General features: G+C 70.7%; 49 protein-coding genes and 3 pseudogenes (2 of these 52 running past the window's edge). 14 read left to right on the top strand and 38 right to left on the bottom strand.

Annotation, left to right across the window (positions count from 1 at the left end):
• The 10 genes and pseudogenes from ACFPQ9_RS19390 to infC form a co-directional block, all read right to left on the bottom strand.
• Positions 1-353, bottom strand: the 5' portion of a protein-coding gene (locus ACFPQ9_RS19390; protein WP_030952280.1) for an NUDIX hydrolase. It extends 178 nt beyond the left edge of the window; only the first 353 of its 531 coding nucleotides appear in the window; its start codon is at positions 351-353; its stop codon lies beyond the left edge, outside the window.
• A gap of 85 nt (positions 354-438) precedes the next feature.
• Entirely contained in the window at positions 439-1779 is a 1341-nt protein-coding gene (locus tag ACFPQ9_RS19385) for a transcriptional regulator (RefSeq protein WP_380854415.1), read from the bottom strand.
• Positions 1780-2056: 277 nt separating this feature from the next.
• Positions 2057-3112: a PP2C family protein-serine/threonine phosphatase gene (locus ACFPQ9_RS19380; protein ID WP_380854413.1), complete on the bottom strand. Its 1056-nt coding sequence runs from the start codon at positions 3110-3112 to the stop codon at positions 2057-2059.
• A 243-nt stretch (positions 3113-3355) separates the two neighbouring features.
• Positions 3356-5869 (bottom strand): phenylalanine--tRNA ligase subunit beta, encoded by a 2514-nt coding sequence (gene pheT / locus ACFPQ9_RS19375; RefSeq protein ID WP_380854411.1) that lies wholly within the window; start codon positions 5867-5869, stop codon positions 3356-3358.
• On the bottom strand, positions 5869-6990 hold the full coding sequence (pheS, locus tag ACFPQ9_RS19370; protein WP_380854409.1) for a phenylalanine--tRNA ligase subunit alpha: 1122 nt from the start codon (positions 6988-6990) through the stop codon (positions 5869-5871). The genes pheT and pheS overlap by 1 nt, the downstream gene beginning before the upstream one ends.
• A gap of 134 nt (positions 6991-7124) precedes the next feature.
• Positions 7125-8261: a sensor histidine kinase gene (locus ACFPQ9_RS19365; protein ID WP_380854407.1), complete on the bottom strand. Its 1137-nt coding sequence runs from the start codon at positions 8259-8261 to the stop codon at positions 7125-7127.
• Positions 8262-8314: 53 nt separating this feature from the next.
• The gene (locus tag ACFPQ9_RS19360; protein WP_380854405.1) at positions 8315-9163 is read right to left on the bottom strand and encodes a TrmH family RNA methyltransferase; all 849 of its coding nucleotides are present in this window, start codon (positions 9161-9163) and stop codon (positions 8315-8317) included.
• 229 nt (positions 9164-9392) lie between these two features.
• Positions 9393-9776, bottom strand: a complete 384-nt coding sequence (rplT, locus tag ACFPQ9_RS19355) for a 50S ribosomal protein L20 (RefSeq protein ID WP_006141703.1) — start codon at positions 9774-9776, stop codon at positions 9393-9395.
• A gap of 101 nt (positions 9777-9877) precedes the next feature.
• On the bottom strand, positions 9878-10072 hold the full coding sequence (gene rpmI, locus ACFPQ9_RS19350; RefSeq protein ID WP_015661694.1) for a 50S ribosomal protein L35: 195 nt from the start codon (positions 10070-10072) through the stop codon (positions 9878-9880).
• 111 nt (positions 10073-10183) lie between these two features.
• Positions 10184-10865: pseudogene (infC, locus tag ACFPQ9_RS19345) on the bottom strand (translation initiation factor IF-3).
• 323 nt (positions 10866-11188) lie between these two features.
• On the opposite strand from infC, the gene ACFPQ9_RS19340 reads away from it, so the two are divergent.
• Positions 11189-11956: a 4'-phosphopantetheinyl transferase family protein gene (locus tag ACFPQ9_RS19340; RefSeq protein WP_380854402.1), complete on the top strand. Its 768-nt coding sequence runs from the start codon at positions 11189-11191 to the stop codon at positions 11954-11956.
• A 3-nt stretch (positions 11957-11959) separates the two neighbouring features.
• The gene (locus tag ACFPQ9_RS19335; RefSeq protein WP_380854400.1) at positions 11960-12316 is read left to right on the top strand and encodes a DUF1844 domain-containing protein; all 357 of its coding nucleotides are present in this window, start codon (positions 11960-11962) and stop codon (positions 12314-12316) included.
• A gap of 1 nt (position 12317) precedes the next feature.
• Here ACFPQ9_RS19335 and ACFPQ9_RS19330 read toward each other — a convergent pair whose 3' ends face one another.
• A complete protein-coding gene (locus ACFPQ9_RS19330) occupies positions 12318-13049 on the bottom strand; it encodes an SseB family protein (RefSeq protein WP_380854398.1) in 732 nt (243 codons plus the stop codon).
• A gap of 150 nt (positions 13050-13199) precedes the next feature.
• Here ACFPQ9_RS19330 and ACFPQ9_RS19325 point away from each other — a divergent pair, with 150 nt between their 5' ends.
• Complete coding sequence (locus ACFPQ9_RS19325; RefSeq protein ID WP_380854396.1) at positions 13200-14198, top strand: serine hydrolase; 999 nt, start codon at positions 13200-13202, stop codon at positions 14196-14198.
• 12 nt (positions 14199-14210) lie between these two features.
• Here ACFPQ9_RS19325 and mycP read toward each other — a convergent pair whose 3' ends face one another.
• Positions 14211-15458 carry a type VII secretion-associated serine protease mycosin gene (gene mycP, locus ACFPQ9_RS19320; protein WP_380854394.1) on the bottom strand — a complete coding sequence of 416 codons (1248 nt, stop codon included), beginning with the start codon at positions 15456-15458 and terminating at the stop codon, positions 14211-14213.
• Positions 15455-16294: a hypothetical protein gene (locus tag ACFPQ9_RS19315; protein WP_380854392.1), complete on the bottom strand. Its 840-nt coding sequence runs from the start codon at positions 16292-16294 to the stop codon at positions 15455-15457. Before ACFPQ9_RS19315 ends, mycP begins: the two co-directional genes overlap by 4 nt.
• A 1332-nt stretch (positions 16295-17626) precedes the next feature.
• Between ACFPQ9_RS19315 and ACFPQ9_RS19310 the strand changes: the two genes are divergently transcribed.
• Complete coding sequence (locus ACFPQ9_RS19310; protein ID WP_380854390.1) at positions 17627-18829, top strand: amino acid deaminase/aldolase; 1203 nt, start codon at positions 17627-17629, stop codon at positions 18827-18829.
• Between the two features lies 1 nt (position 18830).
• On the opposite strand, the gene ACFPQ9_RS19305 is transcribed toward ACFPQ9_RS19310, so the two are convergent.
• Genes ACFPQ9_RS19305 through ACFPQ9_RS19290 form a run of 4 tightly spaced genes read right to left on the bottom strand, consistent with a single transcriptional unit; the run spans position 18831 to position 23321 of the window.
• Positions 18831-19769, bottom strand: a complete 939-nt coding sequence (locus ACFPQ9_RS19305) for a DUF2510 domain-containing protein (protein WP_380854493.1) — start codon at positions 19767-19769, stop codon at positions 18831-18833.
• Between the two features lie 26 nt (positions 19770-19795).
• Positions 19796-20578: a 3-oxoacyl-ACP reductase gene (locus tag ACFPQ9_RS19300; protein WP_380854388.1), complete on the bottom strand. Its 783-nt coding sequence runs from the start codon at positions 20576-20578 to the stop codon at positions 19796-19798.
• On the bottom strand, positions 20575-21948 hold the full coding sequence (locus ACFPQ9_RS19295; protein ID WP_380854386.1) for an aldehyde dehydrogenase family protein: 1374 nt from the start codon (positions 21946-21948) through the stop codon (positions 20575-20577). Before ACFPQ9_RS19295 ends, ACFPQ9_RS19300 begins: the two co-directional genes overlap by 4 nt.
• Positions 21949-21956: 8 nt before the next feature.
• Positions 21957-23321, bottom strand: a complete 1365-nt coding sequence (locus tag ACFPQ9_RS19290) for a glutamine synthetase family protein (protein WP_380854384.1) — start codon at positions 23319-23321, stop codon at positions 21957-21959.
• Positions 23322-23407: 86 nt separating this feature from the next.
• Here ACFPQ9_RS19290 and ACFPQ9_RS19285 point away from each other — a divergent pair, with 86 nt between their 5' ends.
• The 3 genes from ACFPQ9_RS19285 (at position 23408) to ACFPQ9_RS19275 (ending at position 26519) form a co-directional block, all read left to right on the top strand.
• Positions 23408-24190 carry a FadR/GntR family transcriptional regulator gene (locus tag ACFPQ9_RS19285; RefSeq protein WP_380854382.1) on the top strand — a complete coding sequence of 261 codons (783 nt, stop codon included), beginning with the start codon at positions 23408-23410 and terminating at the stop codon, positions 24188-24190.
• A gap of 166 nt (positions 24191-24356) precedes the next feature.
• Entirely contained in the window at positions 24357-25811 is a 1455-nt protein-coding gene (gene eat, locus ACFPQ9_RS19280) for an ethanolamine permease (RefSeq protein WP_380854491.1), read from the top strand.
• A 36-nt stretch (positions 25812-25847) separates the two neighbouring features.
• A complete protein-coding gene (locus ACFPQ9_RS19275; protein ID WP_380854489.1) occupies positions 25848-26519 on the top strand; it encodes a gamma-glutamyl-gamma-aminobutyrate hydrolase family protein in 672 nt (223 codons plus the stop codon).
• Between the two features lie 128 nt (positions 26520-26647).
• Here ACFPQ9_RS19275 and ACFPQ9_RS19270 read toward each other — a convergent pair whose 3' ends face one another.
• Positions 26648-27571, bottom strand: a complete 924-nt coding sequence (locus ACFPQ9_RS19270) for a LysR family transcriptional regulator (protein ID WP_380854380.1) — start codon at positions 27569-27571, stop codon at positions 26648-26650.
• Positions 27572-27641: 70 nt separating this feature from the next.
• Between ACFPQ9_RS19270 and ACFPQ9_RS19265 the strand changes: the two genes are divergently transcribed.
• Complete coding sequence (locus ACFPQ9_RS19265) at positions 27642-28802, top strand: TDT family transporter (RefSeq protein WP_380854378.1); 1161 nt, start codon at positions 27642-27644, stop codon at positions 28800-28802.
• Here the strand turns inward: ACFPQ9_RS19265 and ACFPQ9_RS19260 are convergent.
• The 4 genes from ACFPQ9_RS19260 to ACFPQ9_RS19245 form a co-directional block, all read right to left on the bottom strand.
• A complete protein-coding gene (locus ACFPQ9_RS19260) occupies positions 28714-29433 on the bottom strand; it encodes a helical backbone metal receptor (protein WP_380854376.1) in 720 nt (239 codons plus the stop codon). The genes ACFPQ9_RS19265 and ACFPQ9_RS19260 overlap by 89 nt on opposite strands.
• Complete coding sequence (locus ACFPQ9_RS19255; RefSeq protein ID WP_380854374.1) at positions 29433-30002, bottom strand: helix-turn-helix domain-containing protein; 570 nt, start codon at positions 30000-30002, stop codon at positions 29433-29435. Before ACFPQ9_RS19255 ends, ACFPQ9_RS19260 begins: the two co-directional genes overlap by 1 nt.
• Positions 30003-30530: 528 nt before the next feature.
• Positions 30531-32357: an ABC transporter permease/substrate binding protein gene (locus ACFPQ9_RS19250; RefSeq protein WP_380854372.1), complete on the bottom strand. Its 1827-nt coding sequence runs from the start codon at positions 32355-32357 to the stop codon at positions 30531-30533.
• On the bottom strand, positions 32350-33426 hold the full coding sequence (locus tag ACFPQ9_RS19245) for a quaternary amine ABC transporter ATP-binding protein (protein WP_380854370.1): 1077 nt from the start codon (positions 33424-33426) through the stop codon (positions 32350-32352). The genes ACFPQ9_RS19250 and ACFPQ9_RS19245 overlap by 8 nt, the downstream gene beginning before the upstream one ends.
• 186 nt (positions 33427-33612) lie before the next feature.
• Here ACFPQ9_RS19245 and ACFPQ9_RS19240 point away from each other — a divergent pair, with 186 nt between their 5' ends.
• Entirely contained in the window at positions 33613-34545 is a 933-nt protein-coding gene (locus ACFPQ9_RS19240; protein WP_380854487.1) for a 5'-3' exonuclease, read from the top strand.
• A gap of 184 nt (positions 34546-34729) precedes the next feature.
• Positions 34730-35575, top strand: a complete 846-nt coding sequence (locus tag ACFPQ9_RS19235; protein WP_380854368.1) for a siderophore-interacting protein — start codon at positions 34730-34732, stop codon at positions 35573-35575.
• Positions 35576-35640: 65 nt separating this feature from the next.
• On the opposite strand, the gene ACFPQ9_RS19230 is transcribed toward ACFPQ9_RS19235, so the two are convergent.
• Positions 35641-36417: an ABC transporter permease gene (locus ACFPQ9_RS19230; protein ID WP_380854366.1), complete on the bottom strand. Its 777-nt coding sequence runs from the start codon at positions 36415-36417 to the stop codon at positions 35641-35643.
• Positions 36414-36620 (bottom strand): annotated as a pseudogene (locus ACFPQ9_RS19225) (ABC transporter); the annotation flags it as partial. The gene ACFPQ9_RS19230 and the pseudogene ACFPQ9_RS19225, both read right to left, overlap by 4 nt.
• On the opposite strand from ACFPQ9_RS19225, the pseudogene ACFPQ9_RS19220 reads away from it, so the two are divergent.
• A pseudogene (locus ACFPQ9_RS19220) lies at positions 36621-37393 on the top strand (amino acid permease); the annotation flags it as partial.
• A gap of 141 nt (positions 37394-37534) precedes the next feature.
• On the opposite strand, the gene ACFPQ9_RS19215 reads toward ACFPQ9_RS19220, so the two are convergent.
• The 3 genes from ACFPQ9_RS19215 to ACFPQ9_RS19205 form a co-directional block, all read right to left on the bottom strand.
• Complete coding sequence (locus tag ACFPQ9_RS19215) at positions 37535-38878, bottom strand: cytochrome P450 (protein ID WP_380854364.1); 1344 nt, start codon at positions 38876-38878, stop codon at positions 37535-37537.
• A gap of 71 nt (positions 38879-38949) precedes the next feature.
• Complete coding sequence (locus ACFPQ9_RS19210) at positions 38950-39987, bottom strand: terpene synthase family protein (RefSeq protein ID WP_380854362.1); 1038 nt, start codon at positions 39985-39987, stop codon at positions 38950-38952.
• A gap of 361 nt (positions 39988-40348) precedes the next feature.
• Complete coding sequence (locus ACFPQ9_RS19205; RefSeq protein WP_380854360.1) at positions 40349-40600, bottom strand: hypothetical protein; 252 nt, start codon at positions 40598-40600, stop codon at positions 40349-40351.
• A 410-nt stretch (positions 40601-41010) separates the two neighbouring features.
• On the opposite strand from ACFPQ9_RS19205, the gene ACFPQ9_RS19200 reads away from it, so the two are divergent.
• The gene (locus ACFPQ9_RS19200) at positions 41011-41952 is read left to right on the top strand and encodes an RluA family pseudouridine synthase (protein WP_380854358.1); all 942 of its coding nucleotides are present in this window, start codon (positions 41011-41013) and stop codon (positions 41950-41952) included.
• 18 nt (positions 41953-41970) lie between these two features.
• Here ACFPQ9_RS19200 and ACFPQ9_RS19195 read toward each other — a convergent pair whose 3' ends face one another.
• The 5 genes from ACFPQ9_RS19195 to ACFPQ9_RS19175 all read right to left on the bottom strand — a co-directional run bounded on the left by ACFPQ9_RS19195 (position 41971) and on the right by ACFPQ9_RS19175 (position 46605).
• Positions 41971-43269, bottom strand: a complete 1299-nt coding sequence (locus ACFPQ9_RS19195) for a cytochrome P450 (protein ID WP_380854356.1) — start codon at positions 43267-43269, stop codon at positions 41971-41973.
• Between the two features lie 322 nt (positions 43270-43591).
• Positions 43592-44212 carry a GTP-binding protein gene (locus tag ACFPQ9_RS19190; RefSeq protein WP_380854354.1) on the bottom strand — a complete coding sequence of 207 codons (621 nt, stop codon included), beginning with the start codon at positions 44210-44212 and terminating at the stop codon, positions 43592-43594.
• Complete coding sequence (locus tag ACFPQ9_RS19185; RefSeq protein ID WP_380854352.1) at positions 44193-44612, bottom strand: DUF742 domain-containing protein; 420 nt, start codon at positions 44610-44612, stop codon at positions 44193-44195. Before ACFPQ9_RS19185 ends, ACFPQ9_RS19190 begins: the two co-directional genes overlap by 20 nt.
• Positions 44609-45016: a roadblock/LC7 domain-containing protein gene (locus ACFPQ9_RS19180; protein ID WP_380854350.1), complete on the bottom strand. Its 408-nt coding sequence runs from the start codon at positions 45014-45016 to the stop codon at positions 44609-44611. The genes ACFPQ9_RS19185 and ACFPQ9_RS19180 overlap by 4 nt, the downstream gene beginning before the upstream one ends.
• Positions 45013-46605 (bottom strand): sensor histidine kinase, encoded by a 1593-nt coding sequence (locus ACFPQ9_RS19175; RefSeq protein ID WP_380854348.1) that lies wholly within the window; start codon positions 46603-46605, stop codon positions 45013-45015. Before ACFPQ9_RS19175 ends, ACFPQ9_RS19180 begins: the two co-directional genes overlap by 4 nt.
• 553 nt (positions 46606-47158) lie before the next feature.
• Between ACFPQ9_RS19175 and ACFPQ9_RS19170 the strand changes: the two genes are divergently transcribed.
• Positions 47159-48370, top strand: coding sequence for a glycosyltransferase (locus ACFPQ9_RS19170; protein ID WP_380854346.1), 1212 nt, complete (start codon positions 47159-47161; stop codon positions 48368-48370).
• A gap of 71 nt (positions 48371-48441) precedes the next feature.
• Positions 48442-50628 (top strand): RNA polymerase recycling motor ATPase HelR, encoded by a 2187-nt coding sequence (gene helR / locus ACFPQ9_RS19165; RefSeq protein WP_380854344.1) that lies wholly within the window; start codon positions 48442-48444, stop codon positions 50626-50628.
• 106 nt (positions 50629-50734) lie between these two features.
• Here helR and ACFPQ9_RS19160 read toward each other — a convergent pair whose 3' ends face one another.
• The 6 genes from ACFPQ9_RS19160 to ACFPQ9_RS19135 all read right to left on the bottom strand — a co-directional run.
• Complete coding sequence (locus ACFPQ9_RS19160; RefSeq protein WP_380854485.1) at positions 50735-53587, bottom strand: DEAD/DEAH box helicase; 2853 nt, start codon at positions 53585-53587, stop codon at positions 50735-50737.
• Positions 53588-53700: 113 nt separating this feature from the next.
• Entirely contained in the window at positions 53701-54651 is a 951-nt protein-coding gene (gene tatC / locus ACFPQ9_RS19155; protein WP_380854342.1) for a twin-arginine translocase subunit TatC, read from the bottom strand.
• Positions 54652-54698: 47 nt separating this feature from the next.
• Positions 54699-54992: a Sec-independent protein translocase subunit TatA gene (tatA, locus tag ACFPQ9_RS19150; protein WP_380854340.1), complete on the bottom strand. Its 294-nt coding sequence runs from the start codon at positions 54990-54992 to the stop codon at positions 54699-54701.
• A 263-nt stretch (positions 54993-55255) separates the two neighbouring features.
• The gene (locus tag ACFPQ9_RS19145) at positions 55256-55450 is read right to left on the bottom strand and encodes a hypothetical protein (protein ID WP_380854338.1); all 195 of its coding nucleotides are present in this window, start codon (positions 55448-55450) and stop codon (positions 55256-55258) included.
• Positions 55451-55470: 20 nt separating this feature from the next.
• On the bottom strand, positions 55471-55770 hold the full coding sequence (locus tag ACFPQ9_RS19140; RefSeq protein ID WP_380854336.1) for a hypothetical protein: 300 nt from the start codon (positions 55768-55770) through the stop codon (positions 55471-55473).
• Positions 55767-55822: the end of a helix-turn-helix transcriptional regulator gene (locus ACFPQ9_RS19135; RefSeq protein WP_380854334.1), read on the bottom strand. Its footprint extends 985 nt past the window's final position; 56 of the gene's 1041 nt are visible here — the last part of the coding sequence; its start codon lies beyond the right edge, outside the window — the gene reads right to left on this strand; the stop codon is at positions 55767-55769. Before ACFPQ9_RS19135 ends, ACFPQ9_RS19140 begins: the two co-directional genes overlap by 4 nt.

Below are 55822 nucleotides of genomic sequence, written 5' to 3'. Positions count from 1 at the left end.
TGCCGGGCGTCGGTGAGCCCGTTGGAGGGCTCCACGCTCATGAGGTGGTGCAGAGGTCCCGGCCGCCAGCCGGTCTCCTCCTCCAGCTCCCTGGCGGCCGCGCGGGCGATGTCCTCGCCGTCCTCGACGACGCCCGCCGCGAGTTCCCACCCCCAGCTGTCGGTGATGAAACGGTGGCGCCACAGGAGGAGGACTTCATTGGCCTCATTGACCACCGTGGCCACGGCGACCGGCCGCAGCCTTATCAGGAAGTGATCCAGGTGCCGGCCGTCGGGCAGCTCCACGTCTGCCAGGTTGACGGTGAACCAGCGGTTTTCATACACAGTTTGTTCGTTCTGTTTCGTCCACTGCACGGTTCTGCCACCTTCCGTCGAGTAAGTGGCAATATCGCAGCAGGGACTATGAGGTGTCGGTGTTCGAGTACCCGTGTGCACCGGCCTACAGCGGTACGCGCAGCGCTCCGTCGATGAGTTCGGCGGCCTCGGCGGTGCCGGCGCCACCGCTGCGCACCAGGTGTTCGCGTACCGCCCGGAGTCTGTCGCGCAGCCGCTGGGACTCCATTCCCCGCGCCTGCTCGGCCATCTGCACCGCGGTGGCCACCGCCTTGTCGGCGTTGCCCTGGCGCAGCTCGATCGTGCTGAGCATGGCCAGCCGGTGCACCCGGCCCCGGTCGTGGGCGGGATTGTCCACGGCGGCCGCGGCGTGCTCCCCCGCGGCCGCGAGCTCCCCGAGACTCAGCAGCGCCTCCGCCACCTGGACGTTGACGAGGCCGGGCTGGACATAGCCCGTTTCGTCGGGTTCGTATCCGCGGTGGATGCGTTCGGCGGCCTGCTCGGCACGCCGGATGCAGGACAGGGCGCTCGTGCCGTCGCCGAGGTGGGCGTACGCCTTCGCCTGCATCGCGTACAGATCGGAGGCGAGCGCCGGGGTGATGTGCTTGCCCGCGGCCCGCAGCGCGGCCTCCGCGAAGGCGACGGCCTGCCGGAACTCCCGCATGAACAGCGCCTGGTTGACGAGGAGCGCGATGACGTAGGCGCCCAGTCCTCTGTCCCCGCTCGCCTTCGCGAGCCGCAGAGCCTGGTGGAAGTAGCGCTGGGCGAGCCCGTGCGCGTCGGAGTCGTAGGCGCAGATCCCGGCGATGGCGACCAACCCGCCCGTGGCCCGGTGCAGTTGGCGCCCGGTGGCGTCGGTGTAGCTGCCGCGCAGCAGCGGGGCGGCCTCGGCGTTGAGGAACCCGACGATCCGGGTGCGGGTCGCTATGCCGCCCGCCTTGCGGTACATCTGCTCGTAGTGGGTGCGGGCGGCGCGCAACATGTCGATGTCGCCGGGGGTGACCCGGTGCCGTCCGCCGCGTGAGACGTCGACGTCCTCGGGCGGGTTCTCCCATTCCCACACCGGCATCACGGCGGGCGTGCCGGTGACCGCGGGGGCGCCCAGTATGTGCGGCCGCTGCTGCTCGTCGGAGCGCCACAGGGCGGTGGCCCGCTCGACGAAGCCGGACAGCGAGGTGGTGTGCGCGGAGTTGGGTTCGCCGGGGACACCGAGACCGATGTCGTCGAGCGTGACGGTACGGTGCAGCCGGCCGGCCAGCACCTCGCAGATCAGGTCGGGCACCTGGCCGCGCGGCCGCTGGCCCTTCAACCACCGTGCGACGGCGGTGTGTTCGTATCTCAGCGCGAGCCCACGCGCCCGCCCCGCCTGGTTCACGTGTGCTGCCAGCCCCGCGTGCGAGATCCCGGCCTCGTCCAGGATCGCGTCGAGCAGAGTGTTGGGCTGCATATATGCCCCCCGGGTGGCTCGGTGCCCGTCAGACTAGTGCGAACCGGTTCACACGGGGTGTGAACCGAGTGCGCGAATCCGTAGCGTGCGCGCGCTGTTGCGGAGAGTTTCCTGCCGGTTGACTGAAATGCCTCGCAAGAGGCCGGCCGGGCCGCCGGCTCCCCCTCGTACAGTGCGGCGGCCCGCTTCCGCGCCGTCCGCCCAGCTGCCTGCCCGACACTCCGTGGCTGGGCGGATGGCTGCCGCCAGCTCGGCCGTGCGACTGATCGCCGTCGCGTCAAAGGTGGTTGGTCGGCTGCGGGTCGTGTGTGGCTGGTCGCGCAGTTCCCCGCGCCCCTATCGGGGCGCTGCACTGGACGTGGGTTCTGTCGTTCCGCAGGATCAGCAGCGCTATGTCGTCCGCCTGCCTTCCCCTTGTGTGGCGCAGCACGGCCGTGAACACGGTGCGCAGGATCGTCTGCGGGGTGATCGGGTGGTGGCGTACGGCCTCGACGAGTGCCGCTTGCAGGGAAAAGAACCGGCCTCTCGCGTCTCTCGCGTCCTCGACACCGTCCGTGTACAGGACCAGGGAGTCCCCGGGGAGCAGGGAGCCGCAGGGCAGCGGGGTCGGTTCGGGCGGGAGGGGGAACAGGCCGAGGGGCGGAAGGGGGTCGGTGCGGGCGAGGGGTTCGACGGTCGTGCCGCTCAGCAGATACGGCCAGGGGTGCCCGCAGTTGAGGGCGGAGATCTCGCCGTCGCGGCCGATTTCCAGGAGCAGCACGGTGACGAACTCCTCGGCGACCGGGGTGTCGGGCTCGTCCCGTGACCGCTCGCGCAGATGCCGGGCCAGCGCCCGGTCCAGCCTGCGCAGCACCCGGTCCAGGTCGGGTTCGTCGTGGACGGCCTCGCGGAAGCTGCCGAGGACGGCGGCGACCGTGCCGAGGGCGGCGATGCCGTGGCCGCGTACGTCGCCCATGACCGCCCGGACGCCGTGCTCGGTGGCGATGACCTCGTACAGATCGCCGCCGACCCGGGCGCCGCGATCCGCGGAGAGCTGGGCGGCGGCGACGTTCAGCCCGTCGATGCGCGACGGCAGCGGTCGCAGCAGCACGCTCTGCGCGGCACCGGCGACCTCGCGCACCTGCCGGAGTTCACGCACCAGGGCCTGCCGGACGTGCAGGATCAGCCCGGTCCCCACGGCGAAGAAGACGGCGCTGGTCACGACCCGGGCGCCGAGACTGTCCTGCTGGGCGAGCGGGCAGGCCAGCTTGTAGGTGATCGCCGTCGCACCCCAGGCGGTGGGCAGCCCCAACGCGAGCACCTTGCGGGGAACCCGAGCCATGAAGCGGAACATGCCGATGGTCCCCCAATAGGCCCTGACAAAGCAGAACGGACCGGCCTCGAAAGGCCGGTCCGATTCTGTCGGCAGATAGTCCGGAAGTACCAGATCACCCCGAGAAGTCACCCTATCGAGTGAGGTGACTTACAACACGCCCATTGGGGGTGTGGGGGCATGCCCCCACAAGGGGCGCGGGGAACTGCGCGACCAGCCACGACGAAACCCGCAGCCGGCAGACGGCACAGTCCCCCGCGGCGATCAGCCCCTCAGCACCGCACCCGTACGCTCACCCGCCAGCGCCACCGCCGCATCCCGAGCAGCCGAAGCCTCATCAACGGTCAGAGTCCGATCCCCGGCACGGAAGCGCAACGCGTACGCGAGCGACTTCTTGCCGTCGCCGAGCTGCTCGTCGTTGACGTACACGTCGAACAGCCGGATCCCCTCGAGGAGTTCACCGGCGCCCTCCCGCAGCGCGGCCTCGACCTCGGCGGCCGGCACCGGCTTGTCCACCACGAGGGCCACGTCCTGTGTGGCCACCGGGAACGTGGAGATGCTCGGCGCCTGCGGCGTGCCGTCGCCGACCTGCTCCAGGGCGTCCAGGTCCAGCTCCATCGCGCAGGTGCGCGCCGGCAGACCGAGGGCCTTGAGCACGCGGGGGTGCAGCTCGCCCGCGTGACCGACGACCGTCTCCGTGCCGGCCACGACCACGGCGAGCTCGGCGCACCGGCCGGGGTGCCACGGCCCGTACTGGCCACCGCGCACGATCAGCTCGGCACCGGCCTCGCGGGCCACCAGCCGGGCCGCCTCGACGGCGTCGGCCCAGTCGGCCGGACGTCCGGCGCCCCACCAGCCGGCCTGCTCACGCGCACCGGCGAGGACGACGGCCACGTGCCGCGGCTGCCGGGGCAGCACGGCGTCGAGCGCGGCGAGTTCCTCGTCGGTCGGGCGGCGGTCGACCGCCAGGTGTCCTGCGGTGCCCTGCTTCTCGTTCGGGAGGAAGATCAGCCCGGTCTCGAACAGCGCCAGCTCGTGCGAGCCCCGCCCGTCGTTGCGCCGCAGCGCGCCGAGCAGACCCGGCAGCAGCGACGTGCGCAGCGCGGGCTCCTCGTCGTTGAGCGGGTTGACCAGCTTGACGACACGGCGGGCCGGGTCGTCGGCGGCCAGGCCGAGCTGGTCGAAGACCTGCTCGCTGACGAAGGGGTAGTTCGGCGCCTCGACGTAGCCGGCCCCGGCCAGCGCGCGGCCGACGCGGCGGTGCAGGCGCTGACGGTGGGTCAGGCCGCGGCCGGACGGCGGCTTGGGCAGCGTGGAGGGCAGGTTCTCGTAGCCCTCCAGGCGGATGACCTCTTCGGCCAGGTCGTTCGGCTCGAGGAGGTCGGGACGCCACGACGGCACGGTGACGATCAGCTCGTCCTGCCCGTAGACGTCGCAGCCGATCTGCTGGAGCCGGCGTACGACGGTCTCGCGGCCGTACTCGACGCCCGCGACCTTGTCCGGGTGGTCGGCCGGGACGGTGATGGTGTGCGGCGCGGACGGCGTGACGACCTCGGTGACACCGGCGTCGGCGGTGCCGCCCGCGAGCAGTACCAGCAGGTCGACCGTGCGCTGAGCCGCAGCCGCTGCCGCCGCCGGGTCCACGCCCCGCTCGAAGCGGCGGGACGCCTCCGACGACAGCTTGTGCCGACGGGCCGTGCGCGCGATGGCGACCTGGTCGAAGTGGGCGGCCTCGATGACGACCGCGGTGGACGCGTTCTCGACGTCCTCGTGGTCGGCGATCTCGGTGTTGGCGCCGCCCATGACGCCCGCGAGGCCGATGGGGCCGCGGTCGTCGGTGATGACCAGGTCCTCGGCGTGCAGCTTGCGCTCGACGTCGTCGAGGGTGACGAGCTTCTCGCCCTCCTCGGCGCGGCGCACGCCGATGGTGCCCTGGACCAGGTTGCGGTCGTAGGCGTGCAGCGGCTGGCCGAGCTCCATCATCACGTAGTTGGTGACGTCGACGGCGAGCGAGATCGGGCGCATGCCGACCTTCTGGAGGCGCCGCTGGAGCCAGATCGGCGAGCGGGCCTCGGGGCTGAGGCCGGTCACCGTGCGGGCGGTGAAGCGGTCGCAGCCCATCGGATCCGAGACCTGCACCGGGTAGCCGAAGGCGTTAGGGCCGGGCACGTCGAGGAGCGCCGGGTCGCGCAGCGGCAGGCCGTAGGCGATGGCGGTCTCGCGGGCGACGCCGCGGATGGACAGGCAGTCGCCGCGGTTGGCGGTGACGGCGATGTCCAGGACCTCGTCGACCAGCTCCAGGAGCTCGATGGCGTCCTTGCCGACCTCGGTCTCCGGGGGCAGCACGATGATGCCGTGGGTGCCGTCGTCGCCCATGCCCAGCTCGCTGCTGGAGCAGATCATGCCGTGGGAGGTGCGGCCGTAGGTCTTGCGGGCGCTGATCGCGAAGCCGCCGGGCAGCACGGCGCCCGGGAGGACCACGACGACCTTGTCGCCGACCTGGAAGTTACGGGCGCCGCAGATGAGTTCCTGGGGCTCGCCGGTGCCGTTGGCCTGGCCGACGTCGACGGTGCAGAAGCGGATCGGCTTCTTGAACTCCGTCAGCTCCTCGATGGTCAGCACCTGGCCGACGACGAGGGGGCCCTTGAGGCCGTCGCCGAGCTGCTCGACGGTCTCGACCTCCAGACCGGCGGAAATGAGCTTGGCCTGGACGTCGCGCCCGGTCTCCGTCGCCGGCAGGTCGACGTACTCCCGCAGCCAAGAAAGCGGGACCCGCATCAGATCTCCATCCCGAACGGCCGGGTGAACCGGACGTCACCCTCGACCATGTCTCGCATGTCTTCGACGTTGTGGCGGAACATCAGCATCCGCTCGATGCCGAACCCGAAGGCGAAGCCGCTGTACTTCTCCGGGTCCACGCCGCAGGCGGTGAGGACGCGCGGGTTGACCATGCCGCAGCCGCCGAGCTCGATCCAGCCCTCGGAGGAGCAGGTACGGCAGGGCCGGTCGGGGTTGCCCACGGACTCGCCCTTGCAGACGTAGCAGAGCATGTCCATCTCGGCGCTCGGCTCGGTGAAGGGGAAGAAGTTCGGCCGCAGCCGGGTCTTCATGCCCTCGCCGAACAGGGACTGGACCATGTGGTCCAGGGTGCCCTTGAGGTCCGACATGGTCAGGCCCTCGTCCACGGCGAGCAGCTCGACCTGGTGGAAGACCGGGGTGTGGGTGGCGTCCAGCTCGTCCGTGCGGTACACGCGGCCGGGGCAGATCACATAGACCGGCAGCTCACGGTCGAGCAGCGAGCGGATCTGCACGGGCGAGGTGTGGGTGCGCAGCACGGCACCGGACTCGGTGCCGCCGTCCGGGCCCTGCACGAAGAAGGTGTCCGCCTCTCCGCGCGCCGGGTGGTCCGGGCCGATGTTGAGGGCGTCGAAGTTGAACCACTCCGCCTCGACCTGGGGGCCCTCGGCGACCTCGTAGCCCATGGCCACGAAGATGTCCTCGATGCGCTCCGAGAGGGTGGTGAGCGGGTGGCGGGCGCCGGCCGGTACGCGGTCGTACGGCAGCGTGACGTCCACCGCCTCCTCGACCAGTACGCGCTGGTCGCGCTCGGCCTCCAGCTCGCCCTGGCGGACGCCGAGTGCCTTGTTCACCGCGCCGCGGGCCTGCCCCACCCGCTTGCCGGCCTCGGCCTTGGCGTGCGGGGGCAGGGCGCCGATCTCGCGGTTGGCGAGGGCCAGCGGGGAGGTGCCCCCGGTGTGGGCGACCTTGGCCTCCTGGAGCGCGTCGAGGGAGTCCGCGGCGGCGAAGGCGGCGAGCGCCTCGTCCCGCATGCGCTCGATCTCTTCCGGTTTCAGTGCCTCGACCTCGACAGGGTCGTACGACTTATTGGGTGCCGACATCTCTTCCCGTGCTTCCGATTGGCTGGCTGAGTGCCCCGTCTCGACCTGGAGACGCTTTGTCTCTGGTTTTGGACGCAAAGGTGCCAATGGCCGAGTCTAACGGGGTCGGGGTAGGCGAATGCGCCCGTGGTGCCTCAGGCCATGAAGGCCGGTGCCGCCACGGGCAACGTAAATCGGAACTGTGCGCCGCCGCCGGGGGCGCGGCCGACCGTGATGGTGCCGCCGTGGGCCTCGACGATGCCCTTGACGATGTAGAGCCCGAGGCCGGTGCCGCCGCGCTTGCTGCCCCGCCAGAAGCGGGTGAAGACGCGGTTCATGGACTCCTCCGGGATGCCGGGCCCCTCGTCGCTCACGGTGACCGACGTGCCGGTGTCCTCGCCCTCTCGGGGGGACGCCGTGGCCGCGATGTCAATGGTGACCGTTCCGTCGCCGTGCCGCACGGCATTTTCGATGAGGTTGCTGAGCACCTGGTCGATCTTGTCCGGGTCGGCCCACAGGGCGGGCAGCGGCTGTTCGAGGCGGAGCAGGAACCGGTCGGCGGGCTGGCCCGCGGCGACGTACGCCTGGATGTGCCGCCCCACGGCCGCCCCGATGTCGACGGGCTGGCGCCTGACCTCCAGCCGTCCGCTGTCGATCCGCGAGATGTCGAGCAGCTCGGCGATGAGCCGGGTGACGCGGTCGGCGTCGGCGTCGACGGTCTCCAGCATCAGCCGCTTCTGGTCGTCGGTGAAGCGTTCCCACTTGGCGAGGAGGGTGGCGGTGAAGCCCTTGACCGAGGTCAGCGGGGAGCGCAGCTCGTGGGCGACCGTCGCGATCAGCTCGGCGTGGCTGCGCTCGGTGCGGCGGCGGGCCTCGGTGTCGCGCAGGGAGACGACGACGCGGTGGACGGGCCCGGTCGGCTCGGTACGGACGTAGCGCGCGCAGACCAGCACCTCGCGCCCGCCGGGCAGCAGGAGGTTGCGCTCGGGCTGCCGGCGCCTGATGGCCAGTCCGCCGTAGGGATCGGTCAGCTGCCACCAGCGCCGGCCTTCCAGATCCTCCAACGGCAGGGCCTTCTCCAGGCGCTGCCCGAGGGCGTCGGCGGCACGGACGGCGGTGATGCGCTCGGCGGCGGCGTTGAAGCAGATGACGTGGCCGTGCTCATCGGCGACGACGAGGCCGTCGGGCAGGTCGTCGGGATCGAAACCGAGCTCGGCGGGGTCACCGGACCGGGACGCGGACGGCCGCGGCACCTGTTGTGCTCCCGGTGCGCTGCTCGTGCCGACACTCATCCCCGTACCCCACCTCTCACGACGGCTTTGGGGCCCCCGAGCTGGTCACCCTACTAGCTCTCGGTGACGCTGCGGCACCCTCCGGCGGCGCGCTGTGCACGGGCCGACGCATAGAGACATACGGCGGCGGCGGTGGCGAGGTTCAGGCTCTCGGCCTTCCCGTGGATCGGGACGCGCACGACGGCGTCGGCCAGCGCGCGGGTCTCCTCGGGGAGCCCCCACGCCTCGTTCCCGAACACCCAGGCGGTCGGCCCGCCCATGCTCCCCTTGTCGAGTTCGTCGTCGAGGTCGTCGGTCCCGGCACCGTCGGCGGCGAGAATCCGCACCCCCGCGTCCTGGAGTCCGGCGACGGCCCGCTCGACGGGCACCCCGACGGCGACGGGAAGGTGGAACAGGGAGCCGACGGAGGCCCGTACGGCCTTGGGGTTGTAGAGGTCGACGGAGGCGTCGGTGAGGACGACCGCCTCGGCGCCTGCGGCGTCGGCGCACCGCAGCACGGTCCCGGCGTTCCCGGGGTCGCGCACATGCGCGAGCACGGCCACGAGCTTGGGCCGGGCGGCGAGGATCTCCTCGAAGGGGGTGTCGATGAACCGGCAGACACCGACGAGCCCCTGGGGTGTGACGGTGGTGGAGATGTCGGCGATCACCTGCTCGTCGGCGAGATGCACCCGCGCGCCGGCGGTCCGGGCCTCTCCGACGATGTCGGCGTACCGCTCCGCGGCCTCGACGGTGGTGAACAGCTCCACGAGCGTGGACCCGTACGCCGCCGCCTCCCGGACGGCCTGCGGCCCCTCGGCGAGAAACAGCCGGTCCTTGCCCCGGAAGTTCCGCTTACCGAGCCGCCGGGCGGCGGAGACACGGGGGGAACGGGGGGAGATCAGCTCGGGAGTGGCCGGGGGCATGTCTGTTCCTTCAGCAGTTCGGGTTTCGGCGATTCCGGGTGCCGCCAGGCCGAGGGCGCTGCAGCTCCTGAGGAGCGCGGGGCTGTGACATAGGCGGCTCCGCCGCGGGGCGCGACCAGCCCCCACCGGCCCGCGGTCGCAGACGAAGGCCGAGGCCCCCAACAGCAGGACCCGCAAGCCATGAAGCCTGCGGGTCCTCCAGTTACGTCGGCTCAGAGCCAGCGCAGCGTCACGCCGCCTTCGGGGCGTTGACGTCGCTCGGCAGCGCCTTCTGGGCGACCTCGACGAGCGCGGCGAACGCGTTCGCGTCGTTGACGGCCAGCTCGGCGAGGATCTTGCGGTCGACCTCGACGTTGGCGGCCTTCAGACCCTGGATGAAGCGGTTGTACGTGATGCCGTTGGCGCGGGCAGCGGCGTTGATGCGCTGGATCCACAGCTGGCGGAAGTCACCCTTGCGCTTCTTGCGGTCGTTGTAGTTGTAGACCAGCGAGTGGGTGACCTGCTCCTTGGCCTTGCGGTACAGGCGCGAACGCTGACCGCGGTAGCCGGAGGCCTGCTCGAGGATCGCCCGGCGCTTCTTGTGGGCGTTGACTGCCCGCTTGACGCGTGCCACTTTTTAACTCCTTGTAGCGGGGCCGTGGTTGGACTCACACGGCCCGGAATCGATTGGGTCCCGGTCCAGACGTACGGCGCTCGGACAGAGCACCGGGTACGTCACTTGCCGAGAAGCTTCTTGATCTTCTTGGCGTCGCCCGGGGCCATCTCGGCGTTGCCGGTGAGGCGACGCGTCACACGGGACGACTTGTGCTCGAGCAGGTGGCGCTTGCCGGCGCGCTCACGGAGCACCTTGCCGGAGCCGGTGACCTTGAAGCGCTTGCTGGCACCGCTGTGCGACTTGTTCTTCGGCATAGCGCCGTTCTCTCCTCGTGGGTGGCGCTCCGGTGCCCGGTCGTGAAACCGGGCACGGTGGAGCGTCGCTCGTATATCGATTTCGTCCTGGGGACCGGCGGTCCCCCGGGATCACGCCTCGGCGGAAGCCTCGGCAGGTGCCTCGGTCTCCACGGCGTTCTCGGAGTCCGCGGCGTTCTGCGACTTGCCGGGGTTGGCCTTCGCCTCTGCCTTGCGGGCTTCCTGCGCCTGACGGGCCTCGGCCATCGCCTCGGTCTTCTTCTTGTGCGGACCGAGAACCATGATCATGTTCCGGCCGTCCTGCTTCGGGTTCGACTCGACGAAACCGAGGTCCTGGACGTCCTCCGCGAGACGCTGCAGCAGTCGGTAGCCGAGTTCCGGCCGGGACTGCTCGCGACCACGGAACATGATCGTGATCTTGACCTTGTCGCCCTGCTTGAGGAACCGGACGACGTGACCCTTCTTGGTGTCATAGTCGTGCGGGTCGATCTTCGGCCGGAGCTTCATCTCCTTGATGACCGTGTGCGCCTGGTTCTTGCGCGCCTCACGGGCCTTCATGGCCGACTCGTACTTGAACTTCCCGTAGTCCATGAGCTTGCACACGGGCGGACGGGCGTTCGCCGCGACCTCGACCAGGTCCAGGTCGTACTCCTGCGCAAGCTCCAGTGCCTTCGCCAGCGGGACGATGCCCACCTGCTCGCCACTGGGACCGACAAGTCGCACCTCGGGAACGCGAATCCGGTCGTTGATGCGGGGCTCGGCGCTGATGGATCCTCCTCGGTTAGCACCACACGGCGGTCTGGCGGACAGCCGTGTATGTCTCTTTTCGATAGACCTAACCGCGCCGAAGCACAAAAAATGCCCCGGACGATCACAGGCGGGGCTCCAAGCACTACCGGAGCACCGCCGCGATGATCGCGGGGCGCGATTTCGGGCGGCTCCATCGTCCGTACGGAACGATGGGCGCCGCCTGACCGGGGTGACCCGCCGTCCCGGAGGACGATCAGGTGGGAGTTCGGAGCCTCCACTTGTGGGTCGGTACATATGACCGACCGGTCGAGAACCAGCGTACCAAATTTTGCAAGGACCGCTCACCGGGCGGTTAGGGTCGGCCGCATGGCCACGTCGATCTGGCTCTGGTCCGCCGGGAACGTCCTCCATGGTGACGTACTCGGCGAGGAGGAGCGACGGCGGGCCGCGGCGCTGCGGGAGCCCCTGGGGTCGTACTTCACGGCGGCCCGGGTGGCGGTGCGGACGATCCTCGGGGAGCTGCTGGGGGTGCCGGCCGGCGACATCGTGCTGGGCAACCGCCCCTGCCCTGGATGCGGGGACGCCGGCCACGGGCCGCCGCGGGTGGTCTGGCCGCGGACGTCCCTGTGGATCAGCACGAGCCGCTCGGAGGCCTACGGCGCCCTGGCGGTGAGCACGGCTCCCGTCGGGGTGGACATCGAGACGCACCGGCCGGTAGACCTGGCGGGTCTCGGCGGTGACGTGCTCGCCCCGGCCGAGGCCGCCTGGCTGGACGGGTTCACCGGGCCACGGGAGCGGCTGCTCGGCTTCTACCGCTGCTGGACCCGCAAGGAGGCGGTGCTGAAGGCCGTGGGGGTGGGGATGAGCGTCGATCCGCGCCTCTGGGACACCGCGCCCGGGGCCGACCGGGGCCGTGTGCGGGACACGACGTCGAGCCCGGCACGGCTGTGGGCGGTGGAGAACCCGCTCTCCCTTCCGGACACGACCCTGGCCGTCAGCCGCCCGGCCGCGGCCACGGCGTACGAGGACGACGTCTCCGTCAGGGCCCTTTCGCCGGCGGAGACCGGAGCGGCGGATCTCCCGGCGGCCGGTGAGACTACGCTGAAGGGGTTCCGCGCCCTGAAAGAGATGTGAGCGATGACCGACAGTACGCAGCCGCCGTCCGACTTCGACGCCATGACCCGCGACATCGCCGAGGTCCCGGCGGTCGAGGTGATCGTGACGGTCGCCGTGAATCTGATGAGCGCCGCCGCCGTGAAGCTCGGTCTGACCGACGAGGGCGACAAGTTCAAGGACCTCGACGAGGCCCGCAAGCTGGTGCATGCCCTCGCCGGGCTGCTGGACGCGAGCGCGACCGAGATCAGCTCGTTCCACGCGGCGCCCCTGCGCGACGGCCTGAAGTCGCTCCAGCTCGCCTTCCGCGAGGCGTCGATCGTCCCGGACGAGCCCGGTCAGGGGCCCGGCGAGAAGTACACGGGGCCGGTCTACGGCTAGGTCATCCGCGTACGTACAGGGGCTCGCCCGGTGGCGTCGTCCCGGCCGGCAGCAGTGCCAGGTCGAGACCGCGCACCAGGCGGGCCCTCAGTGTTTCGTCGGCGGCGAGCCGCTCGGCCACCGCACGCGCGGCCTCGGCGGGTACGGCTGAGGCGTCCAGGACGAGGGCCAGGGTGCCGTCGGCCTGTCCGGGCCCGAGGTGGGCGCTGAGCACGGCGGGCACCGCGGACACGGCGGCCCGCACCGCCTCCCGCACGGCCGGGTCGGCCAGCGGATCCGTCGTCGTACGCCCCTCGACGAGCGCCAGCAGCGCCCGCCCCGTCAGCTCGTAGGGCACCGGTCCTGCCATGTCCAGCACGATCGTGTCCGCCTTCTCGTGCGCCGCGGCCTCCAGGGCCTGGTTCAGGGGTACGGCGACGGGGCGGGCCGCCGGGTCCCAGCGGGCGAGGGAGTCGGTGGACGTGAAGGCGGGCAGGGCGGTGCGGTCGCCGGCCTTCAGGGTGGGGACGGCCATGTCACTGGTCTTCTCGCGGCGCAGTCCGTTCTCGTCCTCCTCGACCTCGCCGAGCACGGCCACGACCGGGACGAGCAGCCGGGCGTCCTTGAGTGCCTCCAGGACGGGGCCCTCGGCGGTGCGGTCCTCGGCCCAGGCCGCGAGCGCCGCGCTCAGCCGGGGATCGACCGTGCCGTCGTCGTCGGAGAACGGGGAGTCGGGAATGTTCTTGTTCGCCACGGTCACTGACCCTATCGGGGGGATACTTCTGCGCTTGTGCGGGCCCGGTAACCCGCGCGTGACACCCGGTCGCCTGAATCTGCGATTATCTGACCCGTCTCTAACGTGCGTCTCACAGCACGCACAGGCAGAGCGGCGACGATCGCGTACATGGAGTCCTCCAGAGTCCGACGCGACCCACGCGACCGACGCGCCCGTCCGTCTCGACACCGACCCCTGCTCCACGGCACCCTCGCCACCGTCGTCGTCCTGTGCGGTACGGCCGCGGGCACGGCGTATGTGAAGACGGGGGCGCGCCCCGGGGTGCGGGCCGTATCGTCGGCGGCGATGCCCTCGGCGTCGATCTCGGCCGCTGCCGGTGGGGAGGCCTCTGTGGAGCCGACGGTGGACCACGACGTCCTGCTGGCCGGGGCCATGAAGGCGGTGGACGTCGAGGACGGCGCCGCGGTGTCGGTGGCGGTGCTGGACCTGGACTCCGGCGCGAGCGCCACGTACGGCAACGGCTTCTTCGACACCGCGAGCATCGTCAAGGTCGACATCCTGGCCGCGCTGCTGCTCCAGGCCCAGGACGCGGGACGTGAGCTCACGGCGGCGGAGCGGTCGTACGCCACCGACATGATCGAGTACAGCGACAACACCGCCGCATCGGCCCTGTGGCGGACGATCGGGAGGGCGGACGGGCTCGAAGCGGCGAACGTGCGGCTCGGGCTCAAGGAGACCGTCGGTGGCGACGGCGGCTACTGGGGGCTGACCCGGACCACCGCGGCCGATCAACTCAGGCTGCTGCGGCAGGTGTTCGAGGCGGCGGGCTCGGAGCTGACCGCGGATTCGCGGGCGTATGTCGCGGGGTTGATGGGGCAGATCGCCGCCGATCAGCGGTGGGGGGTGTCGGCGGTCGCCGACGGCTCCGGGTGGGCGTTGAAGAACGGCTGGCTGCCGCGTACGGCCACCGGGCTGTGGGACATCAACAGCATCGGGCGGGTGACGGTGGCCGGCGCCGACTATCTGGTGGCGGTGCTCTCCGGCGGCAATTCGACCAAGCAGCAGGGTGTCTCGCTGGTCGAGGCGGCGGCGCGGGCGGCGGTGTCGGTGTTCATCGGTGAGGACGTGTCGGGTTCCCCGGCCGTCACGACACCCGCCACCCCGTAGCGGACCCGGCCGCTAGAAGCCGAAACGGCCGCGGCGGCCCCGCCACACGACGACCGCCGACACCAGCAGGAGCCCGCCGGCGGCGCCCGCCAGCCATGCGGTCCAGCTCGTCGCGTCGTCGTCCGAGGCGGCCGCGTCGGGACCCGAGCCGAAGTACTCCTCGCCGTACGACGCCGCTTTCAGGTCCTCGGGCTTCATGCCGGCTGCCTCCTTGATGGCGGCGGCCGGGTCGACGAAGCCGTAGCCGCGCGAGTCGTCGCGGCCGTCGGCCGGGGCGTTGCGGGCCGTGTCCTCCAGGAGCTTCTTGATCTGCGCCGGGGTCAGACCGGGGTGGGCGGCCTTGACCAGGGCGACCGCGCCGGAGACGAAGGCGGCGGCGGCGCTGGTGCCCCAGCCCTCGTAGTACTTGTGGTCGGGGTCGGCGATGACGACCTTGTCGCCGGGGGCGCTGACCGTGGCGTACCAGCGGCGGGTGGAGAAGGAGGCGCGGGTGCCGTAGCGGTCGACGGCGGTCGCCGCGATGACGCCCGGGTAGGCGGCCGGGTAGGAGATGTGGTCGCCCTTCTCGCCGCCGTTGCCGGCCGACGCGACGACCACGGCGCCCTTCTTCAGGGCGTACTGCACGGCCTCGTCCTCGCCGGCCTCGGGGTGGGCGGACTTGGAGTCGTCGCCGAGGGAGAGGTTGATGACGTCGGCGCCGTGGTCGGCGGCCCAGCGGATGCCTTCGGCGAGGGCGTTGCCGCGGGTGCTGCGGGCCTTGGCGCGGGCGGGGTCGCCGTCCTCCAGGATCACGCGGACGGGGAGGATCCTGGCCTCGGGGGCGATGCCCATGACGCCGTCGCCGCCTCCCGCGCCGTGTCCGTGGCCGGCGATGATGCCGGCCATCGCGGTGCCGTGCCGGGCCCAGGCGCGGTCGCCGCGGTCGGCTCCGAAACCGACCATGTCCTTGCCCTGGAGGACGTTGCCGACGAGGTCGGGGTGGTCGGCCTCGACGCCGGTGTCGAGGACGGCGACGGTGACGCCCTCGCCCTTGGTGGTCTGCCAGGCCTCCTGCGTGTGCATGGCCTCCAGGGCCCACTGCTGGGCGCGTATGGAGTCGGCGTGCGCCGCGGTGGGCGGCAGGAGGGCGAGGCAGGTGCCGAGGAGGGCGGCGAGGGGTCCGGTGCGCCGGGTCACGAGGTGCTTCACACCCCTGGTCACGGCGCCGGAGGCCGCACCGTTCAGGCCGGCGGGCTCAGTCGTCCTCGTGCCGCGGTTCATGACGACTGCTCCGTGGACGGGCCGACGTTCTTGCGCAGGGCACGCTCCACGCGGTCGGCGAGGCCCTGTGCCTCATGGCCGAGGCCGGCCTGGCCGACGGCCGAGGTGGCGCCGGACTCCATGGCCTCCTCGGCGGGCTGGGGCTCGTCGACGGTGCGGTGGTCGGCCCAGCCGGAGACGGCGTAGACGACGACGGGGGCGTCGGTGAGCACGGAGATGGTCCAGGAGGCCCGCTGCTCGTTGCCGAAGCCGGCTGCCAGGGTGCCCTTGGCGGCGTACGGACGGGGCATGAGGTCCGTACGGCGGTCGAGGCCCTCCTTGCTGACGCGGCTGTCGAGCGAGCGCATCGCGGTGGCGTCGGCGTCGGTGAAGAGCATGCCGACGGTGGTGACGTAGCTCTGGGTGGCGTCGGTGTAGGTGGCGCGCAGCAGGCGCTGGCAGCCGACGGGCGCGAGGGCCTTGCGCAGGAGCGGGTCGAACGCGCCCGTGCAGCCGGTGTCGGGGGCGACGGCGATCCGGGTCCAGGTCCGGTCGGCACCGCCGGGGCCGGCGCCCTTCCCGATCACCTTGGGCGGGAACAACCGGTCGACGGGTACGCCGTGCCAGAGGCTTCCGGCGGCGGCGAAGGTGTCCCGGGCACCGCCGTCACCGGGCTCCCCGATCAGCCAACTCCCGGTCACGGCACCGCCGATGAGCCCGACGCCGAGCACGACACAGGCGGCGGCCACGGCGATCCGGGGCCGCAGCCGCATCCCGAGCGGACGCGGCCGCGCCTGCTCGTCGTACCCCTCGGGCTCCCCGAACGACACGACGGGCCGCCCGGCACCGGGCGCCATGGGAGCGCTCCAGGACAGCGACGGGTCCGGCGAGAACTGGGCGGAGGCCCCGTGGCCCCCCGCGGCGTACGGCGTCCCGGCCGCCCCTGCGTCGGAGGCCGATGTCCCGTACCCCTGCGAGGGTGCCTGACCGGGCGGACGCACGGGCGGTAGAGGCGCCGAGACGGACCGGCGGGGGGACTCGGTGGGAGCGGCCCCGGAACGGTGCGGCGTGCCGAGAGTCCCTTGCGCCGAGGCGGAGCGCGCCTGCGGGGGTGCGCCGGGGGAACGCTGTGCGCCTGACGGGCGGTTGGCGGAGTCTGCCGGTGGGGTCGCGGGGATCGGGCGCAGGCGGAAGGTCGTCTCCGCGGCGGTCTCGGCGGGAGCGCCCGAACGCCGGGGTGTTGTCGAGGGCCGCTCCCCGGGACGGGACGGCGTACCACCGGGCACGACCGGGCCGGCGCTGTCGGGACTCCGTGACGCCCCCGCTGCCGGACGGTGGCCGGCGGGCTCGGGGTTGCGCGACGCACCCTCTGCCGGGCCATGACCGGCGGACTCGGGGTTCCGTGGGGCACCCACTGCCGGACGATGGCCGGCAGTCTCGGGGTTGCGCGACGCACCCTCTGCCGGGCGACGACCGGTGGGATCAGGGTTCCGTGACGCACCCGCCGCCGGACGATGGCCCGTGGGGTCAGGGTTGCGTGACTCGTTCGTGGTGGGGCGGCCGGTGGTGGGTGGGGCGTCCGGGAAGCGGGCCGAGGGGCTGGGGGGAGGCGGCGGGGTGGGGGTGCCGGATCCGGGGGACGGGATGCGTGCGCTCGGGTGGGGGCGTGTGGCCGCGGGCGTCCGGGTGCCGGTCGTGGAGCCGTCCGGCGAGCCGGACGTGGCGTCCGCCCTTGCGTCGGCGCCGCCCGGCATCGGTCGCTCCGTTCGCGCGCCCTCGCCGCCGTCGTCCCGTGGGTCGCCGGTGGCAGGCGGCTGCGGGGGTCTGGGCGGTGTCGTCGGGCGGGGCGGGACGGCGGGCGGGTTCGACGGGCGCGGGGGGATGGGGGCGCGACGCGCTTCCGTGCTCATGCACCCCCCGTTTCCTCGTCCCCGGGCCCGTCCTCGTGCGTGGGCCGCCGTTGTCGTACCAGGTCTGCCGCACCCGGTACGGACTCCTCCGACCAGGCACGCATACCCGCGCCGAGGGAGCGTCATCCCGGCGCGCGGCGCGGCCGTGGACGTTCCCACTTGCGTGCGCGTCACTCTACGGGTTGAACCTGCGCGAACGGGAACCAGTCCACGACCCCGTGCGGATCTGCCCGGAACGTCCCCCTACCCTGCGGTAATCCCGTCTGGCAGGCTTCGTTCATGACTGCGCGCGCCGCTGACCGGGCCCGTTACGACCGGGCCACCGCCCATCTCGAAGCCCCCCTCGCGATCGTGGACCTGGAGGCCTTCGACGCCAACGCGGACGACATGCGCCGCCGGGCCGGCGGCAAGCCGATCCGCGTCGCCAGCAAGTCCGTCCGCTGCCGGGCGCTGCTGGAACGGGTCCTCGCCAAGGACGGCTTCGCAGGCCTGATGTCGTTCACCCTCGCCGAGTCGCTGTGGCTGGCGCGCTCCGGGTTCGACGACGTCCTGCTCGCCTACCCGTCGGCCGACCATGCCGGGTTCGCGGAGCTGACCGGGGACCCCAAGCTCGCCGCCGCCGTCACCGTGATGATCGACGACCCGGCGCAGCTGCGGCTGATCGACGCCGCCCGCAACGGCGGCCGGGAAGTGGTCCGGGTCTGCCTGGAGTTGGACACCTCCCTGAAGCTGCTGGGGGGACGGGTGCGCGTCGGCGCCCGGCGTTCGCCCCTGCACTCCCCCGCCCAGGTCGCCGACCTGGCGCGGACCGTCGCCCGGCAGCCGGGGTTCCAACTCGTCGGGATCATGGCGTACGAGGGGCACATCGCCGGGGTCGGTGACTCGGTGGCGGGGCGTCCGCTGCGATCCCGTGCCGTACGGCTGATGCAGGCCACGGCCCGCCGGGAGCTCGCCGAGCGCCGGGCCGCGGTGGTGCGGGCCGTGCGTGCGGTGGTGCCGGACCTGGAGTTCGTCAACGGCGGCGGGACCGGCAGTGTGCAGTTCACGGCCGCCGAGGACGCGGTGACCGAGATCGGGGCCGGGTCGGGGCTGTATGTGCCGCGGCTGTTCGACAACTACACGTCCTTCAGCGGGCGTCCGGCCGCGCTGTTCGCCCAGCCGGTCGTGCGCCGGCCGGGCGTGGGGGTCGTGACCGTCCTCGGGGGCGGGTATCCGGCCTCGGGCGCGGCCGGGCCCGACCGGCTGCCGGTGCCGTATCTGCCTCAAGGGCTGCGCTACGACCCGCAGGAGGGGCCCGGCGAGGTGCAGACGCCGCTGCTCGGCTCCCCCGCCGACGATCTGCTGCTCGGCGACAAGGTGTGGTTCCGGCACGCGAAGGCCGGTGAGCTGTGCGAGCGGTTCGACGCGCTGCATCTGATCGAGGGGGACTCGGTGACGGCGACCGTGCCGACGTATCGCGGCGAGGGCCATACGTTCCTGTAGGTCAGTGGGTCGACCGGATGCCCTTGGTGAGGCGGTCCATGTCGGCCAGCGGTGGCCCGTCCTCGCCCGCGTCGAAGACGTAGCGGACCACGACCGGTGACCCGGTGCCGATGCTGGAGGGGAAGACGAGGGACTGGACGTAGCCGCCCGATCCCTTGGCCGTGGTGACCCGCCAGCGCACGAACCAGCCGGCCCGGCCCGCCACCGTGACCGGGCCGGACCCGAGGACCTTGTGGGCCTCGATGCCGCCGAAGGGGCGCCGGCCGATCAGGTCGCGGTCGTAGGCGGCGTCGGCCGCTTCCTTGATGTCGGCCTTGGCGATCGCCTCGGGGGAGTTCCCGTCGTCCGCGGTCGCCGTGCGCGAGCTGACCCTGCCGTGCCGGCAGTAGCCGAAGTCGGCGGGGCAGTCGTAGGTGCCGTCCGTGGTCATCAGGACGTCGGCCTCGGTGAAGGTGCGCGGTCTGACCCAGCCGTCGAGCAGCGGCAGGGTGAAGCCGTTGAGCTGGTCCGTCACCACCGCCGGGCCGTCGGCCGGGGGCTCGGAGGAGGACTCGGCCGGGCTCGGGGTGTCCGAGGCCGGCTCACGGTCCACCGGCTGCGAGGTCGCGAGCGTCGGCGCGGTCTCCACCTGCCCGCCCCCGTCGTCCTCGCCGAGGACGATCACGCCTGTGACGATCGCCGTGAGCAGGATCGCCCCGGCCGCGACCAGGGCGACGACCTTGGGTCCCTTTCCGGAGTCACCGCCGGGCGAGGGCCGCCCCGGCGTCAGCGGCACGGTCGGCTGCGACCCGTACACCGGCGGGCCGGGCACCGGCGGCGTCGGGGCCGCCGGTGCGGGTGCCTCGGGGGCACGCCGGTGCTCGGTCCAGGCCGTACCGTCCCACCAGCGTTCCAGGTGCGGGGCGGAGGGGTCGCGGTACCAGCCGGGCGTGGGCGTCATGCTCATTCCGGAAACTGTAGAGCTGCCTACAGCGGCGTGACGTACGCCCCCGAGATTCCGCCGTCGACGAGGAAGTCGGTGGCGTTCACGAAGGAGGAGTCGTCGCTGGCCAGGAACGCGACCGCGCTGGCGATCTCCTCGGCCTCGGCGAAGCGGCCGACCGGGATGTGCACGAGCCGGCGCGCGGCGCGCTCCGGGTCCTTGGCGAACAGCTCCTGGAGCAGCGGGGTGTTGACCGGTCCCGGGCACAGGGCGTTGACCCGGATGCCGTCGCGGGCGAACTGCACGCCCAGCTCGCGGGACATGGCCAGCACGCCGCCCTTGGAGGCGGTGTACGAGATCTGGGAGGTGGCGGCGCCCATCCTCGCCACGAAGGACGCCGTGTTGATGATGGAGCCCCTGCCCTGCTGCCGCATGTAGGGGATGGCGGCCTTGCAGCACAGGTAGACGGAGGTGAGGTTGACCTCCTGGACGCGCTTCCAGGCCTCCAGGCCGGTCTCCAGGATGGAGTCGTCGTCGGGCGGTGAGATGCCCGCGTTGTTGAAGGCGATGTCGACGCTGCCGTAGGTGTCGAACGCGGTCTTGAACAGCGCCTCGACCTGCTCGGGGTCGGTGACGTCGACCTTCACGAAGGTTCCGCCGACCTCCTCGGCGGCCGCCTTTCCGCGCTGCTCGTCGACGTCACCGCAGACGACATGGGCGCCCTCGGAGGCGAGCCGGCGGGCGGCGGCGAGACCGATGCCGCTGCCGGCGCCGGTGATGACAGCGGTACGGCCGACGAGGCGACGGCACACGATTGCTTCGGTCACTGTGCGGGACCCTCCGTGCTGATGAAGACGTTCTTGGTTTCGGTGAAGGCGGTCAGGGCGTCAGGACCCAGTTCGCGTCCGATGCCGGACTGCTTGAAGCCGCCGAACGGGGTCCAGTAGCGGACGCTGGAGTGGGAGTTGACGGACAGGTTGCCGGCCCGCACGGCCTGGGAGACGCGCAGGGCGCGGCCGACGTCGCGGGTCCAGATCGAGCCGGAGAGGCCGAACTCGGTGGCGTTGGCCAGCCGGATCGCCTCCGCCTCGTCCTCGAAGGGGAGGACGACGGCGACCGGCCCGAAGACCTCCTCGACGGCCACGCGTGCGTGCGGGTCGACGCCGGTGAGGACGGTGGGCGGGAACCAGAAGCCGGGGCCCTCGGGGGCCTTGCCGCGGATGCCCTCGGTGTCCTCGGGGACGTACGAACGCACGCGTTCCAGCTGCACCTTGGAGATCAGCGGGCCCATGTCGGTGTTCGCGTCGGCGGGGTCGCCGACGGTCACGGCCTCGATCGCGGGGGCCAGCAGTTCCAGGAACCGGTCGTAGGCGGAGCGCTGGACGAGGATGCGGGTGCGGGCGCAGCAGTCCTGGCCGGAGTTGTCGAGGAAGGCCATAGGAGCCGCTGCGGCGGCGGCCTCGACATCCGCGTCGGCGAAGACGATGTTGGGGCTCTTGCCGCCGAGTTCGAGGGTGACGCGCTTGAGCAGCGCCGAGCCCTTCGCCAACACCTGTTTGCCCACGGCGGTTGACCCGGTGAAGACGATCTTCGCGACCCCCGGGTGCTCGACGAGGGCGTTGCCCGCGACGGGACCGTGCCCGGGGAGCACCTGGAACAGGCCCTCGGGAAGACCGGCCTCCAACGCCAGCTCCGCCAGTCGCAGAGCGGTGAGCGGGGTCGTCTCGGCGGGCTTGAGGATGACCGCGTTGCCGGCCGCGAGCGCGGGGGCGGTGCCCCACGCGGCGATCGGCATCGGGAAGTTCCAGGGGGCGATGACCCCGACCACGCCGAGCGGTTCGAGGATGGTGACGTTCAGGCCGCCTGCGACCGGGATCTGATGTCCCGTGAGCCGCTCCACTCCCCCGGCCGCGTAGTCGAGCAGATCGCGGACGTTGCCCGCCTCCCAGCGGGCGTTGCCGACGGTGTGGCCGGCCTCGCGGACCTCCAACCGGGCGAGTTCTTCGAGGTGTTCGTCGACCGCGACGGCGAACCGGCGCAGCAGTCGGGCGCGTTCGCCGGGCGCGAGCGCGGACCACGCCGACTGGGCCTTCGTGGCGCGTACGACAGCGGCGTCCACGTCGGCCGCCGACGCGGCCGGCACGGTGGCGACGATTTCTTCGGTGGCCGGATTCAGTACCTGGAGCTGGTCGGACACTCAGGGCCTCACATGCGTTCGAAGGAGCGGCGCAGCTCCCAGTCGGTCACCGCGGCGTCGAAGGCGTCGAGCTCGACGCGCGCCATGTTGCGGTAGTGGGCGACGACCTCGTCGCCGAAGGCGGCCTTGGCGATGGGGCTGGTCTCCCAGAGCTCGGCTGCCTCGCGCAGGGTCGTGGGGACGTGCTCGAAGTCGGCGGCGTAGGCGTTGCCGGGGCAGGGCTCGGGCAGCTCCAGCTTCTGCTCGATGCCGTACAGGCCGGCCGCGACCAGTCCGGCCACGGCGAGGTGCGGATTGACGTCGCCGCCGGGGAGCCGGTTCTCGAAGCGCATCGAGCGGCCGTGGCCGACGACGCGCAGGGCGCAGGTGCGGTTGTCGTGGCCCCAGGCGACGGCGGTCGGCGCGAAGGAGCCCGGCTGGAACCGCTTGTAGGAGTTGATGTTGGGGGCGTACAGGAGCGAGAAGTCACGCAGGGCGGCCAGCTGCCCGGCGAGGAAGTGCCGCATGACGTCGGACATGCCGCCTTCCCCCTCCCCCGCCATCACGTTGTTGCCGGCGGCGTCCGCGAGGGAGAGGTGGATGTGGCAGGAGTTGCCCTCGCGCTCGTTGTACTTGGCCATGAAGGTGATCGAGACGCCCTCCTGGGCGGCGATCTCCTTGGTGCCGGTCTTGTAGATGGCGTGCTGGTCGCAGGTGACCAGGGCGTCGTCGTACTTGAAGGCGATCTCGTGCTGGCCGGGGTTGCACTCGCCCTTGGCGGACTCGACGGTGAGCCCGGCGCCCGCCATGTCGTTGCGGATACGGCGCAGCAGCGGCTCGATCCGCCCGGTTCCGAGCACCGAGTAGTCGATGTTGTACTGGTTCGCCGGCGTGAGCCCTCGGTAGTTCGCGTCCCAGGCCTGCTCGTAGCTGTCCTTGAAGACGATGAACTCCAGCTCGGTGCCGACGTTCGCCGTGTAGCCGTGCTCGGCCAGGCGTTCCAGCTGGCGGCGCAGTATCTGGCGGGGCGCGGCGACGACGGGCGAGCCGTCGTTCCAGGCGAGGTCGGCGATCAGCATGGCCGTGCCGGCGTTCCAGGGCACACGGCGCAGGGTGGCCAGGTCGGGGTGCATGGCGAAGTCGCCGTAGCCGCGGTCCCAGGAGGACATGGCGTAGCCCTCGACGGTGTTCATCTCGGTGTCGACGGCGAGGAGGTAGTTGCAGCCCTCGGTGCCGTGGTGGAGGACCTCGTCGAGGAAGAAGCGGGCGGCGAACCGCTTGCCCTGGAGCCGCCCTTGCATATCGGGGAACGCCAGGACGACAGTGTCGATCTCACCGCTCGCGACGAGGGCGTGCAGCTCCTCGACGCTCAGCGGGGGTGTGCGGTCTGCCACGGGAGAGCCTCCATTCGGCTACTTCGGTCAGCCGGGAGCCATAAGGTATTGCGAAGGACCATTGATTGGGAAGGGGGTCCGGCCACATGTCGCAGACGGGCACGGAGCAGGGGGCGCCCAAAGAGCACGGGACGCCCGGCGAGCGTGGCACGCCCGGGGCCGACGACCGGCTGACCTCGGTGCTGCGGCCGGTGCGGGCCGGCAACGGCTTCGAGGAGGCCCTTGAGCAGATCCTCCAGGTCGTCCGGCTCGGCCTGGTGCCGGGCGGCGAGCGGCTGCCCGCGGAGCGGGAGCTGGCCGACCGGCTGGGGATCAGCAGGGTGACCCTGCGCGAGGTGCTGAAGGTGCTCCAGGACCAGGGCCTGGTGGAGTCGCGGCGCGGCCGCTACGGCGGAACGTTCGTCCTGCCCCGCTCCGTCACCCCCGGTGAGGAGGAGCTGCGCCGCCGCCTGAAGGACGTCGACGTCGAGGACACGCTGCGCTTCCGTGAGGTGCTGGAGGTGGGCGCGGCCGGGCTGTGCGCGGCACACGGGCTGGACGAGGAGCAGGCGAACCGGTTGCGTGAGGCCTTGGCGCGCACGCACGACGCCCCGCTCGCCGAGTACCGCCGGCTGGACACCCTGCTGCATCTGACCCTCGCCGAGCTGTCCGGCTCGCCCACCCTGACCGCCCAGTACGCGGCCGTGCGCGCGAACGTGAACGACCTGCTCGACTGCATCCCGCTGCTGGTGCGCAACCTGGAGCACTCCCAGCGCCAGCACACGGCGCTGGTGGAGGCCGTGATCGAGGGCAACGCGGAGTGCGCGCGGGAGATCATGCGCGAGCACTGCGGGGGCACGGCGGCGCTGCTGCGGGGCTTCCTCGGCTGAGCGGCGCCCGGTCCCCGGTGCGGGTGGATTTACCGGCGATTAACGCAAGGGTATTGCGTTCGAGCGACCGACCCGGCAAAGGTATGCATCCATTCCATTGAACCGGAGCCCGGTCGACCTACCCCACCGTGCCCGGAAACGCCCGGTGTCCACCGCACGTGGGGAGATGGCCTTGTCCCTGGAATCCACGAACACACCGCCCGCCGCCCCGGAGGCGGACGACTATCTGGAGCGCAGAGCCCTGCGCCGCGGCAGCGCCGGCTGGGTGCTGCTGACCGGACTCGGCGTCGCGTACGTCGTCTCCGGCGACTACTCGGGCTGGAACTTCGGTCTCGCCGAGGGCGGCTTCGGCGGCCTGGCGATCGCCATGGTCCTCATGGGGACCATGTACGCCTGCATGGTCTTCGCGCTGGCCGAGCTGTCCTCGATCCTGCCGACGGCGGGCGGCGGCTACGGCTTCGCCCGCCGCGCCCTCGGCCCGTGGGGCGGCTTTCTGACCGGTACGGCGATCCTCATCGAGTACGTTCTGGCGCCCGCCGCCATCGTCATCTTCATCGGCGACTACGTCGAGTCGCTCGGCCTGTTCGGCCTGGAGTCGGGCTGGCCGATGTACCTGGTCTGCTTCGCGATCTTCCTCGGCATCCACCTCTGGGGCGTGGGCGAGGCCCTGCGCTTCAGTTTCGTGGTCACCGGCATCGCGGTCGTGGCCCTGGTCGTCTTCGCGCTGGCGGCGCTGCCGGACTTCTCCTTCGGCTCGCTGGACGACATCCCGGTCGACTCCTCGGCGACGGGTTCGAACTCCTGGCTGCCCTTCGGCCTGCTCGGCATCTGGGCGGCGTTCCCCTTCGGGATGTGGTTCTTCCTGGGCGTCGAGGGCGTGCCGCTGGCCGCCGAGGAGACCAGGGAACCGGCCCGTACCCTGCCGAAGGCGATCCGGTGGTCGATGGCCGTCCTGGTCGTCCTGGCCGTGGTGACCTTCTTCGCGGCGGCCGGCGCACGCGGCTCGGCGGCGATCCAGGAGGCGGGCAACCCGCTGGTGGAGGCGCTGCAGCCGGACGGCAAGGCGACGACACTCAGCCGGATCGTGAACTACGCGGGCCTGGCCGGCCTGGTGGCGTCGTTCTTCTCCCTGATCTACGCGGGCTCGCGCCAGCTGTTCGCCCTCTCCCGCGCGGGTTACCTGCCCCGGTTCCTGTCCCTCACCAGCAGCCGCAAGGCGCCGTACCTGGGCCTGCTGGTGCCCGGCACGATCGGCTTCCTGCTGGCCGCGGTGTCCGGCAACGGCGCGCGCATGCTGAACATCGCGGTCTTCGGAGCGACCATCTCCTACGCCCTGATGTCCCTGTCGCACATCGTGCTGCGCCGCCGGGAGCCGGAGCTGGAGCGGCCGTACCGGACGCCCGGCGGGGTGCTGACCTCGTCCGTCGCGCTGGTGCTGGCGTGCGCCGCACTGCTGGCCACGTTCCTGGTGGACGTGACGGCGGCGGTGATCGCGCTCGTGGTGTACGGGGTGGCCATGGCCTACTTCGGCCTCTACAGCCGTAAGCACCTGGTGGCGAAGGCGCCCGAGGAGGAGTTCGCGGCGCTGGCGGCGGCCGAGGCAGAGTTGGCACGGGACTGACGTTTCGAGAGTGAGGGAGTTGCTGTGGCCAGGCCGCTGATCGGGGTCAGCACCTATCTGGAGTCCGGCGCGCGCTGGCGGGTGTGGGAACTGGAGGCGGCGCTGCTGCCGGTCGGCTACCCGCGGCTGGTGCAGCGGGCGGGCGGCCTGGCCGCGATGCTGCCGCCGGACGACCCGGAGCAGGCGGCGGCCGCCGTCGCCCGGCTGGACGGGCTGGTGATCGCGGGCGGGCCGGACGTCGAGCCGGTCCGCTACGGCGCGGAGCGCGACCCGCGTACGGGGCCGGCGGCGCGGGAGCGGGACGCGTGGGAGCTGGCGCTGATCGACGCGGCGCTGGACGCGAGGGTGCCGCTCCTGGGCATCTGCCGGGGGATGCAGCTGCTGAACGTCGCGCTCGGGGGGACGCTGCAGCAGCACATCGAGGGGCACGCGGAGGTCGTCGGCGTCTTCGGCAGCCACACCGTGAAGCCGGTGCCGGGGAGTCTGTACGCCGACGCGGTACCGGAGGAGATGTCCGTACCGACCTACCACCACCAGGCCGTGGACCGGCTGGGCGAGGGGCTCGTCGTGTCCGCCTACGCGGCGGACGGGACGGTGGAGGCGGTGGAGCGGCCTTCGGGTGCGTGGGTGTTGGGGGTGCAGTGGCATCCGGAGATGGGGGACGACGTACGGGTGATGCGGGCGCTGGTGCGGGCCGCGGGCGGCTGAGTTTTTCAGCTCGTCTGGGGGTGCCCCCTCTGGGGGAGTTTGAGGACGAGGCCCGTTCAGGGCCCGGAGCGGGGGTCCGGGGGCGGCAGCCCCCCGGGGACGGGACGGGTAGGGGCGGCGGCGGGAGACTAGCCCCGCGTCAGCGACAGCAGGTCCCGCGCCGGCCCCACCGGCCGATGCCCCGTCGGCCACACCGCCCGCAGATCCCGCGCCAGCGCGACATCCGCCAGCGGCACGCTCACCAACCGCCGCATCGACAGCTCCTCCCCCACCGCCAACTCACTCAGCACCGCCGGCCCCGCCCCACTCACCGCCGCCGCCTTCACCGCGGTGGTCGACGACAACTCGATCAACGGCCGCGCGAGACCCCCCAGCGCCGCATCCAGCACCTGCCGCGTCCCCGACCCCTTCTCCCGCAGGATCAGCGGAGTCGCCGCCAGCTCCGACCCCTCCAGCGGCCGCCGCCGACGCGCCCACAGATGCCCCGGCGCCGTCACCACGATCAGGTTGTCGTGGGCGATGACGACGGAGTCCAGCCCGGTGGGCACGGTCAGCCCCTCCACGAACCCCAGGTCCGCCTCGTCCGCGAGCAACCGCTCGGCCACCGCCGCCGAGTTCCCGGCGAGCAGCGACACCGCCGTGTCCGGCCGCTGGGCCCGCAGGGCCAGCAGCCAGCCGGGCAGCAGATACTCCGCGATCGTCATGCTCGCCGCCACCCGCAACCGCGAGTCCCGCCGGTCCCGGAGCGCCTGCGCCCCCGCGTCGAACGCCTCCGCCGCCTCCACGATCCGCCGCGCCCAGTCCGTCACCAGCGCCCCGGCGTCCGTCAGCCGGGAGCCCCGCGGCGACCGGTCGACCAGCGCCACCCCCAGCTGGCGCTCCATCGACCGGATCCGGCTGCTCGCCGCGGGCTGGGTGATCCCCAGCTCACGCGCCGCCCCACCGAGGCTGCCGAGCCGCGCCACCGCCAGCAACAGCTCCAGCGCGCCGAGATCCGGGACGCGGTGCGCCAGGGTTCCCGCGCGAAACTGCCCCTCCGCCGCCTGAGTCATAAGCCCAGTTTATGTGGCCATAGAGGCAGACTCCCTGGTGGGGGAAGACCGGCGCCAGGACCCTGAGCGCATGGTCACCGCCGCCCGTCACCTCGGGCCCATTCGTCGCCTCGGCACGGTCCGCCACCTCGGACCGAACTGGTACTCCGCCGTCATGGGTACCGCCGCCGTCGCCACCGCCGGAGCCGGGCTGCCGCTCCACGTCCCCGGCCTGCGCACCCTCTGCACAGCCGTCTGGGCCCTCTCCCTGCTCCTGCTGCTCACCCTGCTGGGCGCCCGCGCCCGGCACTGGACCCGGCACCGCGACCAGGCCCGCGCGCACCTCCTCGACCCGGCCATGGCGCCCTTCTACGGCTGCCTGTCCATGGCCCTGCTCGCGGTCGGCGGCGGTGCCCTCACCGTCGGCAGGGACTGGATCGGCGCGGGGGCGGCGGTCGCACTCGACGCCGTCCTCTTCGGCACCGGTACGGCGATCGGTCTTGCGGCCGCCGTCGCCGTCCCGTACCTCATGGCCGTACGCCATCGCATCGAACCGTCACAGGCCACGCCCGTATGGCTGCTGCCGCTCGTCGCGCCGATGGTGTCCGCCGCGCTCGGGCCGCTGCTGGTGCCGCATCTGCCGCCCGGGCAGGCCAGGGAGACGCTGCTTCTGGCCTGTGTCGCGATGTTCGGGCTCAGCCTGCTCGCCACGCTGCTGATGCTGCCGCTGGTCTTCGCCCGGCTGATCACGGGCGGCCCGCTGCCCCTCGCGCTCACCCCGACCCTGTTCCTGGTCCTTGGCCCGCTGGGGCAGTCGACGACCGCCGTCGGCGCGTTCGCCGACGTCACCCCGGGAGTGGTCCCGGCGCCGTACAACGAGGGCTTCGGCATTCTCGCCGTCCTGTACGGCGTGCCCGTCATGGGTTTCGCGCTGCTGTGGTTCGGGCTCGCCACCGCCCATGTCGTACGGGCCCGGCGGCACGGCATGGGCTTCGCGATGACCTGGTGGGCGTTCACGTTCCCGGTCGGCACCTGTGTCACCGGCGCCGCGGCGCTGGCCCGGCACACCGGGCTCGTCGTCTACGAGGGGCTCGCCTTCGGGCTGTACGCCGTGCTCGTCGTGGCCTGGGCCGTGGCGGCGCTGCACACCGCGCGCGGGCTGCTCAGCGGCGCGCTGCTCGCAGCGCCTCGGACAGCACGCGTGGTGCCTCGGCCAGTGACGGGCCGTACCACGTCAGGTGCCGTCCGCTGACCAGCGCGCAGGGCAGTCCGCGGAAGGCTTCCGGGCCGTCGTCGGGAGTGAAGCGGTACGGCTCGTCAGGCAGGACGACGACGTCCGGGGCCGCCGCGAGCAGGTCGTCCAGGGGGACGCGCGGGTAACGGTCCTCGTGCGTCGTATACAGGTGGTCCACGCCGAGGCGGGCCAGGACGTCGCCCGCGAAGGTGTCACGGCCCAGCACCATCCAGGGCCGCCGCCAGATCGGCACCACGGCCGTCGTACGGCGGTCCGGAGCCGGCGGGGTCGACCAGGTCCGCTCCGCCTCGTCCAGCCAGCGCGGGCGGCCCGGCACCCCGCAGGCGTCCAGTACGCGCGCCAGCTCGCTGAAGGCCTGCGGGACGTCGCGCACCTCGGTCACCAGGACCTCGACGCCGGCCGCGCGCAGAGCGTCCAGATCGGGGGCGCGGTTCTCCTCCTCGTTGGCGATCACCAGGTCGGGGGCGAGGGCGACGATCCGGTCCACTTTCGGGTTCTTGGTGCCGCCGACGCGGGTGACGTCCAAGCCGACGGGGTGGCTGCACCAGTCCGTGGCGCCGACGAGGGTGCCGGGGGCCGAGACGGCCACGGCCTCCGTCAGGGACGGCACCAGGGAGACGACACGCATCAGCGTCCCGGCCGGTCCCGGACCGCCTCGATGTGCTCGGCGACCGCGACGACGACCACGCGGGTGTCCGGCACGGTCGCCCGCCAGCGGTGGCGCACCCCGCCGGTGAGGTACAGGGTGTCGCCGCGGCCCAGCCGGTAGGCGCGGCCCTCGGCCTCGATCTCGACGGCGCCGTCGGCGACGTACATCAACTGGTCGTTGCGGTACTGGAATTCACGGCCCGCGTCGTGGTCGCCGGTGAACTCCGAGGCGTGCATCTGGTGGTGACCGCGCACCAGGGACCGCGCCCGAGGCTCCGGCGCCAGTTCGGTGGTGTCGGCCCGCACGACGTCCACGCTGCACGCGGGGTCGGCGGCGGCGAGGAGTTCCACGGCGGTCGTCCGCAGCGCGTCGGCGACCTTCTCCAGGGAGCTGCGGCTGGGGCGCGCCCGGTCGTTCTCGACCTGGCTCAGGAAGGGCACCGACAGGCCGCTGCGCTCGGCCACGACGGCGAGGGTGAGGTCCAGCGCACGGCGTCGCCGCCGTACGGCCGCGCCCACCCGAAGGGGCTGTTCTTTGTGGTCGCCCATCGCTCCGGCTCCCTCCTTCGCTCGTCGGTCCACTGTCCTCGCGCCCGACTTCCGGCGCACACCTTCTGTTGAGTTCTCTGCACCCTACGCATGTTCGGCAAACCGTTTCATGCGGCCGTCACATCGACGACACATCAGGGGAGGTACGACCCACTGGTTCGCGCCAGCGGATCGGCTCGCGCGACCCGCCGGGCGCCCCCGTGGCGCCCCTGACTGCCGTTCAGCACGCGAGCGCCGCTGTTCTGTTCAATGCTCCGGCGCTCCCCCGTGTTCCCTCACGCCTCGCCGTTGGGCGGGCCTGATCAGGGAGGCGGTGCAGCGAGCGCGCGGGCGCGGGAAGTCGGTGCCGGTCGGCGGGAGTTCGTACGGCCCGGCTCGGGTGGTGGGATAGCGCTGCGTGGTTGGCCGGATCCTTTTCGTAGCTTGCCGCGGGACTATGCGGAGACGCCACGAGGGGTGGGCCGGCCGTACGGAGGGGAAAAACGTACGGCGTGACCCACCCCTCGGGTGGCGGTCGGGCCCGTCAGGTCACCCGGCCGCCTGGCTCTTCCGCTCGGACCCGGCGACCGGGGCCCACTTGTCCAGCAGGCCCGGGTTCTGCTTCAGCCAGGTGCGCACGGCGTCCTGCTCCTTGCCCTTGCCTGCCTTGGTGATCTGCGACTCCAGGCCGGTGAGCTGCTTCTCGGTCATGGAGAAGTCCTTCAGCCACTCGCCGACCTCGGGGTTGTCGCCGGCGAAGCCCTTGCGGGCGAGGGTGTGCACGCCGTCGCCCTTGCCCCAGGCGCCCTTGGGGTCCTCGAGCTTGGTCAGGTCGTAGTCGCTGTACGCCCAGTGCGGCGACCAGAGCGTGACGAGGACGGGCTCCTTCTTGGCGTACGCGCGCTTGAGCTCGGCGAGCATCGCGGGCGTCGAGCCGTCCACCACCTCGTACGTGCCCTCAAGGCCGTACTTCTTGAGGACCGTGTCCTTGAGCATGCCCATCATTCCGGCGCTCGGCTCGATGCCGATGATCTTGCCCTTGAACTTGGCGGCGTTGTCCTTGAGGTCCTCCATGGACTTCACGCCCTTGACGTACGAGGGGACGCTCAGCTCCAGGGAGGTGGGGCCGTACCAGGAGCCGAGGTCCTCGAGCTGGTTCCCGTACTTCTTCCAGTACTCGGCGTGCGTGGTGGGCAGCCAGGAGTCCGTCTCGAAGTCGATCTGGCCGGTGGCGAGGCCCGTGTAGAGAGGACCGGCGGCGTACTGGCTGGTGGTGACCTTGAAGCCGCGCCGCTCCAGCAGTTCCTTCCACAGGTACGTGGAGGCGATGCCCTCGTCCCACGGGATGTAGCCGATCTTGACCTCCTTGCCCTTGCCGACGTCCGTGGCGGAGGCCTCGGCGGTGCCGGAGGCCGGGCCGAAGGCGCCCATGCCACCCGCGACGAGGGACAGCGCGGCCACGCCGGCCACGGCGACGACCGGGCGCGGGCGGTGGTTCCAGACCCTGACGCCGCCCGCAGCACGCGCCTTGGCGGCGGCACGGCGGCCGAGCGGGGAGATCTGGGCGCCGAGAGCGCCCGTGATGCGGTCCAGGTAGATGGCGAGGACGACGATGCCGACGCCCGCCTCGAAGCCGAAGCCGATGTCGAGCTGGCCGATGGCCTCGTTGACCGCGCCGCCGAGGCCGCCGGTGCCGACCATGCCGGCGATGACGACCATGGACAGGCTCAGCATGATGACCTGGTTGATGCCGGCCATGATCGTGGGCAGCGCGAGCGGCAGCTGGACGCGCAGCAAGGTGTCACGCGGTGTGGTGCCGAAGGCTTCGGCGGCCTCGACCAGCTCGGCGTCGACCTGGCGGATGCCCAGCTCGGTCATGCGCACGCCGGGGGCGAGCGCGAAGATCAGGGTGGCGATGACGCCGGCGGCGGTGCCAAGGCCGAAGAACAGGATGGCCGGGATCAGCAGCACCATCGACGGCATGGTCTGGAGCAGGTCCAGGACGGGCCGTACGGCCGCGCTGACCGTCTTGGAGCGGGCCGCCCAGATGCCGAGCGGAACCGAGATCACCAGGGCGATGACCGTGGCGACCAGGACGAGGGCCAGCGTCGACATGGCCCGGTCCCACAGGTCGAGCGAGTCGACCAGCACGAACCCGCCGAAGGCGAGGACGCCCGCGACCAGACCGCGCAGCCACCAGGCCAGCACGGCGAGGATGCCGGCGAGGAGCAGGGGCTCGGGGGCGGTCAGTACGGCGTTGAGGCCGTCGTACATGCCCTCCACGACCGCCTTGATCGCGTCGAAGAGCCAGCCCATGTGGGCGACCAGCCAGTCCACACCGGAGTCGACCCAGTCGCCGAGACGCAGCCTAGGCATGGGCGATCACCTTCCCCTCCGGGTTGTCGCAGGGCGAGGGATCGGCGCTCTCGTCACCGAGGAAACCGACCAGCCGCTGACGCGGTACGACGCCGATGACCCGGTTGTCGTCGTCGACGACCGTGACGCGGTGCGACAGGCGGGCGCTGATCGCGCACAGCTCCACGAACGACGTCTCGCTGGTCGCGGTCTCGCAGGCGCACAGCGGGGCGTCCGCGGTGACCGAGGTGTCCATGAGGGCGCCCGCGGTCAGCACGCGCGAGCGGTCGACGTCCTGGATGAAGGAGGCGACGTAGTCGCCCGCCGGGCGCAGGAGGATGTCCTCGGCGGTGCCGGTCTGGACGATGCGGCCGTCGCGCATGACGGCGATGCGGTCGCCGAGGCGCATGGCCTCGTTCAGGTCGTGGGTGATGAAGACGATCGTCTTCTTCAGGGTCTTCTGGAGCTGGAGCAGCTGGTCCTGCATGTCACGGCGGATCAGCGGGTCGAGCGCGCTGAAGGACTCGTCCATCAGCAGCAGGTCGGCGTCGGTGGCCAGGGCGCGGGCGAGGCCCACGCGCTGCTGCATGCCGCCGGACAGCTCGTCGGGCCAGGACTTCTCCCAGCCGCCCAGACCGCACAGCTGAAGGGCCTCGGCGGCACGCTTCTCACGCTCGGCGCGCGGCACTCCCTGCACGGCGAGGCCGTAGGCGGCGTTCTCCAGCACGCTGCGGTGCGGGAACAGCGCGAAGTGCTGGAACACCATGCTGATCTTCTTGGCGCGGACCTCGCGCAGCTCGCGGTCGCTGATCGCGGTCAGGTCCCGGCCGTCGAAGCGGACGTGACCCGCGGTCGGCTCCAGGAGCCCGTTGAGCAGCCGCAGCAAGGTGGACTTGCCGGACCCGGACAGGCCCATGACGACGAAGATCTGGCCGGGTTCGACGGTGAAGGAGGCGTCGATCACGGCGGCGGTGGTGCCGTCGGCGCGCAGCTCCTCACGGTCGGCTCCCTGGCGGAGCCGCTCGACGGCCTTCTCCGGTCGTCTGCCGAACACCTTGTACAAATGGTCGGCCTCAAGCCTGGATGACACGGGTACCTCTTGTCTCGACGGCAAATGAAGGAAGCGACTGGCGCAACAGTTGCGCAGGGGGCGTCGCTCCGGCTGCGCGCCTGCCCTGGTTCCCCGTACACAAACGCACAAGTGGTCCAGGCCACAGCGGCGGTCGTGGACGGCAACGCGCCGCTGACCGAGGGGCCACTGTCAGTGCCGTACGGCATGATGCGTGGCGTGACCGGACGACTGATGCTCCTCGACACCGCCTCGCTGTACTTCCGCGCCTACTTCGGCGTCCCGGACTCCGTGAAGGCCCCGGACGGCACTCCGGTGAACGCCGTGCGCGGTCTCCTCGACTTCATCGACCGCCTGGTCAAGGACCATCGCCCGGACGCGCTGGTGGCCTGCATGGACGCCGACTGGCGGCCGGAGTGGCGGGTCGAGCTGATCCCCTCCTACAAGGCGCACCGGGTCGCCGAGGAACGCGAGGTGGGGCCGGACGAGGAGGAGGTACCGGACACGCTGTCACCGCAGGTGCCGGTGATCGAGGCCGTCCTGGACGCGCTCGGCATCGCGCGCGTGGGCGTCACCGGGTACGAGGCGGACGACGTGATCGGCACGTTCACGGCCCGCGCGAAGGGCCCGGTGGACATCGTCACCGGCGACCGCGACCTGTACCAGCTGGTGGACGACGAGCGCGGGGTGCGGGTGCTGTACCCGCTGAAGGGCGTCGGCACCCTCCAGCTCACCGACGAGACCTGGCTGCGCGAGAAGTACGGCGTCGTCGGCGCCGGGTACGCCGATCTGGCGCTGCTGCGCGGCGACCCGAGCGACGGTCTGCCGGGCGTGCCCGGGATCGGTGAGAAGACGGCCGCGAAGCTGCTGGCCGAGTTCGGCGACCTGGCCGGGATCATGGCGGCGGTCGACGACCCGAAGGCGAAGCTCACGCCCTCGCAGCGCAAGCGGCTGGACGAGTCGCGGCCGTATGTCGCCGTGGCCCCGAAGGTCGTACGGGTCGCGCGGGACGTCCCGCTGCCCGACGTCGACACGACCCTGCCGCGCACGCCCCGGGATCCGGCGGGGCTCGACGAGCTGGCGATGCGCTGGGGACTGGGCGGGTCGCTGCAGCGGCTCCTGGCGACGCTGGGGGCGTGAGACCACGAGGGCGTGAGACCACGGGGGCGTGAGGGCGTCCCGATCGTGCGCATGGGGCCCGTGGCACGGGGAATTCGTTCCGTGTGTGCGCGACATGCGCCAGTTCATGAACGTTCGTAGCGGCATTCGCCGGGCGGAGGTGCTAACTTAGGTAAACCTAAGCTTGGAACGAGGGAGGCCAGTGATGGCACTACGCCCTGCCCGCAAGCCGCGGAAGCCCTACTCCGCGCAGGTCATCCGTACCGAACGGCTGACCCCGCACATGCAGCGTGTGGTGCTGGGCGGTGAGGGGCTCGCCGGGTTCGCGCCGGACACCTGTACGGACCATTACGTGAAGATGCTGTTCTCCCCCGCCGGTGTGCGCTATCCCGAGCCCTTCGACCTGGAGCGCATCCGCGAGGAGCTGCCGCGCGAGCAGTGGCCGGTGACGCGGACGTACACCGTGCGGGCCTGGGATCCCGAACACCAGGAACTGACCCTGGACTTCGTGCTGCACGGCGACGAGGGTCTGGCCGGCCCGTGGGCGATGCGCGCCGAGCCGGGCGAGACCGTGCGTTTCATGGGCCCCGGCGGTGCCTACGCCCCCGACCCGGACGCCGACTGGCATCTGCTCGTCGGCGACGAGAGCGCATTGCCCGCGATCGCCCGCTCCCTGGAGTCCCTGCCGGACGGCGTCACGGCGTACGCCTTCGTGGAGATCTCCGGCCCCGAGGAGGAGCAGAAGATCGACTCCGATGTGGAGGTCATCTGGCTGCACCGTGGCTCGCGTCCGGTCGGTGAGGCACTGGTCGAGGCCGTACGCGCGCTGGAGTTCCCGGAGGGCCGGGTGCACGCGTTCGTGCACGGCGAGGCCCACTTCGTGAAGGAGCTGCGGCACTTGCTGCGCGTCGAGCGCGGGGTGTCTCGCGAGGACCTGTCCATCTCCGGTTACTGGCGCCTCGGCCACGACGAGGACGGCTGGCAGGCGTCCAAGCGGGACTGGAACGCGCGGATCGAGGCGGAGCAGGAAGGGGCGGCGCCGGCGGCGTAGCTCCGAGCGGACGTTCAGAAGGGGCGGCACCCCGGCCGGGTGCCGCCCCTTCTTCCTGCCTGCTCTCAGACCGAGCGCTGATAGGACCGGAACGTGCGGATGGACAGCCACACCGCGGCGACCGCCAGCGCCAGCAGCCCGCCGCCCCTGCTGAGGACGTCACCCCAGCCCGGGTGGTCGGACATCGCCGAACGGCCCGCGACCATGGCCCAGTTGAGCGGGTTGAAGTCGGCGATGTGCCGCATCCAGCCCGGCATCTGCGACGGCGCCATGAAGGCGGAGGAGAGGAAGGTCAGCGGCAGCAGCAGGAAGGTGTTGATGCCGATGATCGACTCGCGCTCCCGCACCAGCATGCCGAGTGCGTTGGACAGCGCCCCGAAGATCGTGCCGAGCAGGACCGCGGCGACGACCAGGACGGCGATGCCGACGACGCCGCCCGGGTAGTCGGCGCCGCCCAGCAGGCCGAGCAGCACGATGACGACCGACTGGAGGGCGGTGACCAGGCCGTTGTTGACGACGTTGCCGTTCATCAGCGCGGCGCGGCTGACCGGTGTGGTCAGGAACCGGTCGAGAGTGCCGCGCTGGATCTCGTCCAGCGTGGTCATCCCCGCCCACATGTTGGAGCTGAGGGCGCTCATCACGACGACGCCCGGCACCAGGTAGTCGAGGTAGGAGGTGGTGCCGAAGCCGCCGAGCTCGACGACGTTCTTGAACAGGCTGCCGAACAGGAAGAGCCAGATCACCGGCTGGATCAGGGTGACGATCGCGTACGCGGGCTGCCGTACGAACACCATGAGTTGACGCTGAGTCATGTACCAGGTCTGGGAGATCGCGGTGCTCATCGTGCACCTCCGGTCCCGGCGAGGACGAGGCCCTCGGATCCGTCGACTTCGGCCTCGGCCTCGGCGTAACGGCGGCCCGCGTAGCGGAGGTAGACGTCGTCGAGGGACGGGCGGGCGACGGTCGCGGTGGCGACGCCGACCCCGGCGCGTTCGAGTGCGGCGAGGAGCGCGGGCATCGCGGCGCCGCCCTCGTCGGCCCGGACCACACCGAAGGCGCCGCCCGGTCCGGCCTGTTGGGCGCGCTGCTGCTGAGTTCGTTCACGGCCGCGTACGTGATGATCGGCTTCGACAGCGCCGGCGAGATGAGCGAGGAGACGCACCACCCACGCCGCACCGCGCCGCGCACGATCCTCACCGCGCTGGGCGCGGCCGGTCTGCTCGGCGGACTGCTGGTCCTCGGCGGCCTGCTCGCCGCCCCAGCCTCACCGACGGCAGGCTTGCGGTGGACGGCCTGACCTACGTCCTGACGAGCAGCCTCGGCGACGGTCTGGGCCGGGTGCTGCTGGCCGACGTGGTGGTCGCGATCACGGTGGCGACCCTCGCCATCCAGACGGCGGCCTGCCGGATGCTGTTCTCCATGGCCCGCGACGGCCAACTACCGTTCTCCCGCCGCCTCGCGAAGGTCAACCCGCGCACCGGCATGCCCGCCGCGCCCGCGGTGGTGGTCGGCGTCCTTGCGGCGGCCCTGCTGCTGCTCAACTTCGCCTCGCCGGAGGCGTTTCTGGCCATCGGTACGACGTGCATCGTGATGCTGTACCTGGCGTATGCGATGGTGACCGGCCCGCTTCTGGTTGCCCGCCTGCGCGGCCGCTTCAGGGCCGACGGCACGGACGGCACGGACGGCACCGACGAGACGGGCACCCGCTTCTTCTCCCTCGGCCGCTGGGGCGTTCCGGTCAATGCCCTCGCCCTGCTGTACGGCCTCGCCATGGCCGTCAACCTCGCCCTGGCCGGAGCTCGGAGCCCTGTACCGGCTGATGCGTGCTCAACGGGTGCGCGCTGCGGAACCTGCTCGGACAGGCCCGGAACCGACTCCTTAGCCGCGCCACGGGTGCCCGGGCGCTCAGACCGACCGTCGGGGTGGTTCGGGCATAGCCGAACCACCCACGACCATCACTCAGTCACGCGCCGGCTCCAGACAATCCACTCGCACCTGAACCTTGTGAGGGTTCAAAGTCACACGGGGTTCAATGCGCGGCAGTTGAACGTCGACGTGCGAGAGTCGCCATCGGGCCACGATCGTGGAGAGGGCCATTGTCGCCAAGGTCAGCGCGTAGTTGTCGCCGATGCACTTGCGGGCTCCTCCGCCGAACGGAATGAACGTGCCGCGCACGTGTTGACGCTCCGGGAGCCATCGGTCGGGGTCGAAGGAGCTGGGATGCGGATTGAAGCGTGCATCGTGGTGGATGAGATACGGGCTGTAGATGAGGGTGGTTTCGGGAGGGATCACGGCGTCCGCCAGCCGGGCTTCGGTGGTGGTCGTTCGGGTCAGGATCCATCCGGGAGGGTAGAGGCGTAGCGTCTCGGTGATGACCCGGCGTGCCAGGTCGAGCTGGGGGAGATCGTCCCAGGTGGCGGTTCGGGTGCCGAGAACCTCGGCTGTTTCGGTACGCAATCGCTCTTGGACATCTGGCCATTGGCACAGGAGATGCACAGCCCAGGTGACAGCCACTGCGGTGGACTCGATGCCGGCGACGAGCAGGGTCATGATCTGAGCGTGTATCTCGGCGTCGCTGAGGGCTCCTCCAGTGTCGTCATGCGCCTTGAGTAGCATCGACAGCACGTCACCGTGGGTCTGACCGTCTTGCCGGTACAAGCTGATGGTCTTGCTGACCGCCGCCCATGCTCGGTTGCGAGCCCGCTCGTAGCGCAGGTTCGAGGGGAGCGGCAGGCGGTGCAGCCAAGGCGGGAGGACAGCTTGCTGGTAGATGCCGCGGAAAATGTCCGGCAGACATTCCTTGACAGTTTCCACGGCGGGTTCTGCGGCCTCAGCCGTGAACAATGTCTGAGCAATGGTGTTGCTCGCGAGCGTGTACATCTGCTCGGCTACATCGACAGTCCGGCCGTCGCTCCAGCTCGTTGTGAGCGCGTCGATTTGCTCGGTCATGATGGTGGCGTATTCACGCAGGCAGGTGCGGGAGAAGGCCGGCTGCACACTGCGCCGCTGTCGCCGGTGGGTGCTGTGGGGACACGACGCAAGACCGTCCCCGAGGGCATTTCCGATCCGCTCGATGATGGGTCCGCCCTTGTCGTACGTACGGTCATGCAGGAGAACCTGCTGGACGAGGTCGGGTCGGCAGACCACGACGGCCCTTTGTGGGCCTAACCGTATCTGCACCAGATCACCGTACGACGGGAGGGTGTTCAGGAAACGCAGCGGGTCACGCAGCAGGGGAAAAAGATGCCCGACGATCGGCAGTGCCCCTGGAGCGGGTGTGATGCCTGCATGGTCTGTTGCCATGGTCTTGGCCCTTCTTGTCGATCCAGGATGTTGGCGGGCTGGTACTTCAAGCCGCTCTTGGTTCGAATCGACTATGCCGATGCATGCTCCGGGCTCGGGAGCAGCATCTGCAAGTGAGCATGCTGTTGATCCGACTCGCCCGAGGTGGCGGGGATTGTGTAGCGGGTGGTTTTCCCGTACCACTCCAGGCATCCATTGGTCCACTGCCGCATTCCGGCTGTGACCTTCAGAATCTGTTCGCGGACACGGGCCGGCACACCCCGACTCTTCAGGAAGGGCAGGAGCCGCTCTTCGGCGGCCAGGAAGTCGGACACTCGCCTCTGGACCTTGGCAACGGCCCTTTGGATGGCTTCCTGCAGCGAGAGTTCGGCGGCATGCTGCATGACGATGACGACGTTGTGGAAATCTCCACGCTTGTTGTCCAGGTGAACCGAATGAAGATCATTCTGCCAGGCGACCACATCGCTCGCGGCTTCGATGATCTCCCGGAACAGGCTCGTCTCGTAGATGTCTTCGGGCACTTCCGTGTCCAGGCTGAGCTCAACCAAATCGAAGCCGAACTCCATACCCACGGACAATCGCCTCGTCTGGGTAAAGCTGTCCATCCCTGGTGGTGTGCCGCGGAACCGATTCTCGGATTCCTCGGCGAATCCTTGGAAGAACAAGTCCAAGTGTCGGTTCAGCCGTCCGCGAAGCGTTGGTGAGAGCCTCTCGCCAGTACGGACAGAAAGATCCGTGAGCGCCTGGGTGAAGGGAGTTTGCTCTCGTTCGGGTGCAGGGTCCTTTCCGGTGTTGATGATGTCCATCAGGCGTCGGTGGACCGGAGCCCAGGCTCCCGGAGTGTCATAAACCTTCAACGTGTGCAAGTCGTCCAGGATGAAGGTGAAGAAAAGCCATTCCGCGCAGAGGCAGAGATCGCGGAATGAGGCTTCTGGATAGGTCCAGGCAACAAAGTGCCCGTAGCCTGCCTCCAGCCGCTCCCGGCCGCCGTGCGTCTCTGCCAGCCCGAGGCTCTCTCCGAGTGAGCGGGCGTACTCCTCGATCTTCTGGGTGTACGGGCTTACGGTCGGGGGGGTGGGCTCCGGATAGGTCGGGATCGTGGCGAGCACGAGGTCCTCCAGGTCTGGGCGCCGGAGTTGCTGAGGCGGATGAGGTGCGATCAGGTTGCCTGCTCTCGCAGCGAGAAGCCGGCGGCCGTGGTAGGCGGCGACAGGACGAGCGGCGCCACAGGCTTCCCCCTTCCGTGACGGCGCGAGCAGGACGCGCCGGATTCGTCGGTACGCCCTTCAATCACATCGCAGTTGGGTCCGCTCCGGAAGTGGGCACCGTTGATCGAGTCGTGAACGCTTTTGAGCGCCGAGCCGGACGGCCGCCAGATCAGGCCGCGCCCTTCCCCTGCTGCGGTAGGGACTTGAGCGGCTGTCCTCGGCCACCCGATCTTGTGGCTGCCGAGCTGAGGACAACGTCCGTTCAACTGGCCTGACCAGGTAAACAGTGGGGCTGCAGCGCTGCCGCCAGATGCAAGATCGGGACTCTGTCACCACTGCCATCGAGGGTGCACTGGCCGAGGAAACACAGCATCGGAGTAGTCCGTGCGCCGCCAGCAGGCAAGAAGTCACGCAGGCCGGCGATCAGATCGGCGCGTTGAGGTTCGACAGGTTTCTCATCCTGACGGGTAACGAACGCGTCGGGAGGGGATCCTGACAGCTGAGCGGTGGCCATGGCGGCTCCCACGAGGTCCACGACATCAAAGCAACGGTGCTTGCAAGGCCATTGAGCTGCGCAGCCGTCTCCCAGTAGACGCAGACCCGCCACACGGGACAAGCGATCGAGCGGGGGCGTATGGGGGTACCAAGCCGATCGCGCAATCACCTTGGGCGGCTGGGTGACCACATTGCGCCGCTGAACGTACTCGTGCGCCGGAGCCTGGAGCACAGAGCCGGAGCGCGGAACCCACGCACCCTTCGCGCTCGGCGCCCGAAGCCACCCGACCGTATGGAGCGCCGAACGGCAGGCTCTCCATGATGCTCCACCGTTCGCCCCCAGGACCGGCGAAACCGTAAGTACCTCGGGTATACCGTCCAGGTCCGCTTTGCGAACCTCACGGCGGGCCGGGCGTACGCTTGATCGTGATGAGACGCAGTGCTCCGCCCCCGCCCTCTCCCCTGCCGCAGCGCGACGGGGTGGATCCGGTGCGCGTGCGGTTGCCGACCGGGGACGCGTGGGCGACCGTGCGGGATCATCTCGTGGCGCGGCTCGCGGCCGGGGCAGGGGTGATCGACGGGATGCTCGACGCGGGGCGGATCGTGGACGCCGCCGGGCGTCCGGTGCCGCGGGACATGGCGTACGTGCCGGGAATGTACGTGTGGTTCCACCGGGAGCTGCCCGAGGAGGTACACGTGCCGTTCGCGGTGGACGTCGTGTATCGCGATGAGCACATCGTCGTGGCCGACAAGCCTCATTTCCTGGCCACCACCCCGCGCGGCAGCCATGTCGCCGAGACAGCCCTGGCACGGCTGCGGCGGGAGCTGGGCGTCCCGACCCTGAGCGCGGCGCACCGCCTGGACCGACTGACCGCCGGGCTGATTCTGTTCACTGTCCGGCCGGAGGAGCGTGGCGCGTACCAGTCGTTGTTCCGCGACAGGCGGGTGGCGAAGGAGTACGAGGCGGTGGCCCCGTACGACCCCGAACTGGACCTGCCGCGCACCGTGCGCAGCCGCATCGTCAAGGAGCGCGGGGTGCTGGCGGCCAGTGAGGTCGTGGGCGAGCCCAATGCCATCAGCCGGATCGAGCTGCTGGAGCACCGTAACGGGCGTGCCCGGTACCGATTGTCACCGCGTACCGGGCAGACGCACCAACTGCGGGTGCACATGAGCGCCTTGGGGGTGCCGATCCTCGGCGATCCCCTCTATCCGGTGGTGGCCGGCCCCGTGGCGGCCGGTGACTTCCGGCGTCCGCTCCAACTGCTGGCGCGAGTACTGGAGTTCACCGATCCGGTCACGGGGCACGAGCACCGGTTCGTCAGCCCTCGCGTGCTGCGGGCCTGGTCGTCGTACGACGAGTGGGCCGGGTAGCCCCGGTGCCCGGTCGGCTCAGTCGCCGCGCCACCAGCGCAGAAGGCGCCGGAACAGGCCCGGCCGACGGGCCGGTTCGGGCGTCGCCACCGGCACTGGAGCAGCGGCCTCCGCGGCCGTGGGCTGTGGTTTCGGCGAGCTGACCTGCCAGTTGGCGGCGCGTTGCTGCGACGCGGGCTTGATGGAGGGCCGCTGCATAACGTCCTGCTGGGGCTTCGGCGCGAACTTCACCGGCAGGTCCACCAGGTGCCGGTTCATGATGGACGACCGCCAGCGCAGCTCGTCCTCCTCGCAGGCCAGTTGGACGTCCGGGAGGCGGGCCAGCAGCGCGTCGACGCCGACGTCGGCGATGGCACGGCCGATGTCCTGGCCGGGGCACTCGTGGGGCCCGCCGCTGAATGCGAGATGGGACCGGTTGCCCTGCATGTTGGCCTTGAGATCGGGACGGACGCGCGGGTCGACGTTGCCCGGCGCGATACCCAGGATGAGGCCGTCGCCCTTGCGGATGCGCTGGCCGCCCAGCTCGGTCTCCTGCTTGGCGACGTAGGGAAAGATGGTACTGAACGGCGGCTCGTCCCACAGTGACTGCTCGACCGCCTCGGGCACCGTCATCTGGCCGCCCTTGAGCTGGGCGCGGAACCGCGGGTCGGTGAGCACCACGCGCAGTACGTTGGCGATCAGGTTGGCGGTGGCCTCGTACGAGACGATCAGGACGACGCGCAGGTGCTGGCCGACCTCCTCATCGGTGAGCCGTGCCGGGTGGTTGATCAGATGACTGGTGAAGTCGTCCTCGGGTTCGGCCCGGCGGCGGGCGGTGAGCCGCATCAGGACGTCCATGATGTACTCGTTGCTGGAGATGGCGGTCTCGGTGCCCTTGAGCATGTCGCGGGCGGCGTGCACGATCCGGTCGTTGTACTCCTCCGACATGCCGAAGATCTCGCACATCACCGCCATCGGCAGGTACTCGGCGAACTGGCTGACGAGATCGGCCCTGCCCTCCTCGCAGAACTTGTTGACGAGTTCCTGCGTCGCGCGGCTGATGTGGCGCCGGATGCCCCGGTGGTCGATGGTCGTCATGGCGCCGGTGACCGCGCCACGCAGCCGCAGATGCTCGTCGCCCTCCGCGTGGCAGCAGATGGGCTGCCACGCGAAGATCGGCATGAGGGGGTGATCGGGCTTGACGGTGCCGTCCTGCATCGACGTGAACAACCGGGTGTCACGGGTGAACTGCGAGGGAGTACGCAGCATGTGCATGTTCTCGCTGTGCCCGAGGACCACCCAGATGGGCACGTCCTCGTGCAGCAGCGCAGGAGCCACAGGCCCATGCTCGGCGCGGAGCTGCTCGTACACGGCCCCCAGGTCCTCCGCGTCGGGGCCGTACAACCGGCGCAGCTCGCCGGGGCCGATGCCATGCGCGGGGCAGCCAGGCGGCGGGGGGGGCAATGGGCTCGTCGGTGCCGGCCGGGAAGAGAGATTCAGGCGTCACGATGGTCGCTCCGAAGCTGAAGTGATTCCGGTGTACAGGAGGTGAGGGGTTTCCCCTTGTTCGGGCGGTTCGGCGTAACCGAGAACGTGGGGGATGCAATACGGGGACGGGGGGACTTGTACGGCCGTGCGGCTCAGCCGACGCGTATGCGTTTCACGCAGGTGCCTTCGCCGTGGCCAGCGCATGCAGGAAGTGCATCAGCGTCATCAGAACATCCCGGCTGGACGCCCTGCGGCGGACGTCGCATTCCACGATGGGGATCTCCTCGGGCACGTCGAGCGCCGTACGGAGTTCGGAGACGGGGTAACGGGGCGCGTCCGGGAAGGTGTTGACGGCCACCACGAAGGGCACTCCGCACTCCTCGAGTCGCCCGATGACGTCGAAGCTGACTTCGAGGCGGCGGGTGTCGACCAGGACGACCGCGCCGAGCGCGCCCTCGAACAACCCGTTCCACAGGAACCAGAAGCGTTCCTGGCCGGGGGTGCCGAAGAGGTACAGCACGAGTTGCTCGGTGATGCTGATGCGGCCGAAGTCCATCGCGACGGTGGTGGCCGTCTTGGTGTCCGAACCGAAGTTGTCGTCGACGCCGATGCCCGCCTGCGTCATGGTCTCTTCGGTGGTCAGTGGCCTGATCTCACTCACCGAGCCGACCATGGTCGTCTTGCCGACGCCGAAGCCGCCCACGATCACGATCTTGACCGCGGCCTCGGCCGTGTGCGGCAGCTGGTCCTCGGTCCGGGGACCGGGGACCATGTCAGAGCTTTTGAAGTCCATGCATCACCGCTTCGAGAATTGAACGGTCGGCGACGGTCTGGCGCACGATCGGGTTGCGCGCCGTCACCAGTCCGGCCGTCAGCATGTCGGTGAGCACGACCGTCATCATGCTGAACGGCAGGTTGAGATAGGCCGAGAGCTCGACCACGGAAAGTGGGGTGGTACAGAGCCGGAGCAGCGCCGACTGCTCCGGAGTGGCGGACGGCGGAGGGTCGGCGCGCGCCACGATTAAGGTGACGAGGTCGAGGTCCGCGTCCCGCTCGGCGCCGTCCGGGCCGGCCACCACGAAGAGCCGTTCCGGTTGCTTCTCCTTCCCGGGCTCGCCGGGCTCGCCGGGCTCCACGGGCGGTGGAGGCGGTTGTTCCTTGGGGTGTCGCCGCTGGCGTTGCGGAGGAGTCATACGGTCTGCCCGTTGCGCCGGGGCGGACTGGTGAGATGGGCGCCGATGCGGGCGACGAGGTCGGACATACGGTTGCTCATCCGGCCGGGTTCGGCGAACGTGTCGGAGAGTACGGCGAGATAGGCGTTGGCGCCGGCGGCCATCAGATAGAAGTAGCCGCCGTTGATCTCGATGAGGACCATCTTCATCTTGCCGTCGCTCTTCGGGATCTCCTGGGCGACGGCGCTCGCCAGGCTCTGCAGGCCGGCGCAGGCCGCGGCGACGCGGTCGGCGGTGTCCGGCTCGCCGCCGTAGCGGGCGATGCGCAGTCCGTCGGCGGAGAGCACGACGATCATCTGGATGCCCGGGACGCCGTCGTGGAGCTCCTTGAGCATCCAGTCGAAGTTGGCTCGCTGCTGGATCACTTGAGGTCCCCCTCCTCGTCGGCCTCGGGGTGGGCCGGTTGGGTTCGCGGTTGGAGTGTGAGCGGGTCGGGCTTGTCCTTGAGTCCGTTCCAGAACGCCTCGACCCAGGCTCCGGGGACGGGCTCGTCCTCGGCCGGCTCGGGCTCGGGATCGGGCTTGCGCGTCGACCAGATGGTCGGCCGGCCCTCCCGTTCGGCCTGGTCGATGGCCGCCTGCTCGGCGAGCCGCTTGCTGAGCGGGGTCTTGACCCGGCTGCGGCGCTGGGGCAGCCCGCCCGCGGTCCATTCCGTGACGACGGGTACGTCGTCCTCGAGGGAGACCGAGGCGGGGATCTTCGGGCTGGTGGGGCGCCGCTTCTTGGGAGTGCGCTTGGGACCTTCGAGCAGATCCGGGTCGTCGGCCTTGGGCGCCGATCCGGCGCCGATGCCGTGGGCGAGTCCGGGCGCGGGGTCGGTGGTCATCATGGCGCGCGGCACCACGAGGACGGCGCGGACGCCGCCGTACGCGGAGGACCGCAGCGAGACCTGCATGTCATAGGCCGTGCAGAGGCGGCCGACGACGGCCAGGCCCAGGCGTGGCGACTCTCCGAGGTCCTGGAGGTCGGTGCCCTGCTTGGCACGCTCCAGCATGCCCTCGACCCGGGCGCGGGCCTCCTCGCTCAGGCTGACACCGGCGTCCTCGATCTCGATCGCGACGCCGGTCTGCACCTCGGTGGCGGTGACGTGCACCTTGGTCTGCGGCGGCGAGTAGCGCGTGGCGTTGTCGAGGAGTTCGGCCGCCGCGTGGATGATCGGCTCGACCGAGATACCGGCGATGTTGACCTGGACGATGGAGTCCAGGCTGATGCGGCGGTACTCCAGGATCCGGGACATCGCGCCGCGCAGCACGCTGTACAGCGGGACGGGGTCGGGCCACTGGCGTCCGGGACGGCCGCCGCCGAGCACGGAGATGGAGTCGGCGAGGCGGCCGATCAGCATGGTGCCGTGGTCGATGCGCAGCAGGTCGTCGAAGACCTCGGGGTTGCGCCCGTGGTCCTCCTCCATCTCGCGGAGTTCCACGGCCTGTTGGTGGACGATCGACTGGACGCGGCGCGCGATGTTGACGAAGGAGCGCTGGGCGGAGTCGCGCAGGGCTTCCTCGTGGTCGACGATGTCGACCATCGACTTCACCAACTCGAGCTGCGCCGGGGCGAGTCGGCCGTAGGACGGGTCGAGCTCGGCGAGGTCGCGCATCACCTCATGGGGTGAACTGCCGCAGCGCAGCGCATGGATGGCCGCGGGCGTGATCTCCGTCGCGAGGCGGGCCATCTCCTCGCCGTGGGCGGCGACGCGGCGTTCCAGATACGCGGTGTGACGGGCGTGCTCGGCCCGAGTGTCCTCCAGCGCGCGACCGCGGCGCACCGCTTCGGCCGCGGAGGCCAGCACCAGCAGCATGGCCACGGCACCGCACACGCCGACGGCCGTCCGGGCCGGGTTCGCCACCAGGGCGACGGCGGCTCCGATCGCCGCGGCCATCACTATGGCCGGCAGCAACAGCACACGTGCATAGGGGAGTTCACGGCGTCGGGGCGGATTTTGAACGCTCACCATGTGGGCCCTCTGAAACTGATCGGGTGGGTGTAGGGGGAGCTTGCAGCGGGGTACGTCATGGGTATGTCGGAATCTTCTGCACGTTTGGGAACAAGCGCACGATTACACCTCAACTCGGTGCGCTGCGGGCGAGCTTAGTCCGACCGGATCATCGCTGTGTCATATTCAGCAAGCACCTGAAATGGGGTGCGCGACAGCGGTACGCTCAGCCCCATTTATACGCTCAGATCACAATCGAACACGATCGGTTACTCCGCGAAAGCGTTCGAAGATTACTCACCGTGACGAGTGAAGGTCGTGTTCCGGACCCCGAATCGGGCGTTCGGCGGGAGATGTGATGTCCGGCGAAGGCGGACCAGAGGGCGGCCCCGAGGGCGGATGAGAGCCGGACGCCTGGACCGCGGCGGCAAACAACAAAGGCAAGGAGGTCACACCACTCCTTGCCACTCTCAACTTATAGCGCACTGGGGGGCTTGCGGCAAGGCCCCCCACATGCCGCAGAATTCCCGGCCATAAGGCCAGGACCTGCGGAAACGGGAGTCGGATAGTGCGCGTGGTGTTGTCGACCTACGGGTCGCGGGGGGATGTCGAGCCGCTGGTGGCGCTCGCGGTACGACTGCGGGCACACGGCGCCGAGGTGCGGGTGTGCGCCCCGCCGGACGAGGACTTCGCACGGCGGCTGGCCGGCGTCGGCGTACCGCTGATCCCGGTGGGCCCATCGGCGCGTGCGCTGACGAAGGCCGCCCCGCCGCCGTCGTCCCTGCCGCAGCGCGCGGCGCAGATCGTCGCCGCGCAGTTCGACGCGGTCAGCTCGGCGGCCGAGGGATGCGATGCCCTGGTGGCGACCGGTGTGCCGGCGGCCGCGGCGGGCGCGCTGTCGATCGCGGAAAAGCTGGGCATCCACTCCGTGTCCGTGACGTTCCAGCAGCTCACCCTCCCTTCGCCGCACCGCCCGCCGCTGGCCTATCCCGGCCGGCCGCACCCGCCGGAGGTGACCGACAACCGCGCGCTGTGGGACCTGGACGCCCGGAGCATCGACGAGCTGTTCGGTGCGGCGGTCAACGCGCATCGGGAGTCGATCGGCCTGCCCCCGGTCGACAGCCTCCGCGACTACGTCATCGGCGACCGGCCGTGGCTCGCGACCGACCCGTTCCTGGACCCCTGGCACGAGCCGGCGTACGTCGACGTCGTACAGACCGGCGCCTGGACGATGCCGGACGAACGCCCGCTCCCGGACGGGCTGTCGGCGTTCCTCGACGCCGGCGAACCGCCGGTGTTCGTGGGCTTCGGCAGCATGCCCATGCACGCGTCGGCGGATGTCGCCCGGGTCGCGGTGGAGGCGGTGCGCGCGCAGGGCCGGCGTGTGGTGATGGCCCGTGGCTGGGCCGATCTGGCGCTGCTCGACGACAGGGACGACTGCTTCGTCGTCGGCGAGATCAACCATCAGGCGCTGTTCCGCCGGGTCGCCGCCGTTGTCCACCACGGCGGGGCGGGCACCACCACCACGGCCGCTCTGGCCGGCGTGCCCCAAGTGGTGGTGCCGCAGCTGGCGGACCAGCCGTACTGGGCCGGACGCGTGGCCGACCTCGGCATCGGCGCGGCCCACGACGGTCCGACCCCGACGTACGCGTCCCTGTCCGCCGCGCTCGGCACGGCCCTGGACCCCGAGACCCGGGCACGGGCGACCGCCGCGGCGGCCACGATCCGCGGCGACGGGGCGGAGGTCGCCGCGCACCTCCTGTTCGACGCGGCCAAGTCCGCGTGAGCCGTACGGGATCGTCCGGGCAAGTCGCCGCACACCAGGGCCGCCAACGACCGACTTACGGAGCCACAGCCGTGAAACCCATGACCACCAGCGCCTTCGACCTTCCCGAACGCCTCTCCCCCAAGGCCGACCCGGCACTGATCGCCGCCGACGAGCGGCACTTCGCCGCCATCGCGGAGTGCCTCGAACAGTCCATCGCCGAGCTGTCCGACCGTCTCGCCGCCGCCCGCAGGGAGCCGGGAGGCACGGGCCGGGAGGCGATGGACCGCGACAACGAGATCCACCGGCTCAGCGCCCGACTGCGCACCCTGCGCCGCTTCGGCCTGGACCTGTGCCTCGGGCACATGGTCGGCGCGGACAGCTCCGAGCCGGTCTATGTGGGACGGCTCGGTCTGACCGACAGCACGGGCCGCCGGCTGCTGGTCGACTGGCGCTCCCTCGCGGCCGAGCCGTTCTTCGGCGCCACGCACGCCAACCCGATGGGCCTGTCCGGCCGCCGCCGCTACCGCTGGACCGAGGGCCGGATCAGCGACTACTGGGACGAGGTGTTCACCCCGGACGGCTTCGCCGGGCATGCCGCGCTCGACGACCAGTCGGCGTTCATCGCGAGCCTGGGCAGCGACCGCTCTCCCCGGATGCGGGACGTGCTCGGCACGATCCAGGCCGACCAGGACGCCATCATCCGCGCCGGATCCCGCGGCGCGCTCGTCGTCGACGGCGGACCCGGCACGGGCAAGACCGTCGTCGCCCTGCACCGCTCCGCCTACCTGCTGTACTCCGACCCACGCCTCGATCAGCGCCGCGGCGGCGTGCTGTTCGTCGGCCCGCACCGGCCGTATCTGGCGTACGTCTCCGATGTCCTGCCGAGCCTCGGCGAGGAGGGGGTGCAGACCTGCATCCTTCGGGACCTCGTGCCCGAGGGGGCGACCGCCGGGGTCGAGCCCGATCCGGAGGTGGCCCGGCTGAAGTCGTCCGCGGACCTGGTACGGGCGATCGAGAAGGCCGTCCGCTTCTACGAGGAGCCGCCCACCACGGGCATGACGGTCACGACCCACTGGTCCGACGTACGGCTGACCGCCCGCGACTGGGCCGTGGCGTTCGACGCGGCCGAGCCCGGTACGCCGCACAACGAGGCCCGCGACCAGGTCTGGGAGGAGCTGCTGACGATCCTGGTCGACCAGCACGAGGAGGACGCCTCCGGCGACGACGGCGAGGTCTCCCCCGAGCTGATCCGCAGGTCGCTGTCGCAGAACCGGGAGCTGCGCGGCGCCTTCGACCGGTCGTGGCCGCTGCTGGAGGCGACAGACCTGGTCGGAGACCTGTGGACGGTCCCGGCCTACTTGCGGATGTGCGCTCCCTGGCTCGATCGCGAGGAGGTGCGGCGGCTCCAGCGCGCGGACGCCCAGGCGTGGACGGTGTCCGACCTGCCGCTCCTGGACGCGGCACGGCAGCGGCTCGGCGACCCGGAGGCGGCCCGGCGCCGACGCCGCCACGAGGGCATCCTCGCCGCCCAGCGCGAGCGGATGACGCAGGTAGTCGACAACCTCATCGAGGCCACGGCGAACTCCGGCGCCGACACCGACGACGGCGAGGGCCTGGTGATCATGCTGCGGGGCCAGGACGCCCAGGTCAGTCTGGTCGACGAGTCCGAGCTGACCGACCTCGCCCGGGACCGCCTCGCCGGACCGTTCGCGCACATCGTCGTGGACGAGGCGCAGGAACTGACCGACGCGGAATGGCAGATGCTGCTCCTGCGGTGCCCGTCGCGCAGCTTCACCATCGTCGGGGACCGCGCCCAGGCCAGGCACGGGTTCACGGAGTCATGGCGCGAACGGCTCGAACGGATCGGGCTCGACCGGATCGATCTGGCCTCCCTCGACGTCAACTACCGCACACCGGCGGAGATCATGACGGAGGCCGAGCCGGTCATCCGAGCCGTGCTGCCGGACGCCAATGTGCCGACGTCGATCCGCAGCGGGGGCGTCCCCGTCCTCCACGGCTCGGTTACGGAGCGGGACTCGATCCTCGACACCTGGCTGACGGAACACGCCGAGGGAATCGCCTGCGTCATCGGCGACTCGACGTTCCGCCCGACCGAACGAGTACGGTCACTGACTCCCGAGCTGTCCAAGGGCCTGGAATTCGACCTGGTCGTCCTGGTGAACCCGGAGAACTTCGGCGAGGGCATCGAAGGAGCGGTGGACCACTACGTGGCGATGACCAGGGCAACCCAGCGACTGATCATCCTCACCTCTTGAGAGACGACGAGTGCACGCCGGTGAAGGGGCGCGGGGCTCTATCGATATGCGGCTCCGCCGCGTGGGCGCGATCAACCACGAAGCACCCGCACCGGCCCACAACCCGTCACCCCACCGACGAGTAGGCAACAACCCCCCGCAGCAACCCCTCAACCGCCTTACGCGCACTCTTCCCCACGGTCGAGCCCTCCGCAGGAGACGCCGCCGAGATCTGTCCCAGCACGTCGATCACCTGCTTGCACCACCGCACGAAGTCCCCGGCCGGCATCTCCGCCTCCCGCAGCACCTCGTCCAGTCCCTTGCCGCTGGCCCACATGTAGGCGGCCCAGGCGAAGCCCAGATCCGGTTCGCGCTGGCCGACGCCCTCGGTCTGGGTGATCCGGAAGTCCTCCTCCAGAGCGTCCAGCCGTCCCCAGATCCGCACCATCTCGCCCAGCGCGGCCTTGGCCTTGCCCGATGGCAGCTTCGGGGCCATCGCGTCGTCCCCGACCCGTGCCTCGTACACCAACGCCGAGACACAGGCCGCCAGTTCGGCCGGGCCGAGGCCCTCCCACACCCGTTCGCGCAGGCACTCGCTGGCGAGCAGGTCGAGTTCGCCGTACAGCCGGGCGAGGCGCTTGCCGTGCTCGGTCACCTCGTCGCCGCGCAGATAGTCGAGCTCGGTCAGCAGCGCGACGATGCGGTCGAAGGTCCGCGCGATCGTGTTCGTCCGGCCTTCGATACGGCGCTCCAGCTGCGAGGTGTCCCGCAGCAGCCGGTGGTAGCGCTCGGCCCAACGGGCATGGTCCTCACGGTCGTTGCAGCCGTGGCAGGGGTGTGCCCGGATGGCCTTGCGCAGCCGGTCGATCTCGCGGTCGTCGGCGGCCTGGGAGCGCCGCTTGCGGTGCCGGTCCGGAGCGATGTGTCCGGCCTTGGTGCGCAGCGCGGACGCCAGGTCCCGACGGGACTGCGGGGAACGCGGGTTGAAGGACTTCGGGATCCGCATCCGCTCCAACGCCTCCACGGGCACCGGGAAGTCCATCGACGCCAGCCGCTTGACCTGCCGCTCGGAGGTCAGGACCAGCGGGCGCGGCCCGTCGTGGTGCTCGAAGCCGCGGTGGCCGTTGGAGCGGCCGGCCGGCAGCCCCGGGTCGAGCACCAGCGCGAGCCCGGCGTACTTGCCGGTCGGCACATGGATGACGTCGCCCGGCTTGAGCTTCTCCAGCGCGACGGCGGCCTCCGCGCGCCGCTCCGCCGCGCCCTGGCGGGCCAATTCGTTCTCGCGGTCCTTCAGTTCGCGGCGCAGCTGCGCGTACTCCTCGAAGTTCCCGAGGTGGCAGGTCATCGACTCCTTGTAGCCCTCCAGCCCCTCCTCGTTGCGCTGCACCTGGCGCGAGATGCCGACGACCGACTTGTCGGCCTGGAACTGTGCGAAGGACGTCTCCAGCAGTTCGCGCGAGCGGTGCCGCCCGAACTGCTCGACGAGGTTGACCGCCATGTTGTACGACGGCTTGAAGCTGGAGCGCAGCGGATAGGTGCGCGTGCCCGCGAGACCCGCGAGGTGGTCGGGGCTCATGCCGCGCTGCCACAGCACCACGGCGTGCCCCTCGACATCGATGCCGCGGCGGCCCGCACGGCCGGTCAGCTGGGTGTACTCACCGGGGGTGATGTCGGCGTGCTGCTCGCCGTTCCACTTGACGAGCTTCTCCAACACCACCGAACGCGCGGGCATGTTGATGCCGAGGGCGAGGGTCTCGGTGGCGAACACGGCCTTGACCAGGCCGCGGACGAACAGCTCCTCGACGACCTCCTTGAAGGTCGGCAGCATGCCGGCGTGGTGGGCGGCTATACCGCGCTCCAGGCCCTCCAGCCACTCGTAGTACCCGAGGACGTGCAGATCCTCGGTCGGGATGGACGCGGTGCGCTCCTCGACGAGGGCGCGCACCTTGTCCCGCGCCTCGTCGTCGTTCAGCCGCAGCCCCGCGTACAGGCACTGCTGGACGGCGGCCTCGCAGGCGGCGCGGCTGAAGATGAAAGTGATGGCGGGCAGCAGGCCCTCGGCGTCGAGCCGTTCGATGACTTCGGGCCGCCCGGGCGTCCACACTCTGGAGCGCTGTCTGCGCTCGCGCTCCCGGTCGGCCTCGCGCATGGCACGGCCGCGTCTGCGGTCCTGGTAGGACGGCCGGGTCGCCTCCATCCGGGCCAGCCGTGTGAGGTCGGGGTTGACGGCCTTCTTGCTGCCCTCGCCCTCCTCGAACAGGTCGTACATCCGGCGTCCGGCGAGCACGTGCTGGAAAAGCGGCACGGGACGGTGCTCGGAGACGATGACCTCGGTGTCGCCGCGGACGGTGTCGAGCCAGTCGCCGAACTCCTCGGCGTTGGACACGGTCGCCGACAGTGAGACGAGGGTGACCGACTCGGGAAGGTGAATGATCACCTCTTCCCATACGGCGCCCCGGAAGCGGTCGGAGAGGTAGTGCACCTCGTCCATGACCACGTAGCCGAGGCCGAGGAGGGTCTGCGACCCGGCGTACAGCATGTTCCGCAGCACCTCGGTGGTCATCACGACCACCGCGGCGTCCGGGTTGACGCTGTTGTCGCCGGTGAGCAGACCGACCATGCCGTTGCCGTAACGGCGGCACAGGTCGGCGTACTTCTGGTTCGACAGCGCCTTGATGGGCGTGGTGTAGAAGCACTTCTTGCCCTGCATCAGGGCGAGGTGGACGGCGAACTCGCCGACGATCGTCTTGCCGGAGCCGGTGGGCGCGGCCACCAGCACGCCCTTCCCCGTCTCGAGCGCCTGGCATGCCTCGATCTGGAAGGGGTCGAGGCCGAAGTCGTACATCTCGCGGAAGGAGGCGAGCGCGGTGGCCTGCTCGGCGGCGCGCCTGCGTGCTGCCGCATACCGCTCGGCCGGTGAGAGGTCCTCTGTCATCGTGCTTTCGAGCGTACCGGGCCCCACTGACAACAGGACGATCATTATCCGGATCGGCACCGCGCGAACCCGGTGTCCGCGCAGCTCACGACCGCGAAGCGGAAGCGGCCGGGTGCGCCCCGTAGGCGCCCCGGCCGCATCCTCCTGAGAACCGCCTCTCAGGTGACGTCGTCGTAACCGTTGACCCGCTCCGTCGTCGCCTGCTCGGGCAGCGCCCGGCTCGCGGAGACGGCCTCGACCTCACCGATGTCCTCGGGGGTCAGATCCAGGTCGGAGGCCTCGTCGTCGCCGGGGCCCATGGCGTCCCGGCGGCGCCTGCGGCGGTCGTTGAGCAGGGAGACGGTGACGGCGGCGAAGTACAGGACCCAGATCGGTCCGGCGAGGGCCATCATCGTCAGCGGGTCCGTGCTCGGCGTCGCGATCGCCGCGAACACGGTGATGCCCATGATCATGCCGCGCCACCAGCCGAGCATGCGCTTGCCGGTGATCGCGCCCGTGAAGTTGAGCATCACGAGCAGCAGCGGCAGCTCGAAGGAGAGACCGAAGACGACCACCATGCGCGTGACGAGGTCGAGGAGATCGTCGAGCGGCAGGAGGTTGTCGACGCCGAACGGAGTGAACTCGATCAGCACGTCGGCGGTCTTCGGCAGCACCTTGTAGGCGAAGAAGGCGCCGGCGAGGAAGAGCGGGAAGCCCGTGCCGACGAAGGCGTAGGCGTACTTGCGCTCGTGCTTGTGCAGGCCGGGGGCGACGAAGGCCCACAGCTGGTACAACCAGACCGGTGCGGCGAGCACGACACCGGCCATCAGGGACACCTTCAGGGCCAGCGTGAACGGCGCGAGCAGACCGTTGATCGTGATCTGCGCGCAGGGGTTCTCGTCGCGCGCCGTCTTGGCCAGTTCCTCGAACGACTTCGGGCAGCCGACCGACTCCAGGACCGGCTTGGTGAAGAAGTTGATGATGTCCTGATAGAAGAAGGCGGCGATGATCGTGATGACGACGATCGCGAGCAGCGCCTTCGCGAGCCGGTTGCGGAGCTCACGAAGGTGTTCCGCGAGGGGCATCCGCCCCTCGGGATCCTTCTCCTCTTTGCGGGCAGACTTCAGCAACCCACGTTCCCATCTCGTGCGGCGGGCCGGAGGTCACCGGCCCTGCGTCAGCGCTTGGAGGTGTCCGTCGGCTCGTTGACCGGGCGGGAGCTGGTCACGTCGCCGGGGGAAGCCTGGATGATGCGCTGGGCCGGGGGCTGCTGGTCGTCACCGGCGTTGTTCGGCGGGTCGGCCGGGGCGGCGGACTTGTTGTCGTCCTTCATCGCCTTGGCCTCGCTCTTCAGGATCCGGGCGGACTTGCCGAGCGAGCGCGCCATGTCCGGAAGCTTCTTCGCGCCGAACAGCAGGATGATGACGACGAGGATGAGAATGATCTCGGGGGCTCCGAGCCTTCCGAACATAAGTCTTTACCTTCTCACCGAGGCGGCTGGGGTGGGATGCTGTCCGATCGGTCGGACATGTGTCCGAACGATCGCGTTGACAGCGATCGTAACGCTCAGGGGTAAACGAGAGGCAATCCCCGTGCGTACTACTCCCTGTCCGCGGTCCGGGCCTCGTTCTCCGACCCGCGACCAGCAGCGTACCTTTCCACGGCGCCAAGTTGACAGGGCGAAGTGGCCCAAAACGCATGCGGCACCGCACTCACACCCGATCCTTGGGGTGCCTACAGGGAGTCCGCAGCCCGGGCCGCGCTCATGCTCGCGCGCTCCAGGTCCTCGGCGGCCCTGCTGATGCGCTGCGCGGAGTCCGAGACCTGCCGGCCGAGGCGCTGCGCCTCCAGGAAGACCCGCACGGCGAGCACACCGAGGACGGCGAGACCCACGAAACCCACAGCTACCGCGAACATCGGCCAGAACATGAGGGCGAGCCTAGACCGTCCTAGACCGTGGAGTGCAGCCGCAGGGTGCTGACCCCGCCGCCGGTCAGCAGCTCGACGATGCGCTCACCGGCCGGCTTGCGGACGGCCGCGCCGCAGTCGGGGCAGGTGAAGGAGTAGAACGTCGTACGGCTGCTGGCGCCGATGACGAGGCGCAGGGCGCTCGCGGCGAGCTCGAAGTGGCCCCGGCAGTCCGGGCAGCCCGCTCTGAACATCACCGGCGCCACGCTTCTCATCCCGGCGAACGCCGACGCCACCGTGATTCCCCGCACACCGGACCCGGACGTAGCCGACTCGCTCAAAGCCCTCGCTCCTGCCTGTCGCCCTGCCGTTCCTGAACCTCACGCGTCCCGT

It is taken from the genome of Streptomyces coerulescens (assembly GCF_042657965.1).
Lineage (GTDB): Bacteria > Actinomycetota > Actinomycetes > Streptomycetales > Streptomycetaceae > Streptomyces > Streptomyces coerulescens.
This window is presented reverse-complemented; position numbering and strand designations above follow the sequence as displayed.

What these genes read in the sequence shown, in the direction of transcription:
- ACFPQ9_RS19305 (WP_380854493.1), bottom strand. Translation starts at nt 19,769, where the DNA reads ATGACGCCCACGCCCGGCTGGTACCGCGACCCCTCCGCCCCGCACCTG.
- ACFPQ9_RS19270 (WP_380854380.1), bottom strand. Translation starts at nt 27,571, where the DNA reads ATGACTCAGGCGGCGGAGGGGCAGTTTCGCGCGGGAACCCTGGCGCAC.
- ACFPQ9_RS19175 (WP_380854348.1), bottom strand. Translation starts at nt 46,605, where the DNA reads ATGGTGAGCGTTCAAAATCCGCCCCGACGCCGTGAACTCCCCTATGCA.
- pheS (WP_380854409.1), bottom strand. Translation starts at nt 6,990, where the DNA reads ATGTCGGCACCCAATAAGTCGTACGACCCTGTCGAGGTCGAGGCACTG.
- ACFPQ9_RS19250 (WP_380854372.1), bottom strand. Translation starts at nt 32,357, where the DNA reads ATGCCTAGGCTGCGTCTCGGCGACTGGGTCGACTCCGGTGTGGACTGG.
- ACFPQ9_RS19240 (WP_380854487.1), top strand. Translation starts at nt 33,613, where the DNA reads ATGATGCGTGGCGTGACCGGACGACTGATGCTCCTCGACACCGCCTCG.
- ACFPQ9_RS19185 (WP_380854352.1), bottom strand. Translation starts at nt 44,612, where the DNA reads ATGACTCCTCCGCAACGCCAGCGGCGACACCCCAAGGAACAACCGCCT.
- ACFPQ9_RS19310 (WP_380854390.1), top strand. Translation starts at nt 17,627, where the DNA reads ATGACTGCGCGCGCCGCTGACCGGGCCCGTTACGACCGGGCCACCGCC.
- ACFPQ9_RS19360 (WP_380854405.1), bottom strand. Translation starts at nt 9,163, where the DNA reads ATGCCCCCGGCCACTCCCGAGCTGATCTCCCCCCGTTCCCCCCGTGTC.
- ACFPQ9_RS19190 (WP_380854354.1), bottom strand. Translation starts at nt 44,212, where the DNA reads ATGGACTTCAAAAGCTCTGACATGGTCCCCGGTCCCCGGACCGAGGAC.
- ACFPQ9_RS19205 (WP_380854360.1), bottom strand. Translation starts at nt 40,600, where the DNA reads ATGGCCACCGCTCAGCTGTCAGGATCCCCTCCCGACGCGTTCGTTACC.
- ACFPQ9_RS19255 (WP_380854374.1), bottom strand. Translation starts at nt 30,002, where the DNA reads ATGGGCGACCACAAAGAACAGCCCCTTCGGGTGGGCGCGGCCGTACGG.
- ACFPQ9_RS19230 (WP_380854366.1), bottom strand. Translation starts at nt 36,417, where the DNA reads ATGAGCACCGCGATCTCCCAGACCTGGTACATGACTCAGCGTCAACTC.
- rpmI (WP_015661694.1), bottom strand. Translation starts at nt 10,072, where the DNA reads ATGCCGAAGAACAAGTCGCACAGCGGTGCCAGCAAGCGCTTCAAGGTC.
- ACFPQ9_RS19285 (WP_380854382.1), top strand. Translation starts at nt 23,408, where the DNA reads ATGTCGCAGACGGGCACGGAGCAGGGGGCGCCCAAAGAGCACGGGACG.
- ACFPQ9_RS19215 (WP_380854364.1), bottom strand. Translation starts at nt 38,878, where the DNA reads ATGGCAACAGACCATGCAGGCATCACACCCGCTCCAGGGGCACTGCCG.
- ACFPQ9_RS19260 (WP_380854376.1), bottom strand. Translation starts at nt 29,433, where the DNA reads ATGCGTGTCGTCTCCCTGGTGCCGTCCCTGACGGAGGCCGTGGCCGTC.
- eat (WP_380854491.1), top strand. Translation starts at nt 24,357, where the DNA reads ATGGCCTTGTCCCTGGAATCCACGAACACACCGCCCGCCGCCCCGGAG.
- ACFPQ9_RS19325 (WP_380854396.1), top strand. Translation starts at nt 13,200, where the DNA reads ATGGAGTCCTCCAGAGTCCGACGCGACCCACGCGACCGACGCGCCCGT.
- ACFPQ9_RS19265 (WP_380854378.1), top strand. Translation starts at nt 27,642, where the DNA reads ATGGTCACCGCCGCCCGTCACCTCGGGCCCATTCGTCGCCTCGGCACG.
- ACFPQ9_RS19385 (WP_380854415.1), bottom strand. Translation starts at nt 1,779, where the DNA reads ATGCAGCCCAACACTCTGCTCGACGCGATCCTGGACGAGGCCGGGATC.
- ACFPQ9_RS19365 (WP_380854407.1), bottom strand. Translation starts at nt 8,261, where the DNA reads ATGAGTGTCGGCACGAGCAGCGCACCGGGAGCACAACAGGTGCCGCGG.
- tatA (WP_380854340.1), bottom strand. Translation starts at nt 54,992, where the DNA reads ATGTTCGGAAGGCTCGGAGCCCCCGAGATCATTCTCATCCTCGTCGTC.
- ACFPQ9_RS19335 (WP_380854400.1), top strand. Translation starts at nt 11,960, where the DNA reads ATGACCGACAGTACGCAGCCGCCGTCCGACTTCGACGCCATGACCCGC.
- ACFPQ9_RS19145 (WP_380854338.1), bottom strand. Translation starts at nt 55,450, where the DNA reads ATGTTCTGGCCGATGTTCGCGGTAGCTGTGGGTTTCGTGGGTCTCGCC.
- ACFPQ9_RS19200 (WP_380854358.1), top strand. Translation starts at nt 41,011, where the DNA reads ATGAGACGCAGTGCTCCGCCCCCGCCCTCTCCCCTGCCGCAGCGCGAC.
- ACFPQ9_RS19380 (WP_380854413.1), bottom strand. Translation starts at nt 3,112, where the DNA reads ATGTTCCGCTTCATGGCTCGGGTTCCCCGCAAGGTGCTCGCGTTGGGG.
- pheT (WP_380854411.1), bottom strand. Translation starts at nt 5,869, where the DNA reads ATGCGGGTCCCGCTTTCTTGGCTGCGGGAGTACGTCGACCTGCCGGCG.
- ACFPQ9_RS19160 (WP_380854485.1), bottom strand. Translation starts at nt 53,587, where the DNA reads ATGATCGTCCTGTTGTCAGTGGGGCCCGGTACGCTCGAAAGCACGATG.
- ACFPQ9_RS19235 (WP_380854368.1), top strand. Translation starts at nt 34,730, where the DNA reads ATGGCACTACGCCCTGCCCGCAAGCCGCGGAAGCCCTACTCCGCGCAG.
- ACFPQ9_RS19315 (WP_380854392.1), bottom strand. Translation starts at nt 16,294, where the DNA reads ATGGCGCCCGGTGCCGGGCGGCCCGTCGTGTCGTTCGGGGAGCCCGAG.
- mycP (WP_380854394.1), bottom strand. Translation starts at nt 15,458, where the DNA reads ATGAACCGCGGCACGAGGACGACTGAGCCCGCCGGCCTGAACGGTGCG.
- ACFPQ9_RS19340 (WP_380854402.1), top strand. Translation starts at nt 11,189, where the DNA reads ATGGCCACGTCGATCTGGCTCTGGTCCGCCGGGAACGTCCTCCATGGT.